Source organism: Streptomyces sp. NPDC001816, from assembly GCF_042892235.1.
Classification (GTDB): Bacteria; Actinomycetota; Actinomycetes; order Streptomycetales; family Streptomycetaceae; genus Streptomyces.
The window spans coordinates 324,649-379,517 of record NZ_JBIATY010000007.1 but is presented as its reverse complement, the minus strand read 5'-3'; the positions used below and the strand labels follow the sequence as shown (position 1 = coordinate 379,517).

The following is a 54,869-nucleotide window of genomic DNA, read 5'->3' as shown; positions in this document are numbered from 1 at the left end:
CGTCGACTTGCCGTGATCGACATGGCCGGCGGTCGCGATCACGTGCACGGCCGTTCACTTCCGTGGTCGTCGCTGTCCGGGCGCCCACCGCTCGGGTGCGACCGCCGTGCGGCGCGTACGGCCTCCAGCACCGCCTGCTCCTCCTCCGCGCCGACCGTGCGCAGATCCAGCAGGCACCGTCCACGCTCCACCCGGCCGATCACCGGGACCGCGCCGGTGCGCAGCAACGGGCCGTACGCCGCGGGGAGGCCGACGGCCGCGCTGGGCAGGGTCACCCCGGGCGCACCGCCACCGCCCACGGCCGCCTCCGTACGCAGCACCTCGGCCGGTACTCCCTCGGCGCGCAGCCGTTCGACCAGCCGGGCGGCGCGCTCGTGCAGGGCGATCGCGTCGGCGGCCAGCGCGGCGCGTACGGGCGGCTCCGGACCGCGCAGGGTCGCTTCCAACGCGGCCAGGGTCAGCTTGTCCACCCGCAGGGCCCGGGCCGCGGGATGCCGGCGCAGTCGCTCGACCAGCCCCGCTTCACCGAGCAGCAGCCCGGCCTGCGGACCGCCGAGCAGCTTGTCACCACTGGCCGTCACCAGCGCTGCCCCGGCACGCAGCGCGGTGGTGGCGTCCGGCTCCCGGGGGAGCAGCGGGTGGGGGCCGAGCAGGCCGGAACCGATGTCCACCACCACTGGCGGTCCCAGCGCCGCCAGCTCGGCGACCTCCGCCGCCGCGGTGAAACCGCTGATGTGGAAGTTGGAGGCGTGCACCTTGAGCAGGAAGCCGGTCTCCGGGCCGATGGCCTCGGCGTAGTCCCGTGCATGGGTGCGGTTGGTGGTGCCGACCTCGCGCAGCCGCGCGCCGGTGGAAGCCAGCAGCTCCGGAATGCGGAACCCGTCGCCGATCTCGACCAGCTCGCCCCGGCTGATCACGATCTCCCGTCCTTGAGCCATCACCAGGGCGCACAGGAGCAGCGCGGCCGCGTTGTTGTTCACCACGTGCACCGCTCCGGCATCGGGCACGGCCTCGGCCAGGGCGGCGAGCGCCCCGCGTCCGCGGCGCGCCCGGCGGCCTTCGACGAGGTCGAACTCGACGTCCGTGCATCCGGACGCGGCCATCACGGCGTCCCGGGCGGCAACCGACAGCGGGGCACGGCCGAGATTGGTGTGCACCAGCACCCCGGTGGCGTTGATCACCGGCCGCAGTCCACAGGCCCGATCGGGCAACTGGCCGACCGCCGCGTCCACCACGTCCTCGGGAGCGATCTCTCCGGCCCGCGCGCGTCGCTGGGCCTCCGCAACAGCCGCCTTCACCAGGGGGCGCCCCAGCGTCCGCACGGCGGTCGCGATGCGCGGTTCGGCCAGCACGGCGTCGGTGCCGGGGATGCGACGGCGCGGATCGCTCATGGCACCTCTTCCGCTCACCGTGGGCCTCCTGCGGGGCATGCGTGGCGGAGGCGGACGGGAATCGAACCCGCCAACGGCAGCTCCTGCCGTTCAACGGTTTTGAAGACCGGGCCGGTCACCAGGCCGGACACGCCTCCCCGCGCCACGCGGCCATCTTCGCAAAAGCCGTATACGGGCGCTAACGGAACGCATCCGGAATCATGATCTGCATGACCTCACTGACGGCGCCCGGCGCATCCGTCCGCCTCACCCAGTACGCGCACGGCGGCGGCTGTGCCTGCAAGATCCCGCCGGGCGAGCTGGAGGAGGTGCTACGGGGCCTGGGGGCCGCCGTACCGGTCCGTGACCCCGAGGGTGAACTGCTCGTGGGGCTGGACGACGGTGACGACGCCTCCGTCGTGCGGCTGCCGGACGGCACGGCGGTGCTGGCGACCACCGACTTCTTCCCGCCCGTGGTCGACGACCCCTACGACTGGGGCCGCATCGCCGCGGCGAACGCGCTGTCGGACGTGTATGCCACCGGCGGCCGTCCCCTGCTCGCCGTGAACCTGCTGGCCTGGCCTCGAGGAGTCCTCCCGCTCGACCTGGCCCGCGAGGTGCTGCGCGGCGGCCTGGACATGGCCGCGGCCGCCGGCTGTCACGTCGCCGGCGGCCACAGCGTGGACGACCCCGAGCCCAAGTACGGCATGGCGGTCACCGGCCTGGTCGACCCGGACCGCCTGCTGCGCAGCGACGCCGGAAAACCTGGTGTGCCACTGTCGCTGACCAAGCCGCTCGGCATCGGCGTGCTGAACAGCAGGCACAAGGCCACCGGCGAGGTGTTCCCGCAAGCGGTCGAGGTCATGACGCGGCTCAACCGGGAGGCGGCCGAAGCGGCGCTGGCCGCCGGGCTCACCTGCGCGACCGACGTCACCGGGTTCGGGCTGCTCGGCCACGCCTACAAGCTCGCCCGGGCGAGCGGGGTCACGGCACTGATCGACGCGAACGCCGTGCCCTACCTCGACGGCGCCCGGCAGGCGCTGAGCGAGGGGCACGTCAGCGGCGGCACCCGGCGCAATCTCGCATGGGTACGCCCCCACACCGACCTGTCGGCGGTGAGCGAGGACGAGGCACTGCTCCTGGCCGACGCACAGACCTCCGGCGGCCTGCTGGTGGCCGGCGAAATCCCCGGCGCGCCCGTCGTGGGCGAGCTGCTGCCACGCGGCGAGCACGTCCTGGTGATCCGCTGAACCCGGCTGCGAAGACGACGGCCGTGCCGATGTGTTCTCGCAGACATGGCAGAGCGGCCCCCGCCGACCCGGGCCTTGACCCAGCCGGCGGGCGCCGCCGCGGAAGAGCTACTGCCCTGGGTGCAGAACCACCTTGGTGTAGCCCTCGACGCGCTTGTCGAACTTCTCGTACGCCGTGGGCGCCTCGGCCAGAGGCAGCTCATGGGAGACGACGAAGCTCGGCCGGGCACGCCCCGAGATGATGAGGTCGCGCAGCTGCCGGTTGTAGCGCTTCACGTTGCACTGCCCGGTGCCCAGACGCAGCCCCTTCTCGAAGAGCTTGCCGATCGAGACCATGAGCTTGCCGTGCTTGGCCTGCTCGTCCGGTGCCCCCGGGTCGGCCGGCACATAGAGGCCGGGTATGCCCAGCGCTCCGGTCGGCCGGACGGTCTCGATGATCGAGTTCAGCACGGCCGCGGGCTCCTCGCGGTTCTCGCCCCTGGCCATGGCCTGGTAGCCGACCGCGTCGATGCCCTTGTCCGTTCCTTCGCCGTTCGTCTGCTCCTTGATCTGCTCGACCGGGTTGCCTTCGGCGAAGTTGATCGGGATCGCGCCGATCTCCTCGGCCTTCTGCAGCCGCTCGAGCACCCGGTCGACGACGAACACCTTCGACGCACCGCGGATCATTGCCGAGTAGGCGGCCATGAGTCCGACGGGCCCGCCGCCATACACCACGACACTTTCACCCGGGGAGACCTGGGCGAGTTCGTTGCCGTGATAGCCGGTCGGGAAGATGTCGGCGAGCAGAATGAAATCGGTCTCGTTCGCGGTGCCTTCCGGCAACTTCAGACAGTTGAAGTCGGCGTACGGTACGCGCAGGTATTCGGCCTGGCCCCCGGTCCACGGCCCCATAGCCACATAGCCGTATGCGCCACCGGCGAAGCCCGGATTCACGGTGAGGCAGAATCCGGTGTAGTCGGCCACACAGTTCTTGCAGAAACCGCAGGCGACATTGAAGGGCATGACCACGCGGTCGCCCTTCTTGAGAGAGGTGATCCCCTCACCGAGTTCCTCGACGATGCCCATGTTCTCGTGGCCGAAGACGATGCCCGGTTCGGCGGCGGTGCGGCCCTCATACATGTGCAGGTCAGAGCCACATATGGCGGTGGACGTCACCCGTACGATCACCTCGTTCGGGTGCTGGAGTCGAGGCTTCTGGACCTCTTCCACCGCTACCTCGAACGGTCCTTTGTAGACGACAGCCTTCATATGACACCTCCGATGAGCGGTGCTTGATCGCTGCCGGAGGCCAAACGGCCGTCAACCGAACGTAGCCTGGTGCGAACGGGCAGTAGAAAGGTCGCGGCCGTTCGCCTCACGTGACCCAACTCTCATGGTCCCCCTGTAGAGGAACATGAAACAGGCCAGCTATTGTCAATTAAATTCCGGTTTCAACCTCGCGCCGAATGGGAGGACGAGGAAAGTGACTCAGCGTTTCGGGACCTTGATCGTCCCGGTGCCCGGCATCTCGGGCACCATGTACCCGCCGGGAACGCCGGTGGCCATCAGCGGCCGCGGCTCGTCCGTCGACGCCTTCGTGGACGGCGACTGGCTCCCGCTCGCCTGGTGGGAGTTCGCCGAGGGACTTTCCGAGGGCGTCCCCGACAGCTGACCCTCTACCGCAGGTGGGGCGGACCCACCTGAATGGTGTCGCTGCACACCTGGGTCGGCAGCCGGTGTCCCTTCGCGTCGGTCACGTGCACGAAGGAACCGTAGTCGTGCTTGGCGGGGCGGGGCACCACCACATCGCTGGAGGCGTTGTAGCCCCCCGCGATCCAGCAGCTCATGCGCGGGACGTCGCGTGGCTGGTAGAAGAGCGGGAAGTCGACCGTCCGGCCCGGGTTCAGTACCAGCCGGACCGGCACGGCCTCCTTCTTCGGCGCCGACTCCACGTCCTGCGCCTTGCCGACCCAGACGTGCAGCTGCGGGTAGCCATCGAAGGCGCAGGGCTTCGTACTTCTGTTCCTGGCACTGAGCACGGCCGCCGGCGCGCCTGCCGGCCTGTCGGCCAGGCGAGTCCATTTCCAGCGCAGCTGGGGTGATCCGCAGGCGGCTGGGCGGGGGTGAACCCAAAGGTAAGCGGTCAACCCCGCCAACCCCGCCAACCCCACCAACACCGCCAGGCTGAGTATCAGGATCGTTGCTTTTCGCTGCGCTATCAAAACATCCCCCGTGGAGGCCCTCTGCCTCTGCGGACAGGTAGATGCAGCTACTCCCCGGGAGGTTCCGGCGGACGGGTCGGCGTCAGCCGTGGTAGGAGCTGGTCCGGTAATGGCTGCGGAACTCGGCCAGCAGTTCATCGGTCGCTTCGGCCCCGGCGCTCACGGCGGCGTGGACGTCACGGAAGTAGTTTTCGTAACCGGCGGGGGTGTAGAGGCACAGGGCGCGAGCGAGGACCGACCCTGCATTGCGGAAGCCGTGCGGGGTGCCGCGGGTCGCGGCGAGCAGATGGCCGGCACCTGCGGTCACCTCGCCGTCCCCGGTGTGGAGCGTCAACTCGCCCTCAAGAACGTAGAAGTACTCGTCATGGCCTTCATGCACATGAGGCCTGGCACCGATGGTGCCAGGGGCGAGGCTGAACTCCTCGAAGGCGAAGTGCCCGCCCGTGTGCTCGCCGGTGAGCCGGAAGAAGTGTGCGACACCGGCGACGTCTATGAGTTCACCGTCCTCGGGGCTACGCAGCAGCGGACGGGAGGGAATCCGGGACTGATCATCGGTCATGGGGGCATTGTGGCCCAGGGATCACTGCTTCCGAATCATGCCCTGGTACGGCAGCAGTCCCCTCGAAGTGGTTGGGGGCCGGCTACTCCCGGGGGAGATGCCGACCCCCTACAGGCGGCGACGGCTCAGCCCAGGCCGAGGCTGGAGAGCGCGGTCGTCCAGTCGGTCATGATGGCGTTCTGTGCGTCGTCGAGGCTGACCCGACCGGCGCAGACGGCCTTCTTCAACTTGTTCTCGACGGAGTCCTTCTGGGAAGAGGTGGCGTCGCCGGAGTGCGGCTCTGGCCAGAGGTTCTCCTCGCTCTTGGGTGCACCGCCGAGCTCGAGCGGGACGAAGTGGTCCTCCTCGTAGTCCGAGAGGCTGGTGTCGGAGTAGCCGTACTCGGCGATCTGCTTCTTCTTCAGCGCGTTGGTGTACGAGGTTGAGGGCCGTACGGTCGCGGTCCAGCCGGAGACGCAGATGGTCGAGTCGATGGTGTCCTGGGTGACGTCGGGGTTGAGGTCGCCGGGCGTACAGACCGGGTCGGGCAGGGGGAGGTAGTCCTGGCTGCAGCTCGCGGCGTGGGCGGAGCCGGTGGTGACGGTGAGGCCGGCTGCGGCGAGGGCGAGGCTGGAGAGGGTGGTCACCAGGGGGCGGGGTATTCGGGACATGTGGGGGTCTCCCGGTGCGGTGCCCGGCAGGATTCCGGGCGATCGTGAGCATGACAGCACCGGGATCATCTATGCGAGTAGACCTCTTTGCCCGATCGGGGACTCCCTTGAATGAACGTTTATCCGACTGAGGGTGGTGAGGGGTGAAGTCTTGACGCGGCCTTGACAGCGGGCTCGGGGAGGGGGCTTCGGTGCCCGTCCGTGCGGCATGACGGCTCGTCAACTACACGCTGTGACCTGCGTAAACGCCTGCTGAACCTGGAGTGTCCCGCTCGCACGGCCTCGAATCGATCGCTACGCTGCCCTGGCCACGCTGGCGCCGCCGATGAAGTACTGACGGTCCGGGAACCAGGTAAAGGACATCCGCTCGTCCCCGTCGTTCCGCTGGACGAACACTCTCCTCGGTCATACGGGGGACGGTATGTCGGCGGGGAGCGCGACGGATCGGCGAAGCCACGTGGCAAGGAGTCGGTACGCATACTCAGTCTCCAAGAACCGCCTTGTGCCTCACGATCCCGATCGGAGCTTCCCCGCCGACATCTAAAACATCAGGCGCGGCAGCGCAGCATCTCCAGCGGCGGGTGCGCGAGGAGGTCCGCCCAGAAGTCCTCGCCGAACTCACGGATTCCGGCTTCGGACACCTGCAACGGAACCCACTTCACGTCACTGAACCCGGCCGCCCGCAGACACTCCTCGTAGACCTCGCGGCGCGGGACCGCGGAGACGATGCTGATCGGCTGCGGGTCGAGGAGGGCCGTGACCCGCACCCGCGGACCCGTCTCGATCTCCTCGCCGGTCGGCTCGCAGAGAAACCCGTACTTGTCCAGGGACGGGCAGTCGAACCGGTAGTCGGGCTTCTGGGCGAACACGAAGAACTCACTACCCGGCACCAGACTCCGGTGGATGTTGCGGCACATCCGCTCCATCTCCGCGATGTCCGCAGCGTAGTTGAGGCACTGCACTCCCACCGCGATGTCGAAGCGCCGGTCGAGCGGGCGCAGTTCGGCCACGTCCCCGACCTCGTAGCGCAGCCCCAGCGGGTCACTCTGCTCGATCGCCCGCGCGGCGGCGATCATCTCTACGGAGATGTCGACACCGAAGACACGCGCCGCGCCGCTTCAACTCCCGGCTGTAGAAGCCGGTGCCGCACGCCACGTCGAGAACCGACCTGCCGCTCACGTCCCCGACCATGCCCAGGAAGCTCGGTACCTCCCCGTAACGCATCAGCGGCAGGGACTTGAACCCCTCGAATGCCTCGCCGATCTCGTCGTACTGCTGCACGCTCACGTGCCGCCCCCTCCAGTGTCCCGTCCTGTACGCGGCCACGCCCGCCCTCTGGATACAGAGGCTCGCCGGGCCGCGGTCGTGGCAGAGAGTCTGCTCCGCCCTTGTCCGGCCGCCGTACTGGCAGATGACACGAAGAAGTTGGCCGGGTGACCCTCGTATCACCCATCACCCGCATCGTCACTCGCACTCGCATCAGCTCGGCTTGTCAGCTGCCGCCGATCCCCAGGGCGGCGAGCAGGACCAGGACGAGGGTGGTCACGGCGAACAGGCCGTGGGCCATCACGACCGGCAGCGGGAAGTGGCCTTCGGCGGGGACGGCCCCTTCCGCTCCCTGAGCTGCTGCGGTAGCTGGAGTCGTCCCGGCGGCGGCGCGGTCTCGGTAGACGGGGATCCAGCGGACCAGCATCACGAATCCCAGCAGGGCGACCGGCAGCAGCAGAGCGAACGAAGTCCAGGCCAGGGCGGTCTTGTCGGCCACGACATAGATGATCCACACCACGAGCCCGATCGCGGCCAGGGCGAAGTGCCCGAAGACGGCCGGTGCGGGCAGGTGGCTGGTACCGGATTGCTGCTGCTGGATTCCGCCCCGTTGGATCCAGGTGCCGAGCATGTAGAACCCGCCGAGGGCGGTGACCACCCAGGCGATCAGTGCGGCGATGTCCATGGGGAACTCCCTGGTGATGACCGTGTCGATGGCAGCCGGTCGACGCCGGCGGCCGTGGACGGTGCGTGGGCCGGTCACATGCCGGAGCCTGCGTTTCGCGCGCTGTGGTCAGGCACGAATCCCTCGGCCTGGGTGCTCTCGTCGGCGACCCGTACGCCGTAGCGGTAGGCGAGCTTGCCGCCGAGGAAACCCGAGACGCCCAGGGCCACCATGCTGAGTGCGGACAGGACGAGCTTGCCGACGCCGACACTCCCGCCGTCGGTGTAGGTGCTGTAGCGCCACAGGAAGTTGACGGCGTAGGCGGCGGTCACCGTCAGGTTCAGTGTCATGTGGACCAAGGCGGTGGCATGGGCCGGAGTGCCGGTCGGAATCGCGAACAGGTCGAGGAATCCGACCATGGCCGCCAGCACCGCTCCGATCACGCCTACGGCTATCAACCACTCCGAGCCCTGGGTCAGGAATCCGGGACGGTGCACGACATGGGAAGCGATGTCGAACACCAGGCTGGTCACCCAGGCGCCGATCGGCACCGTGACCAGAATCGGGTGGAACGGGTGGCCGTACGGGCCGGCGAGCGAGGCGCTGACCGGACGCTTCGCCTGAAGCCGCGACTCAGTGACCATCGCAACCTCCCACTAGTTTCACCAATAAGTGTTGGCCTTATTGGGGTGGAACGTCAAGGTACGCAGTACAAGGCGTCAAAACAGCCCTTGTGTCCACTCGCATGGGAGTTACCGTGGTCTCGTGGCTCCTGACCCGACTCCGCAGGCCGACGCGGCCGCCACCACTGCCGACACCGCGATCGACTCCGTCAGCGTCCTGAGCGAGGACTCCCGGCGGCGCATGTTCACCTTCATCCGGCGCGCCCGCCGCGCCGTCACCCGCGACGAGGCTGCGGCCAGCGTCGGCATCTCCCGCAAACTCGCAGCGTTCCATCTCGACAAACTCGTCGACGCCGGGCTGCTGCGCGCCCGCTACGAAACGCCCGGCGGGATCCGCAAGGTCGGCCGACAACCGAAGGTGTACGAACCCACGGATGCGCAGATCACCGTGAGCATCCCCGATCGGCGCCACGAGTTCCTCGCGGAGCTGCTCCTCGATGCCGTTCTGACCGAGGAGGCGGGCGAAAACGCCGCGCAGGCGGCTGTACGGACCGCCGAGCAGCGCGGTCGGCAGATGGGCGAGGCCGCCCGGGACGAGACCCGCCCGGGCCGGCTGGGCCCCGAGCGCGGGCTGACCGCCTGCGAGCGCCTGCTGGACCGGTACGGCTACGAGCCCGTACGGGAAACCCCCACTCAGCTCCGGCTACGCAACTGCCCCTTCCACCCGCTGGCCGCGAAGGCCCCTGACCTGGTGTGCGGCATGAACCAGGCCTTCCTCAGCGGCTACCTCGACGGCCTACAGGTCAACGGAGTCCAAGCCATCCTGGCTCCCGAGCCCGGGGAATGCTGCGTACGGCTGGGCCCGAGCGACGCCGATGGCGATGATCGGCAGACTCGGGGCTGATGACGCGGGGCCGGCCGCCCCACCGTTCCGTATCGGCGCCGGAGTCGCGGTCGGTGTCGCCGGCTACTCCCCGGTACAGCAACCGTCCCCGGATGCCGAGCCCGCGACCGTTTCCAGACGGCAGAAGCAGGACGCCTCGATCGGCACGTCCGCCATCGCCGTGGCGATCTTCAACTGCTGGGCAATGATCAGCGCTTCTCCCTCCCTGCCGAGCCGGACGAGGCATTCGTGGAGGCCGTGCAGGGCCCAGACGTTGCCCGGGTGCTGCAGCGGGCGCGGCAGCGTGTCGTCGAGTCCGAGGTCGGCGCGGTAGACGGCCTCGGCATCCGCGACCAGGCCCTGTTCGAGAAGCAGTGCGCCGTATGCATGCCGGGTGGGCTGCATCCACCCCCACGGCTCGTCGTACGGAAGCCCGTCGTCCAGTTCGATCGACCGGCGCAGCGCCGCGAACGCCGCTTCGTGCTTCCCCTTGCGGTAGGCCAGCTCTCCGTCCAGCATCTGCGCGGCGATCGCCAGGATGTCCGTACAGGAGTTGTTGAACAGCGTTCGCGTCTGGGGGACCCGGGCGACCGCCTCACGGAAGAGCTGACGTTCCGCGTCGGCCTCGTCGACCCGGCCGGTGGCAGAGAGTGCGACTCCGCGCGCGTACCGCAGCATGGCCGTGGTCACGCAGTACAGCTGCGCGTCGGCGGGCATCGGCAGGCTCAGGATGTCGTCCCAGCGGCCGAAGCGGATGAGCACGTGCACCCGCATCGCGAGGAAGCCCTCCAGCCAGTCCGCCATGGGCGGGCTGTCCACGCGCAGCAGTTCCTCGGGCACGGCCGCTTCGAGCCGGTCCGCCGTGTCGATGGCGTCCTGGAAGCGGCCGAGGAACATCGCGCCGTAGATCTTGAAGTGGTAGTTGTGACACCGGTACAGGGTGTAGAAGTTCATCGCTCCGGCGCGGGCGCGGAACTTCTCGTCGGCCGCGATCGCGTCGGCGTTGTCGGAGACCACCCGGCGGTAGTCGCCGCAGAGCACTTCCAGGTGGGACGGCATGTGCTGGAGATGTCCCGCGTCCGGCACCAGGCCGCGCAGCCGGTCGCCCACCGACAGGGCGACCTCGGGGGCCGGGGACATCTCCATCAGGTGGATGTACATGTGAAGCAGGCCCGGGTGCCGCACGCCCGCCTCTGTGGCCATCGCCCGTTCCAGTACCGCTTTGGCCTCGATGGCGCGCGAGCCCGGGGCCGGCCTGCCCGTGCGGATGTCCCACAGCTGCCAGGGTGTGAGGTTCATCAGGGCCTCGGCGTAGAGGGTGGCCACGTCGAGGTCGTCGGGCGCGAGTCCGTGGACGGAGCGCATGCTGTCGGCGTAGGCGGCGCTCCACACGCAACAGTCCTCGGCATCGGGGGACTGGGCCCGTGGACAGCGAGCATGCAATGCGTCGATGAGCGCCTGCTCGACCGGGGTTGCGCCGGCGGCCTTCGCGTGGGCGCGCTGTACGGCGGCGTGCGCACGTTCCACGCTCCGCCCCAGGTCCTTGTCGTCGAAGGACTCCCAGGGCTTGTTGTAGTTGGGGCCGAGCGCGTAGGCCACGCCCCAGTCCGCCATGGCACAGTCGGGATCCGCCGCAGCGGCTGCCTCGAAGCAGCGGACGGCCTCCTCGTGGTTGAAGGCGTACGTCCAGTTCAGCCCGCGGTCGAACCACGTCTGCGCCTCGGAGGACGACGTTGTCACGCGCCGGCCGTGGCTGCCGAGGTCGTAGTACTGCATACGAACTCCTCAAGGCTGTCGGCCAGCCGCCCCGGTTTCCGGGATGGCACGACGGTGGCCGGTGCGACGACCCTAGCGACGGACGGTGGCGATATCGCCTGTTCAGGCAGAAAAATACCCGGACACGGCGTCCGCGTGGAAGCGCGCACTCTCGTATCCCGGGGCACTGACACCGGGTGGGTGCCGCCGCGTGCAGCTGGCCAACGGCTGTCCCGCATAATTCCTGGCGCGCTGGATGACGACCCCAGCTACCCTCCGCTCATGGAGCAGGACCACCCCCTCGTGCGCGAAGTCATCCCGGATCTTGTCACAGAGCTGATCACTCTCCTGGAGCACGAAGGAGAACGCGAGCTGGCTGTCTGCGCGTGGGATCTTCGTCTGGTCGAAGAGTGCGGCTGCGGCGATGACTTCTGCCAGAGCTTCCGGACCGCACCTCATCCGCAGGGCCGGCCATATGGCGCCGGCCACCGCTGCGTGCCGCTCCTGCCCTCGCGAGGCATGCTGTGCCTGGACGTCGTGGACGGCCGGATCATGTACGTCGAGGTCCTCGATCGGCTCGGTTCGTCAGCTCAGTTGCCGTACTGACATGAGTAGATGGCGGTGGTCCTCGTACGTCGCGTCATCCTCGCCCGGTTCGCCACTGATCAGTGCCCGCTGACCGGGGCCCAGAAGTTCCAAGCGCACTCGGGAGGCGTTGAAGGAGTTGAGGGCTTCCAGCAAGTTAGCGGGGTTGAAGGCGACTGCCAGGTCATCGGAGCCGACCAACGCGGCCGCGAGCTCCTGCGAAGCAATGTCGTCTTCGTACCCCGCTTGCAGGAGGACCGTTCCCTGGGCGGAGAAATCGAGCCGGATCGGGCTGTTCGGCGCCGCGACGACCGCGACCCGGCGGACCGCGTCGGCGAGCGCCTCCCGCTGCGTGACCGCGACTGCCGGGCTGTCCAGTGCGAACAACTTGTCGTAGCGCGGCAGCCGTCCTTCGAGCAACCTGAGTGTCGTACGCATCCCGGTTCCCTCGAAGGCCATCAAGCCACCGTCCGAGCCGGCTGAACCGGTCAGCCCGATGCGGATCAGCCCCGACTTCGCCAGCGAACGGGAGATCTCGGTCAGTCGGCGGCCGGGAACCACCACCTGCACCGCTTCGGAACCTGCCACCTCCGGCTTCCATGGCATCGTGCGCACGGCATACCGGTACCGGTCCGTAGCGGCCACGGTCATCGACTCGCCGTCCAGCAGGAGCTGGATCCCCGTGAGCACCGGGAGGGAGTCGTCACGGCCGACAGCTATCACGACCTGCGCGACCGCCGCCGCGAACTCTGCCGCATCCACGCTTCCGCAAACGGGGGGAAGCTCGGGAAGGGCCGGATACTCCTGCGTGGGCAAGGTCGACAGCCCAAAGCACGTACCGCCCCCTTCCAGCGTGAAGCGCGCGCCTTCCAGTGCGCACACCACCATCGTGTCGGGCAACACCCGGCAGATATCCAGCAGTCTGCGCCCCAGCACGAGCACCCGACCGGCTGTCAGCGTGTCCGCCGGGACCTCGATGGTCGCGGACGCCTCGTAGTCGAAGCCCGAGATGCGCAGCCGCCCTTCCGCCGCGTCCAGCATCAAGCCGCCCAGCACGGGCACAGGCGAACGTGCGGGCAACGACCTGGCCGCCCAGGCCACGGCCTCGGCGAGAGCGCTTCGCTCGATCCAGAACTCCATCCGTACATCCCCCATCGCGTCGCACCAGTTGGTCCACGCACGCTATATGCCGCCACTGACAACGCATGGCTCGTGTCGGTGTACCCCGCAGAGGGCGAGGGGGCCCCAGATCCGGTGATGACAGCCAGGTCAACGGCGCCGACCGAGACGACAGTGGCCGAGGTAATGGCCGTGCTGGCCGAGCTCGAGGACCCGAGGACACGCGAGGTGAACGAGAAGCACGGTGACGATCACGGCGTGAACCACAGCAAACTGCGCGCGCTCGCGAAGCGGCTGAAGACGCAGCAGGAACTCGCGCGCCGGCTCTGGGAGACGGACGACACCGCTGCGAGACTACTGGCGATCCTGATCTGCCGTCCGAAGGCGTTCGAGCGTGACGAGTTGGACGTCATGTTGCGCGGGGCGCGCACACCCAAGGTGCAGGACTGGCTCGTGAACTATGTGGTGAAGAAGAGCCCGCATTCCGAAGAGCTGCGCGTGGCCTGGTCCGCCGATCCGGATCCGGTGGTCGCGAGTGCCGGCTGGGCGCTGACCACCGAACGCGTGGCGAAGAGGCCCGAGGGCCTCGACCTCGCAGGACTGCTCGACGTCATCGAGGCGGAGATGAAGGACGCTCCGGATCGCCTGCAGTGGGCGATGAACCACTGCCTGGCTCAGATCGGGATCGAGCACGCCGAGTACCGCACCCGTGCGATCGACATCGGCGAGCGCCTGGAGGTGCTCAAGGACTACCCGACTTCCCCGGGCCGCACGTCACCGTTCGCTCCCGTCTGGATCACCGAGATGGTGCGCAGGCAGGACGACTGGACGGTGGCTTGAGGGTCGTACTCGCGGCGATCGTGTTCGCGGCCACCTCGCATCTCATGGTCGGCGGGCAGGACGGAAGTGCTCCTCCAGGAACTCCGAAACCGTCTCAATGAACGCCTCCGGGGCCGCGTGGTGGATCAGGTGTCCAACCGGGATGGTGGCCGCTCGCGCGTCGGGGATGCGGCGGGCGAGCTCGGTGACGCCGTCCTGGGAAACATGGCTGTGCGGACCGCCGGCGAGCACGAGGGTCTTGGCGCTGATCCGGCTGAGTCGCTGCAGCCACCTGGGATCAGGCACATCGATCTGCCGCCTGACGGCCAGCACCATCTCCCAGTCGAAGGTCAGGGCGCCGTCCGGCCTGGTCGGAGTGGTTCGTTCCCGGGGGCGCGGGATGGGAACGTCCTCCAGGACGAGCCGGCGCACCCTCTGCGGACAGTCCTGAGCGAGCAGGTAGGCCACGACCCCGCCCATGGAGTGCCCGATCAGATCCACTGAGCCAAGTCCCAGTGCGTCCAGGAACCTGAGCACATCGGCCTGCATGAGTTCGAGCGAGTAGTCCCCCGGCCAGTCGCTTCGGCCGTGACCGCGCAGATCGAGGGCGTGCACCCGTCGGCTCCGGGCGAGCGCCGGAACAACCGCGTCCCAGTCGTCGGCATTCTCGCCCATCGCATGCAACAGGACGAGGGGCGGAGCATCCGACGGACCCGACGTCTGACAAGCCAGCCGAACCCCGCCGACGTCGACCATGCGTTGATCAACCATGGCCGGAGGATATGCGGTCAGGGTCTGCCGGAGGATCGGCGTTCACCTGCGGCCGAAACATCCACCTGGTCAGCAGCCCAGATCCTCAGCCATAGAGTTCTGGCTGCTGATCTTCAATTGCCGTCAAGCCATGAGTGCTGACAGGCAGAAAGGTAGGTAGGGCCCGCCCATGACTGATGAGTGGTACGTCCTCATCGAAGAGGACACTCGAGTGACAGAGCGCGTTGAAGGCGGGGAACTGAAGCTGCATCGCTGGACGCTGGTGGGGACTCACCACATCGAGGGGGATGCGGCACATGCCGCAGCGGTGGCCGAGGACGCAGCCCTGCACTACGTGCCGCAGGTGCTCGCTCGGCATGCCCGCCCGGGTGACGAGCCTGCGCGGCATGCTTTCGTCACCCCGGACGGTGCGTGGGTGGTGCTGCTGCGGCAGCGGCACCGGGAGTGCCATATGCGGGTGACCACGGCGCGGCTCATGCATGCACGGGAGGAGAAGGAAGCCCCGCCCAAGACCCTGAAGGAGAAGTTCCGCAGTGCTTGGGAGGGGCCGTCGGCTCCCGAGAAGCCGTGGACGCCGGCCGTGTGAGGTGTTCATGGCCCGGGGCGCTGCGGGCTGCAGTTCGCCTGTGACGGCCCATCAGGGCTCCACGGTGGTCGGGGATAACCGATTGAAGTAAGCATACGGTCGTGCGTATTCTTTGGTGGGGCTCGGGACCGCTGAGCCAGTGCGCCTTGCCGCGAAAGGGATGCCACACATGTCGAATGCCAGCCGCACAGTGAAGGCGGCGCCAAGTGCGCGGCCGGGCTTAGGGGATGCGGTGCCTTGGGTTGCGCTGTCGACCCTCATGATCGGTGTCTTCATGGCGATCCTGGACTCGTTCATCGTCGTCGTGGCCGGTCCAGCCATCCAGACCGATCTCAAGGCGACCGCGAGCTCGCTCGAATGGGTCCTCGCCGGCTACCAGTTGAGCTACGCGGTCTTCATGATCACAGGCGGTCGGCTCGCGGATCTGTACGGGCGCAAGCGCGTCTTCATCATCGGAACGGCGGTCTTCACGCTCTCGTCCATCGCCTGTGCCATGGCCGATGATCCGAGCGTGCTCATCGGTGCCCGAATAGTCCAGGGCCTCGGCGCGGCTCTGATGGTTCCGCAGGTCTTCGCCGTCATCACGCTGACGGTCTCAGCGCAGCACCGGCACCGTGTCTTCGGTGTGTTCGGGGTCGTCATCGGCATGGCGTCGGTCAGCGGTCAGCTGGTCGGCGGCCTCCTGATCGGCGCGAACCTCTTCGGATCCGGCTGGCGCTCGGTGTTCTGGGTGAACATCCCCATCGGCATCGTCACGATCCTGCTGGCCCTCAAGTACGTACCGGAGTCGCGGGCGGAGCAGACCCGCAAGCTCGACGTGCCCGGCGTTCTGGTCCTCAGCGCGGCACTGATGCTGCTCACGTACCCGCTCATCCAGGGGCGGGACGCGGGCTGGCCCTGGTGGACGTGGGCGTGCTTCGTGGGCAGCGCGGCGGCGTTCGCGCTCTTCGTCGCGCTGGAGCGAGCAGTCGACCGGCGCGGTGGTGAGCCACTGATCAACCTGTCACTCTTCGCGCAGCGCTCGTTCTCGCTCGGTATCGTCCTCGTCCTGGTCGTGTATGCGCTTCTGTACTCGTACTACCTGTCGCTGTCCGTCTCGATGCAGGACGGGCTGGGCATGTCGGCCCTCGGTTCCGGGCTTGTCTACACGCCGGCGGCGGTGACCTTCTTCGTCTGCGGCCTGATCGCCGGACGGATCGTCCCGAAGTACGGCCGCCGTGTACTGGAGGTCGGTGCGGTCGTCCTCGCGGTCGGCTATCTGACGACCGCCGTGGTTCTGCTGTCCGGGCCGCGTCTGACGCCTCTGCTCATCATCCCGACCCTGATGCTGCAGAGCGTGGGAGGCGGTTTGCTGATCACTCCACTGCTCCACACGGTTCTCGCGCGGATCGATCCGCAGTCAGCAGGCATGGCCTCGGGCTCGCTGTCCACCGCCCAGCAGGTCGGCGCTGCGCTGGGCGTGGCGGTCGTCGGAGCAGTGTTCTTCCACTCCTTCCAGACAGGCGCCGTCTCGGGCGACAAGGTGCACGCGGCGGGACACGCATTCGCGCTGACGTCCCTGACGACCTTCGCCATCGCGGCGCTCGCGGCCCTGCTGGTGTTCCTCTTGCCGAAAGCGCCGTCGCCGAAGGCCTGACGACGTGGAACAGGTGCCGGCGCCTCCGGGGAGCGAGTCCCAGGAAGCGCCGGCACCTGTTGCGCCGCACGGCCCGGTACGAGGAGTGCTCAGGCCGATTTCAGGAGATTCTCCACGGTGCGACGAACCTTGGCGATGACGTCATCGTCTCCGAGGCGGAGAGCCGTGTTGGCCGCGCAGAGCACGGAATCGATCTGAAAGACCGCGAGGTCGACGTCGAGTTCAGCGATCTCGTGGGACTCGACGGCGTTTCGCAATTCCTTCGCGATGGTGTCGAGCCATTCCTGCTGGTTGTGGACCAGGGCGTCGCGGATCGCTCCCGGCTTGCTGTCGAAACGGGCGATGTTCGCGACGCGGAAGCAGCCGCCTTCGAACAGTGGGGTTTTGGCGTAGTCGAACCAGTGCTCTATCAAAGACCGCAGCCGCTCGACTCCGGGGGCCGCCTTCCTCGCCGGGCGGACGACCGCGTCGATGAACATTGCGCGCGCATAATCGATGGTCGCGAGCTGGAGCACTTCCTTGGACCTGAAGAGGGTCTGGATACCCGCCTTGCTCATACCCGTGTCGGTCGCGAGACGGCCGAAGCTCACGTCGTCCAGCCCGTCGAGGGAGGCGATGTCGACGGCGCGCCGCAGTGCGGTCTCACGCGCTCGCGCACCTTTGAGCAGGCGCTTGTCAGTGATCGACACCGCGTCAGTCCGCGTGACGAAGCTTCCCGTCCCAGTATCCATACGGTCGATCGTACATTTTGTGGGTGATGGGCGGGAGTGCCCGGCATTCCGGTTGGCCTGGCGCACCGGCGTTCAGGGCGTGCGGCGGGCCAGGGTGGCGGCCAGCGACCTGGCCATCTCGCTCGCCATGACGGCCTGGCCCGACGTGGAGAAGTGGATGCGATCCGCACTCAGCAGGTTCTCCCGGGAGTTGACGGGGTGATCCCACATGTCGACGACGACGACGTCGTACTCGGCGGCAAGGGCGCGGGTGAGGTCGTTCAGGGTGAGTACGCGCTCCGTCCAGTCGGGGAAGACCGGCACGACGTAGGAACGCCCCAGGGTGAACGTGGTGAGCTGTGCACCTGTCTCAGTCGCCAGGTCGTACAACTTGCGCATGCCCTGCTCGATCTTCCCGAAATCCGGTGAGCGGCGCAGGAGGTCGTTGGCGCCGCACGGGATGTGCAGCAGGTCCGGGGCGAAGTCCCGTATCTCGTCGATCTGGTGGTCGAGGGTGTCCATCGTCGTGGCACCGATCACTGCCGTGTTCAGGTAGGCCAGATCGGGCCTCACCTGCCGCAGGATGTGGGCGAATCGATCGGACCAGCCCTGGTTCCCGTAGCCGACGCTCTTGTCCCCCGTCCCTGCGGAGAGGCTGTCCCCGATCACGGCGTAGCGCTGCCAGGGGGCATCGAACAGCAGTGCCGCAGCATCGACTGTGGCCAGGCAGTACGGGTCGGTCTCCTCGGTGAAGGATGTCGAAGTCACCACTAAAGCATGCGGTCGACCGTATGTAATGTCAACGTCGAGGCGACGCCTTCCCGGTGCTCCCTGAATCGCAGTCATACGAGGGATGTACTGCCTGGTAACTTCTGCGGGTGATCATTTCCTCCCCCTTAAACCGTCTCGCACGCGTCACGCTGATATCCGTCCTCTCCCTGGCCGTGCTGCCCGCCGCCCCCGCCACCGCCGCTGATACGACAACCCCACATCTCGACGCCGTGGAACGCACCTTGCGCGAGGTCTCGCCCGGCCTCGAAGGGGACGTGTGGGAGCGGACGAGCGGCAACCAGCTCGACGCCGCGGACGGTGACCCCGCCGGCTGGCTGCTCCAGACGCCTGGCTGCTGGGGCGACGCAGACTGCAAGGACCGCGTAGGCACCAAGCGGCTGTTGGTGAAGATGACCGAGAACATCTCCCTGGCGACGCGGACCGTCGACATCTCAACTCTCGCGCCCTTCCCGGACGGTGCCTTCCAGGACGCCATCGTCGCCGGCCTGAAGTCCTCCGTGGCCTCCGGTCACAAGCTCAAGGTCCGCGTCCTCGTCGGCGCCGCGCCCCTGTACCACATGAACGTGCTGCCCTCGAAGTACCGGGACGACCTGCGCAGCAAGCTCGGCCCGGCGGCCGACGCCGTCACGCTCAACGTCGCCTCGATGACCACGTCGAAGACCGCCTTCTCGTGGAACCACTCCAAACTCCTGGTCGTCGACGGGGAGTCCGCGATCACCGGCGGCATCAACGACTGGAAGGGCGACTACCTCGACACCGCCCACCCGGTCACCGACGTCGACCTCGCCCTGACCGGCCCCGCCGCCGGCACGGCCGGCCGGTACCTGGACCAGCTGTGGAGCTGGACCTGCCGCAACCAGAGCAACATCGCCAGCGTCTGGTACGCCGCCTCCGGCGGAGGGGACTGCATGGCGACCATGGAGCGGGACACAAATCCGCGAGCCGTCCCGGCCACCGGCGACGTACCGGTGATCGCCGTCGGCGGGCTCGGCGTGGGCATCCAGGACACCGATCCCACCTCCGCCTGGCATCCGACCCTGCCGTCCACGTCCGGCACCCGGTGCGTGGTCGGGCTGCACGACAACACCAACGCCGACCGCGACTACGACACGGTCAACCCCGAGGAGAGCGCGCTGCGTTCACTGATCTCCAGTGCGACCAGCCACATCGAGATCTCGCAGCAGGACCTCAACGCGACCTGCCCGCCGCTGCCCCGCTACGACACCCGCGTCTACGACGCCCTCGCCTCGAAGCTCGCCGCCGGCGTCAAGGTGCGCATCGTCGTCAGCGACCCTGCCAACCGCGGCGCGGTCGGCAGTGGAGGCTACTCGCAGATCAAGTCCCTTTCCGAGATCAGCGACGTACTGCGCAGCCGGCTCGCCCAGGTCACCGGCGACGAACACAGCGCCACGGCAGCGCTCTGCTCCAACCTGCAGCTCGCGTCCTTCCGCAGCTCCCCGAACGCGAAGTGGGCCGACGGACACGCCTACGCGCAGCACCACAAGCTGGTCTCGGTCGACGGTTCCGCGTTCTACATCGGCTCGAAGAACCTCTACCCGGCGTGGTTGCAGGACTTCGGGTACATCGTCGAGAGCCCCCACGCCGCCCAGCAGCTCGACACCCAGCTGCTGAGCCCGCAGTGGTCCTACTCCAAGGAGTCCGCCACGGTCGACTACGAGCGGGGGATCTGCCAGATCTGAAGTCCCGCCGCCCGCAAGGAAGTCCGCGGACAGCCCGGACACCCACCCGCTCAAGGCGATTTCAACTGGCCTGATCACCAAGCCGCGAGCTACTCGGCGATGCCTCGGGTGAGCAGGACCATGGTGACGAAGGTGCGGTACAGGCGGACGGGGTCGTCGTCGCGTAGGCGGACGGTGAGTTCGTCCGCACGGACCACACCGTTGATCCAGGTCACCATCTCGGCCAGGTCGACGTTGCGGAAGCGGACGGTCAGGGTGGCCGGCAGGGCGATCGCGGGCAGTTGGGCGTCGGCCAGCCGCCGCACCGCGGCACCGGCGGCCTCCGTGATCACCTCACGAGCCTCTTCCGGGTGCAGGCTGTCGGCGGCGAAGCGGGAGACCGAGTTCTTCACCACCGCCGCCTGGACACCGGGGCAGAACGGCTCGATCTGCGCGGCGGTGACGTCGTCGCCCGTGATCAGCACGACCGGTACCCGGTGTCCGAGCGCGACCAGGGCATTGATCCCGGCCTCCCCGGTCGGCACACCGTTCAGCCGGACCTCGGCGATCGCGCGCGGGTTGTAGGTGTGCGACAGCGTCGCCGGGGCACCGGACATGGAGCCGTGGTACGAGACGAAGAAGACCGCGTCGAACGACTCGTCGAGCCCCTGCATCATGTACAGCGGCTTGTGCCGGCCTGACAGATAACGTGCCCGGTGCGCCAGCCGGTCCGGGCGCAGGTTGGACATCGCCGAGTGCGAGTCGTTGACCAGGAACGCCCGTGCGCCGGCCGCCGCCGCGCCTTCGATCGCCGCGTTGACCTCCTGCTCCAGCAGGTCCCGGTAGTAGCCGTACTCGGAGCCCGACGGCCGGCACTGGTCCCAGTCGACGACCCCCGCGGTGCCCTCCATGTCCGACGAGATGAAGACCCTCATCCGTGCGCTCCCCTCAACAGCCGCCAACATCCTGGGCGTTCACGATCGGATCATCGCCCGTGGCCGGGCAAGACCGGTAGTTGGCACCCACATGACCGTGGACCGCGCCGAGCGCCGTGGCATTGGCCCTGCTTCTCCAGGTTCCCGAGCATGCTGCTGCCCGCCCCGCACATGGCGGCCAGGACGCCCCCGCACCACACCCGTGGACCGGTACAGTGCCCGCCGTGATGGTGGGCACGGAAGATACCCGGCTGGTCGTGCTGCGCGGTAACAGCGCCTCGGGAAAGTCGTCCGTCGCGGCCGGCCTCCGCGAGAAGTTCGGCCGCGGCTTGGCCTTGGTCGGCCAGGACAACCTGCGGCGCATCGTCCTCGCCCGGCACGCCACCAAGCAACTGCCGGGTGAGTACGGCGAGGCGGAGATGCGCGGCTTGTACCGGGAACACGATCTGCTGCCTGGCGGCATCGAGACCGTCATCGGCGCGGACAGCACGCTCGCGGCGACGGTCGACCGCATCATGCTCGACACCGGCCTGGCCTGCCTCCCGGCCTCGGACCGCTGACACACCGGGCCCCGCACCTCAGTTGTCGTCCCGTCAGGACAGGGGTGTGTTGCGCAGGTTGCGGAAGAAGGCTCGGATGTCGTCAACGAGCAGGTCGGGCTCTTCCAACGCTGCGAAGTGGCCTCCTCGATCGAACTCCGTCCAGCGGACGAAGTTGTTGGTGCGTTCGGCGATGTGGCGCAGGACGATGAAGTTCTCGGGTGGCTGTCGTCAATAGGGGGTGTGGGCGCGCTTGTAGTAGATCCGCCCGGAGGAGCCGGCAGCAGGGCGTCGCGGACCATGCCGGTCCTTTCCGGGGGCGGCCTGGTCACCATGGCGCTGGGGCTGCGCGGCCATGAAGACACCTCCACGGACACTGTTGCCGAGGAGCTGAAGCTGGCGGCCGAGCTGGCGGTTCGTGCACGGCAACGGGATCGATGACGACGAGCTGCGGACGCTCGCCGACGCCGGCAGTTCGATGTCGATCAGCCCGGACGTCGAGCTGAAGATGGGGTTCGGCTGGCCGTTGACCGGCCGCGTGCTGGCCGCCGGCCTGCGTCCGACGCTGTCCGTCGACGACGTCCCGGCGGCCGGTGGCGACATGTTCTCCACCCTGCGCACCGCCTACGCGGTGCAGCGCGGCTTGGACGGCGGCCTGCGCTCCCGGGACCTCCTGGAGTTCGCCACCGTCGACGGCGCCCAGGCGTGCGGGCTCGGCGCCCGGACAGGCAGCATCAGGCCCGGCAAGGACGCCGATGTGATCTTGCTGCGCGCCGACGACCTGACCGTGTTCCCGGTCACCGACCCGGCTGCCACGACCGTCTCCGCCGGCCATCCCGGCCTTGTCGACACGGTTCTCGTCGCCGGCCGTGTGGTCAAGCGCGACGGCGCGCTGGTGGACGTGGATCTCCCCGCGCTGAGGACCCGACTGGTGGAATCACGCAACCGGATCGCGGCGGCCGCCGCATTCCGCTCGACGGCACGTGGCGTCCGCGGCTGGCATCGGAGTAGCAGTGCAGGGGCCCTTCATGCGGGAGGCCCCGACTCCGTGTCGGGACGACATTACCTGGGTGGTAATCGCGCGTCCCGGGTGGGGCGCGGCATGGTGGGGTCATCGGGTTTCGGGCCGGCGCACTCCGGCCCGAAACCCGGACCAACTGACTTGAGTGGCATGCCACTTCACCGGAACGGGAGTCTTATCATGTCGATCTACGTTGCCGCTGTCACCCGTTACTTCGAGGCGTGGAACGCCACGGACACCGACGCGCTCGCCAAGGCGGTCGCCGCGGCGTGGTCCGAGGACGGCACCTACACCGACCCGCTGGCCGACGTGCGCGGCCACGAGCAGATCGCCGCGGTCGTCCGGGCCGCGCAGGAGCAGTTCCCCGGCTTTGAGTTCAGGCTGGCCGGTGACGTGGACGGCAACCATCACATCGCCCGCTTCGGCTGGGAGCTGGTGTCCACCACCGACGGCTCTGCACCGGTCGCCGGCTCGGACGTGGTCACCCTGGCCGAGGACGGCCGGATCACCTCCGTTCTCGGCTTCCTCGACCGGATTCCTGAGGCATGAGTGGAGCAGGGCGACTAAAGGGTGTTGCACAAGGCTCTGAGCTGGGCATCTCCTGTGTGGCTGCGGTGTCACGTGCTGAGCGGGTGTGGGTGGAGACGTTCACGGGGCTGCGGATGGCGCAGTTTTCGGGTCTGTTGAGGGTGGTGCGGGAGCGGGGCGGCAACGGGACGCTGCGGGGCGGGCCGTGGTCCTTGCCGCTGGCCGAGCGGGTGCTGATGGTCGCGGTGTGTACTACCGAACGAACCTGACCATGCGGCAGCTGGGCCCGTTGTTCGGCGTCTCCTCCTCCAGGGTCTGCCGGGTCATCCAGCGGCTGGGACCGTTGCTCGCGCGGGAGCCCGTTTCCCGCCCGGCCGATGCCCCGGAACGGATTTGGATCGTGGACGGCACCCTCATCCCGGTCCGCGACCGGGGTGTGGCTGCCTCCAGTCGCAACTACCGGTTCTTCGCGAATGTGCAGGTCGTCGTGGACGCGGACACGCGGCTGGTGATCGCAGCTGCGCGTCCGGTGCCGGGAACCACGGCGGACGCGCATGCCTGGCGCGCTTCCGGGCTCAGCGAGCACTGTCAGGGCGTGACGGTGCTCGGTGACGGCGCGTATCTCAACTGCGGAATGGCGGTGCCGCACCGCAAACGCCCCGGGCGAGCTCTGCCGAAGGGCGAGGAGGACGACAACGCCGAGCACCGCAGGGTCCGCGCCCGTGTGGAACATGTGATCGGCCGGATGAAGAACTACAAGATCCTCCGCGACTGCCGCCAGCGCGGCGACGGGCTTCATCACGCGGTCCAGGCCGTCGCCCACATGCACAACCTCGCCCTCACCGCATGAGCAGACAACCCCGCTCACTGACTCTGGCCTGCCCGAAGACAGCCTTGTGCAACACCCTTCAGGGCCTGTTGCGAAACGGTTGATCCCGCACTCGACCGCGTGCCGCTGCTTGTAGTCGTCCTTGTCGAACGTCGGCGGCCGCCCACCGCGCGATCCGCGCTTTGCGTGCGGGGGACCGGGGCTTCCTGCTCAAGGACACCGGGCCGGAACTGCTGGCACAGGCCGTGCGCTCGGCCGCCGACGGCGAGGCACTCATCGCGCCGAGCGTCACCGTGCGCCTGCTGCGGGCCTTCGCGGACCTGCCGACCGGACGGCCCGCCGCCCAGCCCGTCTCCCCGGTCACCACCCGCGAGGAGGAGGTACTCCTCGCCGTCGCCCGCGGGCTGACCAACACCGAGATCGCCGATGCCCTACACATCAGCCTGAGCACGGTGAAAACCCACCTGGCGAGCCTGATGGCCAAACTCGGCGCCCGCAACCGCGTGGAAATCGCGATGTGGGCCTACGAGACCCGCACGATCATCCCCGGAACCTGACCGGCCGCCTGCTCTGGCGCCCGCTCGAACAGGTCCCGGGGCGGGGATCGTTGGGCGGCGGCGAGGGGATGGGCCGTCCCGGTGGCCGTTGGTGATCTTGCGGACGTGTCGCGTTGCCGGTCGGGACTTCGCCTGGTCCACTGGCCGCCAAGTCCCCATCAGGGCGATCGACGCCAATGCGCATGTGAACATGGAGGCTTCATGTCCCGTCAGCTGTCACGTCCGAGGGCCCGGACCGGCCTTCGTATCACCACCGCCATGGGAGCCGTGTCCCTCGCCCTGGCCCTGAGTGTCGCCCAGCCGGTCGAAGCGTCCTCCGCCCCTGCGGCGGCGGGGCCCCGGATCGTGGACATCTCGTCGCTCAGCGAACTGCCCGCGCCCACGGACGCGAAGGTCCCCGCCTCGCGGAAGGCGTCGGACTGGATCATGTACCGCTACCAGAAGATCGCCAGCAAGGCGACGGGCCACCTGTGTCTCGACGCGGACGCCAGCACCCTCCCGAACAACGGGACCAAGGCGCAGCTGTGGGGCTGCAACGGCAACAACAACCAGGTCTGGTACTTCTCCGTCATCTCCAGGGGCTACTACTACGTGCAGACCGGCCAGGGCTTCCAGTGTCTCGACGCGGACGCCAACACGATTCCGAACAACGGGACCAGGGTGCAGCTCTGGGACTGCAACGGCAACAGCAATCAGGTGTGGTCCCCCTCGGGCAACTCTCTCGTGAACCGCGCGTCGGGCACGTGTCTCGACGCGGACGCCAACACCATCCCGAACTACGGGACGAAGATGCAGCTCTGGGGCTGCATCGCCGGCGCCGCCAACCAGGCGTGGTCGTACTACGGGTGACCGGGCGGTGGGCCGTTGCCGTCAGTGTCCTCGACGGCGGCCGGCTCCACGGATGACGCGTACGGACAGGCCCGGACCGGTGGGTGACATCAGCTCTCTCACTCGGTCCGGGTGAGTTCGCAGCGGCCGTGGCAGGTTCCGCCACTCGGGATCGCCCTGAGGGTGCGGCCATTCAATTGGTGTGCCTCCTCGATGACCTGTCCGGCACACTCGCAGCATGATCGGCAGAAGGACCACCCATCGCACCGCGGACGGCATCCGCGTACCCGGCACCTGGCGGCACGCCTTCATCTGCAACGGCGGCCACTACTACCTGACGGACCTGTTCATCTATGCCGACGGTCTCATCGACTGCTGGGGCCTGGTCACCATCGAGGAGTTCGAGGACAAGCTCCGCAGCGGCTGGGTCGCCACCAGTCTCCCGGACGGCGCCTCGGCGTCCGCGCACGACCTGGCCGGCTGGAATTTCAGTGAGCCACGCACCTGGCTCACGCCCGAGTTGCTGGTGGCCGAGGTCCGGGACACTCTCGACCAGCTGAACGGCCGTCCCGACTCCACGGCCCGGTGTCTCGCGGCGGTGGACGTCTTCCTGGCCGACCGGACCGAGGAGAACCGCGCCGCGGTCCGCGAAGCCTACCTGGCCATCCCGGCGTCACAGCGCCGCTACGCCCTCGGTGACATGGACCGCAAGGACGGGCCGTTGCAGGTCCTGGTGGCCGGTCCCGGCGGTCGCACGCAAAGCCTGCCCGACACACCTGTCACGCAGGAGGTGTACGACGAGGCCGTCTCCTACTTCGAGGAACGGGCTCGATGGATCGCGGAGCGGCCCTCTCGGATCCCGGCCGATGGACCGGCGACCTCGCACGCTCCTGCCTCGGTCAAGCTGAACCACTCGTATCCGCAAGAGCGAGTGGCCGACCCGGGTAGGCGTGGCCTGCGCAACGACTACCCTGCCCCGCTCGAGGTCGCGGAGGTCGCCTATCCGTCCGTCGCCCATGCCTACTGGGCCCTGTCGGTCGCCGACCCCGCGGTCCGGGACACGGTCGCGAGGGCGGACACGGGCGACGCGGCGCGTACGCTCGCCGCCGAGGCGCCGCGTCGAGAGGGCTGGGAACAGGCCCGTACCGCCGTCATGACGAACCTGCTGCGCGCCAAGTACGACCAACACCCCGACCTGGCCGAGATCCTTCTGGGAACCGGCGACGCGACCGTGATCTACGACGACGCGGACTCGTACTTCTGGGGCGACAACTCCGGCCGGGGCCGCAACTGGATGGGCCGGCTCCTGGAACTCGTACGCTCCGAACTGCACGCACGCCAGGTCCTGGGGCAGGCCGGGCCGGGCGGCCGGCCGCCCATGTTGTAGAACTGGCGCGACAGCGGGAGCGACGGTGGCGGTGGTCGACTGATGGACCGGGAACTGGCAGTGGCGACGGAACTCGCCGAGTGGGCCTCGGAACGGATCCGCCGGCCACGTGCCACGGGCGACGTGAGCGACGTACGGGAGAAGGCCACCCCGGCCGACATCGTGACGGACACGGACGAAGCGGTGGAGGCCCACGTCCGGGCCGTTCTGTGCCGCGAGTTCCCGGAGTACGCATCGAGGGCGAGGAGTACGGCGTCCACGAGGGTACGAAGGGGGCGCCGCACTGGGTGATCGACCCGGTGGACGGTACGACGAACTACGCGCACGGCATCGGCTGGTGCTCGTTCTCGCTGGGCCTGGCGAGCCCGCAGGGTGTCCCGTTGCTGGCTTGCCGGCCGATCCCTGGCGGCGGGAGATCTTCACGGCGACCCGCGGCGGCGGAGCGCACCTGAACGGCCGTCCGATCCGCGCAATCCTGCGCAAGCAGACCTCCCGGGGCGCCGACCAGATCTGGGAGGCCCGGCCCAAGTGGTCACGGGCCGAACTGCCGCCCGGCAAGCACGAGGTGACCGCCCTCGACGTCAACGGCGCCTATCTGTCCGCGCTCAAGACGCACCTGCCGCTCGGCCAGCTGGAGCGCTCCACCGGCAACCACCACGACCGCCGACGCGCTGGCGTCCACCTGATCACCCCGCCCACCTGGGAGCACGACGCCTACTTGCCCAACCCGATCGGCAGCCGGGACGAGTCGGGCCCGCTGTGGGTGACCGAGCCGACCCTGCGCCTGCTGCTCCGTCTCTCGGGCCCGAAGTACGGCTGTGCGACCCGCTGGAGATCCACGAGTCCCGGACCTTGAAGGACGCCCGGGAGCGGGCGATCGCCGAGGAAGACGAGGCCACGCTGGAGTACGTGAAGGCCATGTACTCGTAGTTCGTCTCCACGATGGGGGAGTCGAACTACAACCGGGAGCTGTACCGCACCGACTGGATGCACCTGATCCGCTCCCAGGCATTCGTGAACCTGTGGTGGAAGGCGCACCGGGCCTACGACGAGGGCCTGATGGTCGTCCGCGATGGGCACCGATGAACTGCGGTGAAGCGGGTTGAAACGGCCGTCAGCCAGCCACAATCAGGGCGATCCCGTACGCGGCGACCGCCAGGCACACGCAGAAGCACAACACCGCCACTGCGGTGCCGATCGGCCGGTTCGCACGGCGCGTCCGTTCCCCGTCGGTGCCGCCGGGCCAGGCGGCGATGCCGAGAGAAAACAGCACGACCGTGAGCAGCGTGATACCGAGGCTTACACCGAATACGCCGCCGAAGACACTCCAGTCGATGTCCATCCGTCGCCTCCCTCAGCCCGTGGACCGGGCGGCCGCTCCGCTCACGCCGCGGGGTTCTCCGCGTGCCGGGGCAGCGGAGCGGGCAGTTCATTGACGTTGTCTGCAGTCACGGGGCGGCGGCGCGACAAGGCCCAGAACCCGGCCGCCGAGCCGACGGCCGCGGCCGCCACCAGGGCCACACCGAAAGTGCCGTGATCTGCGATCCAGGCCGCGGCGCCGCCGACGGCCGCCGCTGCGGGCAGCGTCAGCACCCACGACAGGGCGATGCGCCCGGCCGTACCCCACCGCACCTGGGCCAATTTGCGCCCCAGGCCTGCGCCCAGGATGCTGCCGGTGCACACCTGCGTGGTCGAGAGCGGAAAGCCCATGTGGGAGGACGCGAGAATCACGGCCGTGGCGCTGGTCTCGGCCGCGAAGCCCTGTGGCGCTTCGATGTCGGTGAGGCCCTTGCCCATGGTGCGGATGATCCGCCAGCCACCCGTATACGTGCCGAGCGCGATCGCCAGACCGGCGGTGAGCACCACCCACCAGGGCGGCCCCGAGTCGTGGGGCAGTACCCCGGCGGAGATGAGAGCGAGAGTGATGACGCCCATGGTCTTCTGCGCGTCGTTGGTGCCGTGCGCCAGTGCGACCAGCGACGCCGAACCGACCTGTCCCCTGCGAAATCCCCTCCGTGCCTGATCAGGTGCCGTCCGCCCGGTGATGACGTACGCGAGGTAGGTCGCCAGCACGGCCACGACGCCGGCGACGACCGGCGAGAGGACGGCAGGGATCACGATCTTCTCCACGAGCACTCCGAACTGCACGGCGGAACCGCCGGCACCGACCCACACGGCACCGATCAGCCCCCCGAACAAAGCGTGCGACGAACTCGACGGCACCCCGGCGAACCAGGTCATCAGGTTCCAGAGGAGTGCGCCGACGAGACCCGCGAAGATCATGACCAGGGACACCTTCGAGTCGTCCACGATGCCGCCGGAGATGGTCTTCGCGACGGCCGTGGACAGGAATGCACCCGCAAGGTTGAGCACACCCGCGACCGCGACCGCGACGCGTGGTCTCAGGGCACCGGTGGCCACCGATGTCGCCATGGAATTGGCGGTGTCGTGGAACCCATTGGTGAAGTCGAAGGCCAGAGCTGTCAGAACGACGACGATGAGAAGGAACGAGACGGTACCCACTGGGAAACCTCACGAGGGATGGCCGGACCTCGCGCCTGCCGTGCGTGCCCGCCCGGACGCGCCTTGCCTTCCACGCTAAGCGGCGTTTCCGGAGCCCGCGACCTCGGAGCACACGACCGGGGGGACCGTCGGTATTCGGTCCGGATCACCGCTCGCACCGGGGGGCCAGTCACCCGGCGGCGGCCAGGCGGCGCCGAAGCTCCCCATGCGAGACGTCTTCCACGTGGGTCAGAAATACCCACATGTGGCCGAAAGGGTCCTTGAGGATGACGGTGCGGTCACCGTGGAACATGTCCTTCGGCGGCTGGACGATCTCAGCGCCGACGGCTTCTGCGCGCTCCGCCAAGCTGTCGACGTCCGGCACGAAGACATGCAGTGTGACGGACGTACCTCCGCCGAGCGAGGTCGGCGCGGCGAAGGAGGCAGCCCCCGCTTCGCCCGCGCCGGCGTCGCCCAGCATCAGGATCGACCGTCCGATGGTGATCTCGGCGTGCAGAATCCCGCCGCCCGGAGCATCGATCCTGAACTCCTCACGGGCGCCGAACGCCCGCTGGTAGAAACCGATCGCCGCGGCGGCGTCATCGACCATGATGTGCGGGATCACGGCATAGCGGTAGCGGTCGGGGATCTCGACATGGGCTGCGTACTCGGTCACGGCGAACCTCCTTGAAAGGCACCGCTGGTCGGTTCCTGCGGTTCTGGAAGGAACCTAAAAGCTCAAGTTTGGTTGAGGTCAATCGCTGATGTGGTCCATGGGCGGCCAGGGTCTACGACACCGTGCACCAGCTCGGTCGGGGAGTCGGGCGGCCGCGTCGTGCTGTCGGACCCACATGACAGGATCCACCGCATGGATCTTGCCACCGTGTTTGCAGACCTCGACCGGATTGCCTGGCCGGAACTCGACCATGCCTACGGTCCCGCCGATGATGTGCCCGGTTTGCTGCGCGTAGTGACAGGCGCGGACGAGGAGGCTGCGGCACAGGCCGAGCAGGAACTGTGTGGCAGCATCGTGCACCAGGGCACGGTGTACGAGGCCACGGTGGCGGCCGTCCCCTTTCTGGCCCGCTTGGCGGCGGCGGGGGTGCGCCGTGCGAACCTGCTCGGCATGCTGGGCGCCATCGCCGAGAGTGCGGACGAACACGGCCTGGACCAGCCGGGTGCGGCGCGTGCGGCTGTCGTCGCGCAACTGCCGCTGATGCTGCCCTTGCTGTCGGACTCCGACGCCGAGGTACGGCAGTGCGCGGCCTGGGCGGTGGCCCAGTGTGGGTCGGCGGCGAGGCCGGCCGGCTGGACGGTGTTGCGGCACCGCTGGGAGGTGGAAGCCGAACCGGTGGTGCGAGCGGACGTGCTCACCGCGTGCGTGCTGGTCGACCGGGACGCGTCCGAGGCACTGTGTACGGCCGGCCTGCGCGCGACAGAGCCCCCGCCGGTCCGTGTGGCAGCGCTTCTGGCCTGTGTGGAGACCGGTCGCCCGTGGGATGGGGAGCTGGCCGCTGTCGTGGCGGCGCTGTCGCCGCTGGGGCCGCACACGGCAGGCGGCCAGTGGCAACGGGAGCCGCTGCAGGCCCTCGCCGTTGACCTGTACGAGCGCGGCGATGCGGATGCGGCGATCGAGGTCGTCGTCTCGGCCCTGGATCGCGCGGTGGAGGCTCTGCGCGATGGCGCGGATGCCCGGACGGCGGTGGCGGAGGCGACCTGGGCGGCCGAGTCGCTCGCCCTGCGCTCCCGGACAGCCCCGGCGCGGCTCTTGCCGGCGATGCTGCCGCTGCTGAACACACCGGCCACCGCCGGCGCCGTCATCACCGCGGTGCGCGATTGGGGCGAGCCCGCCCCCAAGGCGGTCCCTGCACTGGCCCGTCTCGCTCAGGGGACGGACGAGTTGGCTGACCGCGCCTTGGCAGCCCTGGTGGCACTGGGCGCGCCCGAGGCGGCGGATCTCCTCGCACAACGGCTGGCGGACCGGCCACACGCTCTGAAAGCCGCCTTCCAGCTCACCCTGCAACGTCCTCCGGCGCCGCTGCCGTGCACTCCGGCGCTGCTCGACACCGTCCGCGCACGGCTGGCCGCGGCGACAGCCGACGCCATGACACCTCGCAAGCGTCAGTCACTGATGGCCGGCGGCCTCGCGACCGCCAACGAACCGGTGTATCTCGCCGGTCTCCTGGCCGGTTGGGGGCCTTCGGCTCGGGCCGCGATACCCGAGTTGACGGCCGCCCTGCCGCATCACGCCGTACCGGTCAGCCGTGCGCTCGCCACCGTCGCCGACGCACAGCTCGACCCCGACGCGGTCACCGCCCTGCGCGCCTGCGCCGGGGCCGGCCCCAGGTCGAACCGCCAGGCAGCCGCGACCGCGCTCCACACCCTGACGAACGACGCCGACCCCTTGATCGCCGTCCTGGGGCCGGCGCTCGCCGAGCAGAGCGGTACGCGCGACCAGTACGTCCAAGCCGCCGCCTCACTCGGCGAGCAGGCCCGCGCGCTCCTTCCCCAGCTCATGGCGCTGCTGTCCGAACCGGCGGAGACCCGAACGACCATCCCCGCCACCCGAGCCGGGTTGGCGGCGGCCGGTGCAGTATGGGAGCTGACCGGCGATCAGGCGCTCGTGCTGCCCATGGTCCTGGAGGGCCTGACCTGGGCCACCGATCCCTGGGGCCACCAGACCGCGAACCGCGCGGCCGAGGTCGCCACCCTCCTCGGGCCCGCCGCGCGGCCGGCCACCTCACACCTGCTGCCGATGCTCGACCGATCGGACATGACCGCGGCCGCCGCCCACGCACTGGTGGCCGCGCACCCGGGCAGTGACCGCCCCGCGGGCATCGCGCTCACCGACCTTGCCGACCGCATCCTCCAGTCAGTGGCTCCGGGCGCGACCCTGAACTCCGCACTGACCGCCCTGGAGGCCCTCGCCGCGCTCGGCCCCTCCGCATTCACCCCCACCCAACTCAACCGCGTGCGGACACTTGCCGACGGGGCACGCCGCATCGTGGGCTCGGGCATCCAGACCGAGATCATTCACAACGACTCGCAGTTCCGCGTCGTCGCCCGGCGCGTGCTGGCGGAACTGGCGCACTGAACGGCGCGCGCCGGCCTCTACCGCCGTGCGACCGACTGACGAGGGTCACATTGCACCTCGGGTCATCGGTGAAGCCCCGGTCAGATAGGCGTCCTTGTGGGATGAGGCGTCGGCAAATATCGTCCCGATGTATCAACTCGATATATCGGGGCGACACGAGGAGAAGCGATGAGATCGATCGACTACGACTCGGAGCAGCATCAGGACTATGCGCGCGGCCGCGCGCTCACCCAGCAGCAACTGCACGTATGGATGAGCGCCTTCGAAGCGGCGCTGCCCGAACCGCGTCCGCTGGCAGGGCTGGACGTCGGCTCAGGCACCGGCAGGTTCACCCCCGCGCTGGCACGAGCGTTCGGACCGGTCATCGGCGTCGAGCCGTCGGTGCGCATGCGCGAGGTTGCGCAAACGCAGTCCCAGCATCCCGCTGTGCGGTATCTCCCAGGCACCGCCGAGGAGATACCCGTGCCCTCCGACAGCGCCGACTACGCTCTCATGGCCTGGTCCTGGCACCACGTCCAGGACAAGCCCCGGGCGGCCCGGGAGCTGGCCAGGGTGCTCAGGACGGGAGGACGGCTGCTCCTGCGCACGAATTTCAGTGACCACCATCCGCGGCCGTGGTGGCTGGAGTACTTCCCCCGCGGTTACGAGGCCGACGCCTCGATATATCAGCCACTGCACGAAGTCATCGCGACGTTCACCTCGGTCGGCTGGCGCGTTGTCAGCTTCGGCACGGTCACCGAGCCGTCCTCGGGCACCCGCGGCGCCATGCTCGAACGGCTGCGCCTGCGCACCCTCTCGTTCTTCGCGCAGCTCAGTCCCGACGAGCTGGAGGCCGGCTTCCACCGACTGGAGCAGGCTGTCGCCGCAGATCCCGACGCCCCAGCGCCTGTGTTTGCTGAGCCGCTGCTCACGCTCGAACTGCGCTGACGCGGCGCCCTACCCAGCCTTCGGCAGCTCCTTCTCCAGTAGCGTGAAGGACTTGGGCGTCCCGCTCGGCTGCGGCTTGCCCTCCTTGCGGCCCACGGGGCGGTAACCGGCGTTCCGGTAATAGGCGTTGAGCTGTGCATTACCGGCCAAGCAGTCCAGGCGCACACATGTCCGTCCCACCGCAGCCACTCGCTGTTCCGCGGCGGTCAGCAGCAGCCTGCCCGTGCCGGGTGCGGCGACACCCCTGTCCACCATGAGGCGGTGCACGTATCCGGCCACGGGCGGCTGTGGACCCCAGGCGTCTTCGTCATCCCACCACAGCTCCCAGGCGCCGGCGATGCGCCCGCCGGCCTCCGCGAGCCAGACCTCGCCGTGTGCCATGACCCGGCGGAAGTGATCCTCGTCCAACTCTCCCGGCAGCCACTGCCCGGTGATGTCGCGGGCGAGCATCCAGCGTGCAGCCTCGTCACGGAGGCGGACGAGGGCAGCCAAGTCGGCTTCGGAGGCAGAGCGAATACGTAGATCATTCACCCAGGGATCTTCGCACGTCCGTCCGACGACGGCCGCTGCCACGTCCCCGCATCCACGTTCCCGGCCGCATGGAGACCATCGTCGTCCCCTGCCTCAACACTCACCCGTGGCAGCGACTCTGGGGCCTGCCGCAGCGGTGATCCGTACGATCAATCGATGTGATCACTCGATCGTGAGTTCTTCCGCTCCCGCTCCCGGCCTGGCGCGATGCTCGGAGAGGTGGCGCGTGACCGGCGCCGTCCGTACGTGCTGTGGGTGGGGGAGAGCATGACACGAGAATCAGAATCAGAATCGGGACGGCGCAGGAGCCTGGACGAACAGGCGGTGCTGCTGGCGGCTGGGCTCGCCGATCTGGCCGTGAGCACGCTGGATTCGGCCATGGGAACGGTGCGGGGCCTGCTGCGCCGCTCGGACGCCGCGGAGTTGGCGGCGCAGGCGGAGCAGGACCTCATCGCACGTGGGCGCCTGGTGCTGGACCGGTACGCGGCCGTACCCCCGGCCCACCTGGAGATCCTCGCCCGGCACGCCCTGGCTCGACGAGCGGCGGACGATGTCTGACCGCTGGGAGCCGGCGGTGTTCAAAACCCGCGTCGACGAGGTGCTGCATCGGTTCGTCGCCCAGGAGGCCGACCAGTTCGCCGCCGTCGATCCGCTGCTGGGCCCGGTGGCGGATCAGCTCGAAGCTGCGGTCGCCGACGGCAAACGGCTGCGGGCAGCGTTCTGCTACTGGGGCTGGCGTGGGGTGGGGCAGCCGGACAGCGACGCGCTGGTGCGGGCGGCGGCGTCCATGGAGCTGGTGCATGCCGCAGCGGTCGTGCACGACGACCTGATCGACGACAGCCCGCTGCGGCACGGGCGCCCCACCGCACACGTCGCCCTGCGCGGTGCCGTACGGCACCGTCCGCACGCCGATGCCGCCGCGCGGTCGCTGGCGATGCTGGTGGGAGACCTGCTGACGGCGCTGGCCGGGCAGTTGTTCGCCACCAGCGGTCTGCCGGCCGCCTACCTCGCCCGGGCCCGCCCGTTGTGGGCGGTGATGGCCCGGGAACTGATCGCGGGGGAGTGCCTCGAAATCCTGCGCACCGGAGTCGGCCCGGACACCCAGGCGTCCCTGAAGGTGATTCGGTACAAGACCGCCAAGTACACCGTCGAGCAACCCCTGCTGATCGGTGGCGCCCTGGCCGGGGCCGGTGAGCGGCTGCGCGAGGGCTACTCCGCGTACGGGCTGCCGCTGGGCGAGGCATTCCAGCTTCGCGATGACCTGCTCGGCCTGTTCGGAGACCCGGAACGCACCGGCAAGGCCGGCACCGACGACGTGCGAGGACACCGGCCCACCGCCCTGCTGGCAGAGACCTGGCGCCTCGCCGACGACAACGACCGTGAACGGCTGCGCACCCTGCTGGGCCGCCCCGACCTGGACGCGGCTGCGCTGGACACCGTCCGCGAGGTGATGCGCCGACTGAAGGCACCCGACCGCATCGAGGCCCTGATCGGCGCACGGGTCGAGGAGGCCCTGGGCGCTCTGCACGAGCTGGACGTACCGGCGCACGCCGCCGGCGCGCTGACCTCGCTGGCGCAGTCAGCCGCGAACCGCCTGTCCTGACCGGCGCACCGCCGCCGTACACCCCCCGCCGACCTGAGCCGGCCCCAGCTCGTCCCGCCCCTCCCGCCGCTCGCGGACGATCCCGCGAAAGACAAGGAGCCCCTTCATGACCTACACCGAAGCATCGATGGACGCCCTGCGGGACGCCGGTGACGCACTCGCCGACGCCACCGTCGCCGCGCTCTTCGAACGCGGCGAGGTGGGCACTTTCAACACCTTGATGCGCTACGTCTCCACGGCAGGCGCTCCGCTCCCGGACGGGCTGCCCGACGTCGCCCGGGACTACCTCGAGGCCACTCGTGTCCCGCCGGCCTGGGTGGACTGGGCCGAGATGGAGAAGGCCCGGCTGTTCTTCATCGACAACAACGTGCACATCTCCACCGCCCTGTCCTTCGCCTCGATGCCCGCCTGCTACGTCGTCCCGCACGTGGCGAAGCTGCTGTCCGCCACCCACGGGCTGAGGTACCCGTCCAAGCGGATGGCGGAGACGGGCCAGTTCACCGTCTACCTGATGCAGCCCGACGCCTTCGAAGCCGGCAGCCGCTTCATCCCCGCCGCACAGAAGGTCCGCCTCCTGCACGCCTCCATCCGCCACCACCTCAGGCGCGAGAACCGGTGGGACACCGGCCTGCTCGGCACGCCGATCAACCAGGAGGACATGATCGGCGGGCAGATGTTCTTCTCCATGCTCGTGCTGGACAGCCTGCACCGCCTCGGCATCCACATGTCACAGGAGGGTGCGGAGGCCTACTACTACGCCTGGCGCGTCGTCGGCGCCATGCTCGGCGTCGACCAGGACGCCGTCCCCAAGACCCTCGACGAGGCCCGCCACTTCCTCGACCGGTACATGATCCGGCACATGGGCCCCTCCGAGGAGGGCGCCCACCTGACCCGGCAACTCATCGACCTCTACGAAGAGGTGGTACCCGGCACCTTCTTCGACCCGATCGTCTCCGCCCTGATCCGCTACCTCGTCGGCGACACCTGCGCCGACTGGCTCCGCGTACCGCACACACCCTGGGACACCGTCGTCAAGGCCGTACCCCATCTCCTCGGCGTCCTGGAGACCATCGAGGACCGCTCCCCGCTCGGCGCCTGGGCCCTGGACCGTCTCGGCCACCTCACCACCGTGTTCGAGCTGTCCTCCCTCACCCGCGGACGCATCATGCACTACGCCATCCCCGAACAGCTCAAGAAGGACTACGGCATCTCCAGCACGACGCCCCGCACCCACCGGTGGACCCCACCGGCCGTCACAGTCTCTTGATCACCTCGGTGCTCGCGTGAGCCCTGCACCGCGTGGGGTGCCAGGCCCCGATGGAGCTGAGTACCGTCGTACGAGCTGTTCACGCACAGTTCACCGCACAACCATCGGCCGATGCCGTGTGTCTCACAGTCGAATCTCACCCGCGTGCGCTCGCGCCTCGCCACCGCTCGCGTATCAAGGAGGAACCGTGGGCATCCGCAGACCGGCCGTCACAACCGCCGCAGCCGCCGCGCTGATCGGGGCGTTCACCGTGCCGCTCGCCGGGGACACGGCGTTCGCCGGGGAGGGCGCCACCACCGTGCGCGAGGACTTCAACGGCGACGGCTACCAGGACCTCGCCGTCGCCGCCCCCGCAGCCACGGTGGGCGGCCACTCCTGGGCGGGCTACGTCGCGATCAGCTACGGCTCCGCGAACGGCCTCGGCCCGGCCCGTACCACGATCATCACCCAGGACACCCCGGGCGTGCCCGGCACCTCCGGCGACAACCACGGCTTCGGCTACGAGCTGAACCCCCGAGACCTGGACGGCGACGGCCTCACCGACCTGGCAGTGGCGACGAACGAACACCAGCCGGCGAACAACATCAGCGGTTCCGTGATCATCCTCTGGGGCAGCGCAACGGGCATCTCCGGCAAGGGCGCGGTCCGCGTCCCCGCACCCGCGAACGCGTTCGCCGGCGAGGACATCACCGCCGGCGACTTCGACGGCGACGGACATACGGACCTCTTCATGCGCAACGCCGAGGACTTCGACGTCCGCGCAGTGCTCTACGGCCCCTTCGGCCGGACCGGGTCACCAGCGCACGAGCAGCAACTGATCGCGTTCAGCACCGACAACACGATCTGCTCCACCGCGGCAGGCGACTTCAACGGCGACGGCATCGACGACCTCGCCACCTTCTACGTCTACGAGGACCACGCCGAGGGCGGCAAGCTGTGGCTCGGCACACGACAGGGTCTGTCCACCGTCCCACAACGGCTGCCCTCCGCGAACACCACCGCCGTAGGCGACTTCGACAAGGACGGCTACGCCGACCTCGCCACCCGGGTCTTCCCGAACGGTGAAACGTATCTGGAGGACGACCCGGGCACGATCAAGATCTACTACGGCTCGTCGGCCGGGCCCAGCACGACCCGTACGAAGACGATCACGCAGGAGACCCCAGGCGTGCCCGGCGTGAGCGAGAAGGGCGACCAGTTCGGGGCACGGCTGAGCGCGGGCGACATGAACGGCGACGGATACGCGGACCTGGCCGTGGGCGACCCGGGCGAGGCGATCGGCTCGGTGGCGAAGGCCGGCTCGGTGGTGCTGCTCAAGGGCGGCAGGGGCGGCCTCACCGGCACGGGCGCGCAGGCGTTCCACCAGAACACACCTAGTGTGCCGGGGAGCGTCGAGAAGGGCGACCTCTTCGGCGGCTCGGTACGGCTGCTGGACGTGACCGGCGACGGCAAGGCGGACCTGGCCGCGGGCGCGCCGGGGGAGGACCTGGGCCGGGTCACGAACGGCGGCGCAGTGTGGCTGCTACGCGGCACGGCTTCCGGCCTGACGGTTTCGAAGGCCTTCGCGGAGAACCCGGCGGATCTGGGGGCGCAGACGGCAGGGGCGCAGTTCGGAAGGAACCTGGGCGGGGACAACGGGCCGGCGCTGGTGATTCCGTAGGTCCGGTCGCTCCGCCCGTTCCTCAACGGTAGTTGCTCCCATGCGGATTGATGTGGCCGAGCCATGCGCCTCGACTGGGTGCGGAGGAGCCGCTCCGCACCGACAGCTTCTAGCCGGGCCTGACGACCGCGAGTTCCTTCCGCATCAACGTGCACATCGTTTCGTAGCGGCGCAACGATCCATCAGGGGCTTGCTCGTCCCACGAGTCGGGCTGACGGTCGTACGCGACATACCCCAGTCGTTCGTACAGTGCACGTGCCCGGGGATTGTCCTCCTCCACAGCCAGCTCGGCCTGTCGCAGACCGCGGTTCCTGATCCGCAGTTCTGCGGCTTCGACAAGGAACGTGCCGATCCCGCACGACTGCAATGCGGGGTGGACCGCCAGCTGCCACAAAGTGCCGACGCCCTCCTTGACCTGGTAGTCGACGCCGCCCTTCGCCACGGGGATGTCGGTTGCAGGGCAGACCGCAAGGTAGTCGACCTCACCGTTTTGGGCACGTTCCAACTGCTTGGCGACGTCGGCCAGGTGGTGGTCGGATCCTGCCCACCCGCACGACGCCAGGTCCGCATGCACCAAGTCACGGGCTGACAGCCGCAACACAACGTTGATCATCTTCAGTACCTCCGGCGAGCCAGCATCCACGCCGATCACAGGGGGCGCAAAGCCATTTCCCCGGTCCCCGCACCTGGCTCACCGGCCACCGCGACCGTGCGGCCCTTGGCCGCCCACGGCAACCTGGGGCTCAGACCTCTACGACGTCTGTCCGCCCTTGCTACTCATGCGGGAGGGGGTGGTAGAGAGCGCGGGCGCGCGTCAAGTCGGCAGGTCCGTCCTGGCCGAGGTGGAGGAAGTAGTTCACCTGCCATGCCTGCGTGGTGCGGGCCTGCCGGCTGGTCGTGGTTACCCACGGCGGATACACGCGGAAGCCGCGCTTCCCGCCGGATCCGTCGCGGGAGACGATGCCGTGTTCGCGCAGCACCCCGCCAGGGAACACGAACTGTCCGAAGCCGTCCTCGTGTCGGCTGCTGATGACGAAGAGGTCCACATTGTCGTCGGTGTCGAAGGGCCGGATCGGCCCTTTCTCGGACCGCTGCCACACGGTGACGAACTGGCCCACTTTCGTCGGAGTGGTCTTCGCCACGCGGAAGCGGATCGAACGGCCATCGAGTGTGAACGCGCACGCAGCGTACTCGGCGCTTTCCGGTTCGGGCACCGGCAGCGAGCAAGCGAAACCACTCGCGTCGTACACCCGCGCCTTTGCCGTTTGCAGATCACCGTGAAGCCCGGCCCACGGCTGATTCGTCACCATGCCGCCATCCTGCCACCCTCGTCCGAAACGGCGTCCCACCGTGACTGCCGCCAACACGTTGGCTCGCTGAGCCGTTGCCGCAGCGTTTGCCCGTTCTCTTGCGGCGCGCAGGCTGCCATGACTCGTCACCCAACTGGCTGCGATAGCTGTGCCCGCTGTGAGGCAGGCCAACCACAGGGTGCTGTCCGGCATGCGCCGATTCTGCGGTCATCGACGTCTTGCTGGAGGACCACGTAGAGCGAGTGGGTGCGGCCAGTGACGCACGGCTGGGCCGTCCCTGGGCCGTGCGAGGGCGCCCGAGGCCGATCGATGACGACCGACGGTGACAGACGAGCCGCAGCCGTCAGCGACGAAACCCCAGGTCAGAGCCCCCTGCCCATACAGGTCTCCATCCAGGGCCAGCGGTCAGGCAAGTTCGGGTGCTTCTCATCATCGAGGCCGGCGGAACCCCTGCTCAGAGCTGGACGCGGTCATATGTGCCGTCGTGGAAGTTGAAGCTCTTCACATCGGTGTCGTACTCGTCGCGAATGTGGCCGCCATAGCCCTGATACGCGACGTGCGGAGCGATCAGCTTCAGAAGGGCGTCGAGGTGGAGCGTGAGGTCATCGACCCAATAGAGACGGGCGAACAGCTCCCATTCGTAGCGCTCTCCCGACTCCGTGAACTCCTGAACGGTGCGGCGAAGAGACAAGGTGTCCCCGCCGGGCAGAGGGCTGCTGCCCGGGAGGAGCGACGGGTAAGGATGATCTTCTGAGTCCAGGTCCTCCGGGCGCTCGTCCTCCATGCCCATGTGCCAGCGCAGCGCCCGCAGAACCGAGGCCGGAGTGTCGTCGCTCAGGAAGCATGAGAAGACAACCTCGTAGTGATCGCTCATGACGCGCATTGTGTACGGCACCACTGACATCGCCACGCGGTGAGGCCACGAGCCGTGTGCCAGACCCGTGCCACATCGTGCGGGGAACCACGGGAAGACCGGGAAACCAGTCGACCGTCCACCCAAGCCCCGACGCTGTTCCGCCGCAGAATAAGCCCTAGACACCCTAAGCTTCCCAAGCTGATGGCGCACTTCCCGTCTGGTCCCACTCGTCGTCAGCGGCGAGCGAACTGCTGCCACAGCACGTCAGTCAGTCTTTGAAGCCACCATTCGCGCTACAGGGGGAAACAATGAAATCGTCCCTAGGAACTTGGATACGAACCCGACGTGCGCGCCGACAACGCTGGGATGCGGACATCATCCGCGCCCTCCAGATCCCCGTCCCAAGGTTCACGCAGGAGCGAGCACGACAGCTGATCGAGCAAAGGAAGTGGCAGGAAGCGATCACCGAGATCAGGGAAGCGACGGGCTACGACCGCCGGGACGCCAGATGCGTCGCGCTCGCCCTGATGTACGGATGGAGGGTCCCCACCCCCTGCCGCCTTCCTTGGGCTCGGAAGCGACCGGCCCAGAATGTCTCTGACATCCACAGGTGACATCAACAGCGCCGGACGTGGGCACCTTACGCGGTCCAGTACATACGCTCCGATCGGGCAGGGACCCTGACGAGCCGCGCTCGGACCGAACTCCTAAAGCCGGTGTCGCAGGTTCGATCAGCCGAGATAGGGCCGCTCACGGTGCTCCAGGAAGTGACTGATCCGGAGCCGCTGCGTGTGGTGCATCGGCAGCTGATCAATCTCCTCTGGCTGGACGAACCGCAGCTCCGTTGACTCGTCTGAGATCGCGAGCTGGCCGCCGACCACAGGGGCAGTCAGACCCGTCGGCGCACTGATCGGTTCGGGCAACCTCGCGAAGGCCCTCATGAGGTCATGCATCACTCAACGCGGCGGGCGCTGACCTCTTGGTCGAGTCGCCAGGTGTGTCCGCCGTCGGCCGATCGTTCGTTGCGCCAGTGGAAGGTCTCGGCGGTGATGTCGGTGAAGGTCCAGCGGACGAGGTCGCTGCCGGCGGCGCGCTCCATGACGATCTCATCGTCGATCTGGCGGGCGTACATGTGCACCACGTCGCCGCGGGCGGTGCCATGGAAGGTGAACCGCCACAGTTGCAGGCGCGGATCCCAGATTCGCACGCACAGGCCGCACTCCTGGTCCGGGGCGCGACCGGCGGCGAGGAGTTCATCGCGGCCGGGCCATTGCCAGACATCCAGGACTGCTCTGCCCTCCAGGGCGTAGCCGAACTCCCATTCGCCGCTGACGCGGTGGGCTGGTGACCCGTGGGTGGGGTAGTAGGTGATCTGGGTCGACCAGTGTCCAGTCAGCCGTCCGAACTGCTCCATCTCGGTCACATACAGGTTGCTGGGGCCGTCGGCGAGCAGCGTCTTCATGCGTGCGTCTCCACAGTCGGAAGCGGGGTCAGGGCGGAGGCTAGGCAGTCGACGATGGGAGCGGAGTACGCGCCGTCCGGGTCGAGTTCCGGATCGTAGACGGCGACGTCGAGCCCCACCACGCGGCCGGTGCCGGCCAGGGTCGAGATGAGTTCGGTGAGCTGGGAGAAGTCCAGGCCGGGACGGCCCGGGGAGTCCACCGCGGGCAGGACGCGTTCGTCGAGCACATCGAGGTCGACGTGGAGCCAGACGCGGTCCAACTCGCGCTGTTCCAGGTGGCGGATGACCCGCTCGCCCAGATCGACGACGCCGATCCGTTGGATCTCCTGGGCGGTGAACCGGGTGACCGGGGGTGTCGCCTCGTCCTCCCGGTCGCCGATCTGGACCACGTCCTCGTCGGCGACCAGCGGTCGGCCCACCACTGGCCAGTGGGTGAGCAGCAGCTCACCACGGCCGGTGGCCAGGGCCAGATCCATTCCGGCCGCCGAGCCGAGGGACGAACCGGCGTCGTAGTTGCCGGGGTGCCGGAAATCGCTGTGCCCATCGAGATGAACCAGGCCGCAGCGTCCGTGGCGCCGGGCCCCCAGCAGACACCCCAGCAGGATGCTGCAGTCGCCGCCCAGCACGACCGCGAACCGGGAGGCGGCGAGCGCGGCCCGGACCGCCTCGCCGAGCCGCAGCGCGTGCTCACGGATGGTTACCCCGTTGCGGATGCGGGTCGCCGGCTGCGCGTCGAACTCGTAGTGCGGACGGTCGAGTTCTGTCACCCAGGCCGGCCGCAGGCGTGCTTCCAGCCCCGCCGACAGCAGCGCTCGCGGGGCCCGCCATGTTCCGGGCTCGCGCCCCGCCGCGGGCGGTCGCAGGCCGAGATTCCAGGGGGCCGCGATGAGTTCGACGGCAGCAGCCATGGGCGTCTCCTATCGACCGAGGGCCATTCCAACCGGATAACATCAGTACACTGGTTGGATAGAATGAGGCAAGCTCATGAAAGGCGGCCATGCGTGACGGGAACCATCCGGCCTCACACCTTCAGCCCCCGTGACCTGGTCGGCGGGCACATCGCCATCGACCTGATCAACACGGTCACGGCGCGTGACGCGGAGCCGATCGACTGGCTCGACGGTTACCCGCGCCTGCTGGAATGGGCCGCCCTCACTGGTCACTTCGCCCCCGCCGGCCTCACGGCCCTGCGGCGGCTGGCCGAGACCGAGTCCGGCAGAGCCGAGCTGGCCCTGGACCGCACTCGCGAGCTGCGTGAGGCTCTGCACGATCTGATCACGGCACTGGTCCACCAGAGCGCTCCAGTTCCGGCGGAGTCACTCGACCAGGTCGAGAAACACTGGAAGCGCGCGGTCGCCAGTACGCGTCTCACCGTTCGCGGGACTACGCCACAGCTCCAGCTCGGCGTCGAGACATCGGGGCTTGAGTACCTCAATCACGAACTCGCCCTGCAGGCGTTCGACCTGCTTCGGGCGCTGCCGCTGGAACGCACCCGCGTCTGCCCCGGTCTGCGATGCGGCTGGGTGTTCATAGACAGCTCCCGGGGTGGCCGCCGCCGCTGGTGCGATATGGCCACCTGCGGGAACTCCGCCAAAGGCCGAACCCACTACCAGCGCAAACGAGCCAGTGACACGGGCTCGGACGGGTTCCCTGGGGGCGCTAGCCGGTAATCGGTTCGTGCCGTGGCTGAACCCGGGACGGACGGTCCAGCTCAAGATCACGCCGCTGTGTCCTAGCGTGATCAGGGCATCGGTCCATGACGGCAGGGGCAGGCCGTACAAGCTGGATCCGTCCGTCGCCGCCGTTGCCGTCGCTGGCCCGCCACTGGTCCGACGCACCGCGCAAGTCGACCCAGAGTCAGTTTTGGTTCTGGCTCAACTTCTGCGGAGTGCTGGCCGCGCTTGCGGACCGCCTCCACCCTGGCCCGGCTCAACCCCGGCAACCGAGTCTCGACCGGGCGCGATACGCCCGCAGGAATGAAGTCGAGCGGGCGATCGACGCGCTCAAGGATTCCGCGCCGTGGCCGCCAGGTGCGACAAGAGGTCATTCGTCTTTCACGGCACGGTCAGTGTTGCCGCGATCTTGGCGCGATCCGGCTGCGGGTCCGTCCGTTGGCGATCCGCCGGCAGCCCGTAGCCACCCTCGTGCCAGAGGATCCCAAACTCACGGGCTGACGTCATCGCTCGAAGGCGATGCGCAAGACCAAGCCGAATGCCATCATCTCTGCCCGATATCGGGCAGAATCATGGAAGTTCTATCGTCTTCGGCCTAGGGTGACCCGTCATGATCACCCTGAACGCGATAGAGTCGTTCACCCTGATAGTGGGGCTGCTCACGCTCACCCCCGGACTGGATACCGCCCTCATCCTGCGCACCGCGGCACTCGGACACCGGCGTCGCGCCTGGGGCGTGGTCCTCGGCATCCAGAGCGGCACGCTGGTCTGGGGCACGCTCGCTTCGCTCGGTGTCACCGCACTTCTGACGGCATCTCACCTCGCATACAACACAGTTCGTTGGGGCGGAGCCGCGTATCTGGTGTGGATGGGCGGCGGTCTGCTGTGGGCCACCTGGCGCCGATCGGCGAACGACAGCCGGCAGACAGCAGGGGCTGGGGACGCGACCGGGACCCGGACCGCGGCCGAAACTGAGGCCGGCGGAGCAGCTGGCGATACCCTGCTCGGCGGCTGGCGCCAAGGGGCCATGACCAATCTTCTCAACCCGAAGATGGGCGCCTTCTACGTTGCCGTGCTCCCGCAGTTCATCCCCACTGGCGCCTCGCATGTTCCTCTGGGCGTGCTCCTGGCCGGTGTGCACATCCTCTTGGCCGTCGTCTGGTCCTGCGCGCTGATCGCATTCGCGCACATGCTCCGAGACCGTCTGCAACGGCCTTCGGCCCGCCGCTACCTCGACCGCATCACCGGCACGGTCATCGCCGCCTTCGGCATCCGGCTCGCGCTCGGACAGTGAGGCAGCTCTCGACGCACCGCAAGACCACCCAAGGTCGCCGCACGAGCGCCCCCGGACCACCCGAAGCGAAAGGACATCTGTATGTACGCGCTCCCCGCCAGCACCGAGGCAGTGGTCTTCGACTGCGACGGCTTGCTGGTCAACACCGAAGCATGCTGGACCGTTGCGGAAACCGCCATCTTCGCCGCGCACGGCCATCCCTTCGGTCCCGAACAGAAAGCCCTCGTCATCGGCCGAACCGCTGAGGCCGCCGGAGAAGCCATGGCCCAATACCTCGGACGCCCCGGCGCCGGGACCGAACTCGCCGCCGAGCTCCTCGAAGGAGTCCGCAAGGAGCTTTCCCGAGGCGCCACAACCCTCCCCGGGGCGGTAGAGCTGGTGCGCGCCTGCCGTGCAGCCGTGCCCATCGCCGTAGCCAGCAACAGTCCCCGGGAACTGCTGGACGCGGCACTGTGGTCGGCCGGCCTCGCCGACTGCTTCACCCACTCGTTCGCCGCTGACGAGGTACGTTCCCCCAAACCTGCACCAGAGCTCTACCTCACCGCATGCGAGACACTCGGTGCGGCCCCGAAGCGTTCCGTCGCCTTCGAGGACTCGGCCACAGGCATAGCCTCGGCGCGTGCTGCCGGGCTCTACGTCGCGGTCGTACCGTCCCTTCCAGGAGTCGACCTCGACCACGACTGGCTGGGCGCCAGCCTGGCCGAGCCCGAATTGCATGAGTGGGCCAGGGAACTGGGCCATGGCAGCGCCTTCTGACCTACGTTCTTTGAACGCGGGCAGACTCATCGGCGAGTGGACGATTGCCGCACGCGCCCGTGCTGCTGGGGCGAGCCAGGATGGACAGGAGCACCCCACTCACGCGCCCCATCTGGCACCGCTTAGTTCGCCACCGCTGCCCGGGCCGCCGCCGAATCCGGCGACAGCCAGTTGCACGTCTGGGCCCTCGCCCGCGAGTCATGGCCGGGCTCAACTACGGCCGCCGCGAGGGTCGCGGCCGGTCTTGCCGAACGGTCCGCCACAGCGCTGGCACCTGCTGGCACCCGCCGGCACCCACCGACAGTTGCGGCGGTCTGGCGGGATCTGGTGGCCTTTGCGGACGGCGGCCTCCCGACGGCGTGGCCCGGCTGCTGACACCCCCGGCCTGGCGCGTGCGGGATGACCTCGACGATCGCCCGCGTGTGTACTGTGCGTAACAAGTGAACGCTGACAGTGATGTCGTGACGGGAGTCGCCATGTCCATGCTGCTGATCAGAGGAAAGTTCAAGGTTGAGGGGGGTGCCAAACCGGATGGCGACACCCTCCCCTTCATCCCGGACAACGTGGCCGACTGGAAGCTCGTGCCCGGGCAGGGGCAGATCGTGCCCAAGGCCGACGGTCGCGCGAGCATCCGGCTCGAAGGAATCGACGCCCTGGAGACCCACTACGGCGAGAAGCAGCACGTTGAGCACCAGCCGCGGGGCCTCGCCCACGAGGCCGCGGACGAGCTGCTGGAGTTCCTCGGCTTCGACACCGTCCTCCGGGCCGACGACGAGACCGTCGCCACCACGCCGGACAGCGTGCCCGGCTGGATCCTCACCCGGGGCGCCGACACCTTCGGCCGCTGCGTGGCCTTCGTCGGCAAGGGCACCCCGCCCGTGTACAGCGGCTACTGGATCGACGTCGACGACGACCTGTTGAAGCGGACCGCCAACCACCACCTGCTTCTGCTCGGCCTGGCCTACCCGACTTTCTACTCGGGCCTGCCCGTGTACCTGCGCGAGCTCCTCACCGAGGCCTCGGAGAAGGCGAGGGCGTCCGCGAAGGGCGTGTGGAAGGTCGACAAGACCCTCGACGGGGCGAAGGTCACCGGAATGACCTCGCTCACGGACGACACGACCGGCGCGGTGATCCTGCCGAAGCTGTTCCGCCGTCTGAAGGACTACTTGGACTTCATGGGCGCCGACGACTCGTCACTGGCTTGCTTTCGCGCCTTCCTGGCCGGGGCTGCGGACGACGAGTATCGCCTCCTCCCGGATTCCGAGACGCTCCACAGAGGCCTGCACCACATCGTCGAGGTCACTGCCGACAACACCGTGAAGATGACCCGCCCGGCCAGGGAGATCGTCTTCAAGGAGAAGTGAGCGGGATCCCGCCGGGGCTCACACCCCCGGGCGGGCCGGCGCCCGCCCGACTCGATGACGTCGGCTCACGCCTCCCGGATGAACGCGCGCACCAGCGTGCAAGGTTGCCCTCCAGGGCTTCAGGACCCCGTAAGGGACTGGCCTGGAAACAAGCCCTCGCCGAGATCGGCGCCACCGGCAAGCCGCGTGAACAACGCTTCAAGTCAATACACCTAGGGCCTGCCCGAGGGGTCGGTCGGGCGGTCTGCCGTGACGAGCCACGAGGTGCTGCGTAGCCGAACGGTGCCGTCCGTCCCCTCGTGGGCACGCAGATGGTCCGTCAGAGCGTGGCGTGCACGGGTCTGTGCAGGCGGGTCGGTCTGTTCCATCAGGTGGCGGCCGGGGCCTGAGCCGAGCAGGAACTCCGCGGCGTCCTCGGCCCCCCTTCCCCATACTCCCTCCGCCTGTGCCTGGTTGACCGTGATGCCGGTGAAACCGGCTGCGGTGAGGACATCGCGGATGCGGCCCGGGTCGTCCAGGGAGAACATGCCGGGTAGTCCGGACCTCCCGAAGTCGCCGACCGGAAGGATGTCGCGCAGCGAGGCCATCGCCACCACCCAGTCGTTGAGTACGGCTTCCGCTGGGCAGACGAACGCCAGGCGACCACCGGGCACCAGCGCCCGGCCGACGTTCGCGAAGGCAGCTATGGGGTCGGCGAAGAACATCACCCCGTAGCGGCTGATCGCCGCGTCGAAAGCGCCCGCCTCGAAGGGGTAGACCTGTGTGTCACCTTGTGCGAAGGAGGCGTTGGTGATGCCCTCCCGCTGGGTGCGGGCCCGTGCCTCGGCCAGCATGGGGCCGGACAGGTCAAGGCCCAATGCGCGGCCTTGGGGCGCTTTGAGCGCGGCGAGGCGTGTGGTTTGCCCGGAGCCGCAGCCAAGGTCCAGGACCCGATGGGTTGCGGTGATGGCAACAGCGTTGAGCAGAGGCTCGTTGAAGCCCTCGTTCACGGCATTCCAGCGGTCTTGGTTGCGGGCCCAATGGCTTCCTTCGGGGCCGTTCCATGCCTGTGCCTGCTCCGTGTTGACGACGTCCGGCACGGTTCCTCCTACGGTGGACGACAGAGAATGGGCGTGTGCCCAAAACAGTATGGGCAACTGCCCAAACCTGCAATGTCCGCTACCATCAACGAAGTTGCACGCGTTGCGGGCGGCAGAACCAGAACGGAAGAGAGGCCCATGTCACCGCGCGGAGTGGCGACGCCGGATGTGCGCGAGCAGCTGTTCGCAGCCGCCGAGCGTGTCGTGGAGAGAGACGGCTCCGGCGCCCTCACCAGCCGGGCCGTCACGACCGAGGCAGGTTGCGCCAAGGGGCTGCTGCACGCGCACTTCGCGGGGATGGACGAGTTCGTGGCCGAACTCTGTCTCGACCGGTTCACGCGGACCGCCGCGAAGGCGCAGTCGTTGTCAGAACTCACAGGCCAGAACACGGTGGCACAGAATCTCGATGCCGTCGCCCTCGCGCTGTTCGACTCCGGCGGCCCGGCCATATCGGGACTGGCCATGGCCCGACCCGGTGCCGCGCTGCGCATCCGAGAGGCCCTGGAGAGCGGAGCGCCTGGCTTCGACGTGATCCAGAAGGCCATCACCGGCTATGTGGAGGTCGAACAGAAGCTCGGCCGGGTGGCAGAGACCGTCGACCCGGGCACCGTGGCGCTTGCCATCGTCGGCGCCGCCCACCACCTGCTGATGACCAGTTGGCCGGGCACACCTGACCCCAGACCCGCCATGACGCGCCTGGTGACCGTGTTGGTCGGCAGCTAGCCAGCCGCCAGGAGACCTCAGCTGTCGGAGGGCTCCGGGACGCCGGCATCAAGTCCCGCCCCGGGCGCGGCTGGACGGGCCCGCGTCGAGCGCGTGAACCGACCCACCCACCCAACCGCACGCCCGCTGGAACCGCCCGCCCCCTGTGCTCGTCTTGTGCGCTGATTGTGTACGAAGCAGGGATGTGGGGGGCGTTGTGACGCGGAACGTGATGAAGGCCGGTCTCCTGGTGGTGGCCATGGCGACGGTGCTCGGGGCCTCGGCCTGCGGCGGCGAAGCCGGTAGGACGGCCGCGGGGAGCGGAGGGAAGGCCCCCGCGCATGTGAAGGGGGAGTCCGCAGCGCTCTCCGGCGACGGGGCGTCCTCCGGCTCGGCGCCGATGTCTTCCGGCACCGTGGGGAAGTCGTCCCAGATCGCGCAGGCCGGAGCGTCGCCCATCACCCGGCACGTGCCGTGGAACCTGGACATCCTGGACCAGCGGTCGCGGCCGCTGAACGGGAAACTCACCACCACCGCCACGGGCAAGGGCGTTCACGTCTACGTGATCGACACCGGGATGGACATCGCCCACAAGGAGTTCGGCGGACGCGCCCACCTCGGCGCCGACTTCGTGGGCCCGAAGGACTCCGGTGACTGCTTCAGCGAGGCAGGGATGGGCCACGGTACGTTCGTCGCGGGCATCATCGGCGGAGCGAAGTACGGTGTGGCGCCCAAGGCGGAACTCGTACGGGTGCAGGGCGTCCTGTGCGAGAGCGAGGGCGGTGGCTCCCCGGCGGCGGCCGAGGCGGCCGTGGTGAAGTCGGTCAAGTGGGTCACCGCGCACGCGCAGAAGCCCGCGGTGGTGAACATGTCGCTCAACTTCGACCACCGGTCGGCGGCCGTGGACTCCGCTGTGAAGAAGATGGTCGACGCGGGGATCCCGACGGTGGTGTCGGCCGGCAACTTCCATGACGACGCCTGCAAGCACTCCCCGGCCGGCGTCCCCGGCACGATCGTCGTGGCGGCCTCCACCTCGAACGACCGTGTGTGGAGCGACACCAGCTCCTACGGATCGGGCTACGGACGGTGCGTGGACCTGTACGCCCCCGGCCAGAAGGTGACCGCCGCCCTCGCCGGCGGCGGTACGACCACGGACGACGACGGCGCGACGTCCTGGGCCGCACCGCATGCGACCGGCGTGATCGCGCTGTACCTGTCGGCACACCCCCACGCCACGGCCAACCAGGTCCACGTCTGGCTCGACCACACGGCCACCCGCGGTGTCGTGCGCGGCGTCCGCTCCGACACCCCCAACCGTCTGCTCAACACCGGCGGCCTCTGACCTGCCCCGGCCGCCCCGGTCGTTACGGTCACCCAAGCGCCGCGGCTCACCGGAATGGCGGGGGCAAGCCGCGCGGCCACGCACCCACACCATGCTGACCCGGTCGCCGTCGGCACTGCCGCCGAGCAGACTCTGGACCAGTTCGCCGCCTCCGATCAGGGCGGGCCGCCGCTTCCGGCGATCGTTCGGACCTGGCAGGCAGTCTGGAGCGAGGTCACCCCTGCCTGGCCCCGCCGAGTCCGTGGTGCTCGGCGGCGGCCGGTTCCTGGCAGGCCGGGACCTGACCTGCCGGGACCTGGCCGGCCTGAAGCGGACCGATGCCATCCACTGACGACCGGGCAGCCGCGTCGGCCGTACACCCACGACAGCCACACGGAACGAGACGGACCCGTGATCCGCTCGCGTACAACCGCCGGGGCGGCGCGGCTGTCGAGAAGATCATGGTCTCTTCTCAAGTCCTCGCCAGGGGACAGGCGTCCGTGATTCTGGAATCCGAACGGCTCACCATCGACCGGGACCGGAAGTGCACGACGATTCCCCTCGCGGTCGTCCAGGAAGTCCGGCGGGACGGTGACACGGCTCTGCGGATCTTCCTGACCGACGGTGTCGTGCACCGGATCGAGGGGGCGAACGCGACCGCCACGGGTGCGTTCCTCTCCGCCCTCAACGACGCGCTGCCCGCAGAGCGGGACCCGGCCGGCAGCGCGTCGGTCACCGTCGAGTCGCTGCCGCCGGAGATCAGGATGTGGCAGGTCGTGCTCGGGATCGCGGCTGCCCTGCTCCTCTACGCCGGTTACGTCGCCTGGGCGGGTGCCCACAGGGCCGACAGCTGGCCCGTCGTGGCGGTCGCGCTCCTCCCTCTGCTCGCCGGCCTGCTCGGCGCGGCACTCCTGGTGATCAGCGTGCGTGACCGGGTGATCCTGGCCCGCCGCGGCCTCACCGTCCGGGCCGTCCGGGAGTACTTCCCCAACGGGAAGAAGAAGGGCTCCTACCTCTTCACGGCCAGGGCATCCACATCGTCTACGACCCGCAGAACCCGAACGTCAAGGTGCCGAGGGGGGCGCTCACCCTGACAGTCCTGCAGTACCTCCTGGGCGTTGCGGTCACGGCCGGACTGCTCTGGCTGGGGGTGGCCGGGGCGATCGTGTTCCCCTTCTTCTGAGGTCGATCAGTGGTGAACGCCGTCGCTTTTGAGAGAGCCGCCGGTGATGTCAGACCTGCCTGGCATCCTCCGGGTATGGAGATGACACTGCAGCTGGTGATCGACTGTGCTGACCCGCAGAGGTTGGCGAGCTTCTGGGCCGAGGCTCTGGGGTACGTTCCAGAGCCTCCGCCGGGCGGGCACTCCACGTGGCGGGAGTATTGGGCGGACATGGGGGTGCCCGAGGAGGAGTTGCCCGCCGGTGCCGGAGAGACGCCGGAATCGATCATCGATCCTGTGGGACAGGGGCCGCGCGTGTGGTTCCAGCAGGTCCCCGAGCCGAAGGTCGCCAAGAACCGGGTGCACCTTGACTTGAAGGTGGGCGGAGGGCGTGAGGCCCCGTTGGCGGTCCGCGCTCAGCGGGTCACCGCCATGGTGGAACGGCTCACCAAGGCCGGTGCCACCGTGCTGCGGATCACGGATGAGCCGGACATGGAGCACTACGCCGTCGTTCTGCAGGACCCTGAGGGCAACGAATTCTGTGTCGTTTAGAACCCTGTCAGGCGGTGCTGGTCACAGCCACTGCGGGTCTGGTCCTTCAACCTGTCGGGCTCTGGTACAGCGGCCGGAGCCTTCCTGCCAGCAGGGAGGCCGACGCTGTTCGGATGACCGCATGCGATCCGCCGACAGCGCGGTCGGGTGCATGCGCGAACTCCCACGCCTGACGGGGCGTCGCGGCCGGCCGACTTGAGGACATCGGGAGGATCGGGCACTCACCAACTACGGCCTCGACCCCAAGCGCATGGACGACAAGTCGTCGAGGCCGCTGCATGGGCTGACGGAGAGGGGTTTCTGACGGCACGTCTCCTGGGCGGGAGGGCGGCCTTCATCCCAGGTAGGCGGGAGCGACAGCGGAAGTCATCAGTCGGCGGGCTGTGCCGGTGCCGTCGGCGGGGACGGTCCACAGGTCTGAGCCGTAGTCGCCGGGAAGCGCGTAGACGAGGCTGGAGCCGTCGGCCCACAGGGCCTGGTCGTCGATGTTGCGCTGCTCGGCGGTCGCGGTCTCCTTCATCGTGCGCAGGTCGAGGACGTACAGCCGCCAGGGCGCGTCGGGCGAGGCGCCCTGGACGCGCTTCTTGTAGGCGATCCGGGTGCCGTCGGGCGAGAGGGAGGGGCATTCGACGTTGCGGTGCAGGGTGGTGAGGGTGCGGGCGGCGACATCGCCGCGGACCAGATAGGTCCGGCCGCCGGTCGCCAGCGTGGCGTAGAAGCGGGTGTCGTCGGCGAAGGTGACACCCCAGATGTTGATGTCGGCGGAGCGGTAGGGACGGCCGTCCTTGGTGATGCGGAAGGTCTCCAGGTTGTCGTCCATCGCCCAGGTTCGGGTGTCGACGATGGCGGTGCGGGTGGAGAAGTTGGTGCCGGCATAGGAGTCGCCGCTCACGAATACCGTCCAGGCCACCAGGTGGCCGGAGGGTGAGACCCGGGCCCGGGTGGGGATGCCGGCCGCCGGGAAGTGGTGCAGCTCGTGCAGGTGCGAGTCGAGTACCACCGCCCGGTAGGTGTCCTGCAGAGCGCCGTGCACGGCCTGCAGGCAGATGCCGGTACCGGCCGCCGCGTGGAAACGCAGGCACTTGACGCCCGATGCGGTGCGCGGCCCCTGCGGATCGTCGGCGGGTACGGTGGAGATCTCGTCGCGGTGCGGACCCCAGGCCAGGTTGCGCACCAGCAGCCGACGGCCGGCCGTCGGCCGGAGCGAGACGGTTCCGGGCCGCACGGTCGGACCGTTCGCCTGCTGCTGGTCACGCATGCCCGACCGGTGGGCGGCGTAGAGCACCGCCCCGGTGCCGATGCTCCCGAGCAGCAGGACAGCGGCCAGCAGGATCACCAGGCGGGAAGCTCTGCTCATGTGGACACCTCATCGGCGCGACGCAGGACGAACGAGGCCACGAGGGCGCTGATGGCCAGTGCGGCGGCCGTGACGGCGAGTGCGGTTCGGCCGCCCCACAGGCTCCAGACCGCGCCGAAGACGAGCGAGCAGGTGAACCGGGCCAGCGCCTGGCCGGTGCCGACCAGTGCCTGCCCGGCACCTTGGTGCTCTGCGGGCACGGCGTCGGCAGTGGCGGCCGCGAGGACTCCGTCGGTTGCGGCGTAGAAGGTGCCGTGCAGCACCAGGACGGCGACCACGGCCGGGACTCCGTGCCAGGGGGAGAGCACGAGGCCGTAGCCGAGCAGCAGGACGCCGTGGCCGCCCAGGAAGAGCCGACGGCGGTTGATGCGGTCGGCGAGTGCGCCGAGCGGGACGGCGAGCAACAGGAAGACGGCGGCGGTGCCCAGCGGCAGCAGCGGGAACAGATGGGCGGGCAGGTCCCCTTCGCGCTGGAGCAGCAGATAGAGGAAGGAATCGCTGACGGTGGTCAGGCCGAGCAGGGTCGCGCACACGGTGAGCCGACGCAGCTCGGGGCGGCGCAGCAGCCCGAGCGCATCGCGTAGCACCGGCCGGGCCGATTCGGGCAGCTCTACGGCAGCGGCAGGGGCGATGTGGCGGGGCACGAAGAGCACCAGCACCAGGACCCCCAGTGCGGCGACGCAGCCGCTGACCGCGAAGACCGCGTCGTAGCCGTCGACAGTGGCCCGCAGAACGGCGAAGGCGACGAGCGGGCCGAGCAGTGCACCGGTGGTGTCCATGGCACGGTGCACCCCGAACGCCCGTCCCCGGTGCGCGGGTTCGGTGGCCAGCGAGATCATCGCGTCCCGAGGGGCCGTGCGCAGCCCTTTGCCGGTGCGGTCGGCCGCGAGTACGGCGCTGATCACGGGGAGCGTATGGGCGATCAGCAACAGCGGCTTGCACACCGCCGACAGGCCGTAGCCGAGGCCCGCCACAACCTTGTGCCGACGGCCTCCCCGGTCGGCGAGATGGCCGCCGGCCAGCCGTACCAGGGCCCCGACGCCGTTGTTGATGCCGTCGAGCAACCCGAATCCGAGCGGCGACAGGCCGAGGCCCACGACCACGTAGAGCGGCAGGACTGCGGTGACCATCTCCGAGGAGATGTCCGTGACCAGGCTGACCGCACCCAGGGCCAGCACGGTGGCGGGCACGGCGGCCGGCCGCCGCCCCGGACGGGTGTCCGAGGCGACGGCGGGCTTGGTGCTGCGGGAGTCCGCGAGATACACGGGCGTCAGTTCCAGATGCCGGTGATGTCGGAAGCCGAGGCGGCGTTGCCCGCGTGCGTGGTCAGACCGGCCAGGTCCTCCACGGTGCGCAGTACGTTGTAGTGGTTGTACGTGGTGGAGCTGGAGCTGCCGGGGGCGACGTGCTGCCCGTACAGGACCGTGGGGATGCGGTTGCCGGACAGCCTGTTGTCCTCGTCGAAGGTGACGGCGAGGATGCTGTTGTGGGTCTGGGCCCAGGTGGCGTAGGCGCCCAGGTTGTTCTGGATCCAGGTGTCGCCCGTGGAGACCGAGCAGTCGTGCATGTCACTGCACAGGTTCGGGACGACGAAGGAGACCTTGGGCAGGGTCGTGTAATCGGTCGGGAACTGCGCCATGGTCATCGCGGTGTTCGTCGGCACGTTGGAGAAGCCGAACCACGGGTTGTGCTTCTGCGCGTACTTGCCGCTGCTGCAGACCGTCGAACCCTGGCCAGGCAGCGACTCGTTGTAGCTCTTCCAGGTCTTACCCGCGGCGATCAGCTCGGAGGCGAGATTGGGTGCGGAGATGGAACCGACGGTGACACAACTGTCGTCGGTGCGGCCCTGGTTGGA

Annotated in this window: 55 protein-coding genes, 1 tRNA gene and 8 pseudogenes (2 of these 64 only partly in view); 33 read left to right on the top strand and 31 right to left on the bottom strand. The window is 68.8% G+C overall.

All coding sequences use genetic code 11. From position 1 onward, the window contains the following. The 3 genes from ACFYZZ_RS26760 to ACFYZZ_RS26750 all read right to left on the bottom strand — a co-directional run. A protein-coding gene (locus ACFYZZ_RS26760; RefSeq protein ID WP_389180721.1) for a SelB C-terminal domain-containing protein crosses the window boundary here: on the bottom strand, positions 1-48 show its 5' portion. It extends 1,755 nt beyond the left edge of the window; only the first 48 of its 1,803 coding nucleotides appear in the window; it begins with the start codon at positions 46-48; its stop codon lies beyond the left edge, outside the window. Next, entirely contained in the window at positions 39-1,391 is a 1,353-nt protein-coding gene (gene selA / locus ACFYZZ_RS26755; protein WP_389180719.1) for an L-seryl-tRNA(Sec) selenium transferase, read from the bottom strand. Before selA ends, ACFYZZ_RS26760 begins: the two co-directional genes overlap by 10 nt. Before the next feature lie 42 nt (positions 1,392-1,433). Beyond that, positions 1,434-1,528: transfer RNA gene (locus ACFYZZ_RS26750), tRNA-Sec, on the bottom strand. A gap of 72 nt (positions 1,529-1,600) precedes the next feature. Here ACFYZZ_RS26750 and selD point away from each other — a divergent pair. Next, positions 1,601-2,620 (top strand): selenide, water dikinase SelD, encoded by a 1,020-nt coding sequence (selD, locus tag ACFYZZ_RS26745; RefSeq protein WP_389180717.1) that lies wholly within the window; start codon positions 1,601-1,603, stop codon positions 2,618-2,620. A 108-nt stretch (positions 2,621-2,728) separates the two neighbouring features. Here the strand turns inward: selD and ACFYZZ_RS26740 are convergent, their stop codons facing one another. Beyond that, entirely contained in the window at positions 2,729-3,868 is a 1,140-nt protein-coding gene (locus ACFYZZ_RS26740; RefSeq protein WP_386579993.1) for a glutathione-independent formaldehyde dehydrogenase, read from the bottom strand. 214 nt (positions 3,869-4,082) lie between these two features. Between ACFYZZ_RS26740 and ACFYZZ_RS26735 the strand changes: the two genes are divergently transcribed. Continuing rightward, the gene (locus ACFYZZ_RS26735; protein ID WP_386579995.1) at positions 4,083-4,271 is read left to right on the top strand and encodes a hypothetical protein; all 189 of its coding nucleotides are present in this window, start codon (positions 4,083-4,085) and stop codon (positions 4,269-4,271) included. Between the two features lie 4 nt (positions 4,272-4,275). On the opposite strand, the gene ACFYZZ_RS26730 is transcribed toward ACFYZZ_RS26735, so the two are convergent. From ACFYZZ_RS26730 to ACFYZZ_RS26705, 6 genes and pseudogenes are all read right to left on the bottom strand, one after another. After that, positions 4,276-4,959, bottom strand: a complete 684-nt coding sequence (locus ACFYZZ_RS26730; RefSeq protein ID WP_389180714.1) for a DUF4232 domain-containing protein — start codon at positions 4,957-4,959, stop codon at positions 4,276-4,278. Continuing rightward, positions 4,904-5,380, bottom strand: a complete 477-nt coding sequence (locus ACFYZZ_RS26725) for a cupin domain-containing protein (RefSeq protein WP_389180711.1) — start codon at positions 5,378-5,380, stop codon at positions 4,904-4,906. The genes ACFYZZ_RS26730 and ACFYZZ_RS26725 overlap by 56 nt, the downstream gene beginning before the upstream one ends. 125 nt (positions 5,381-5,505) lie before the next feature. Next, positions 5,506-6,030, bottom strand: a complete 525-nt coding sequence (locus ACFYZZ_RS26720; RefSeq protein WP_389180708.1) for a hypothetical protein — start codon at positions 6,028-6,030, stop codon at positions 5,506-5,508. 548 nt (positions 6,031-6,578) lie between these two features. Continuing rightward, positions 6,579-7,317, bottom strand: a pseudogene (locus tag ACFYZZ_RS26715) (class I SAM-dependent methyltransferase). 205 nt (positions 7,318-7,522) lie between these two features. Beyond that, positions 7,523-7,981 (bottom strand): hypothetical protein, encoded by a 459-nt coding sequence (locus ACFYZZ_RS26710; protein ID WP_389180705.1) that lies wholly within the window; start codon positions 7,979-7,981, stop codon positions 7,523-7,525. Between the two features lie 74 nt (positions 7,982-8,055). Next, on the bottom strand, positions 8,056-8,604 hold the full coding sequence (locus ACFYZZ_RS26705) for a DUF2231 domain-containing protein (RefSeq protein WP_389180702.1): 549 nt from the start codon (positions 8,602-8,604) through the stop codon (positions 8,056-8,058). A gap of 121 nt (positions 8,605-8,725) precedes the next feature. Here ACFYZZ_RS26705 and ACFYZZ_RS26700 point away from each other — a divergent pair, with 121 nt between their 5' ends. After that, positions 8,726-9,487, top strand: a complete 762-nt coding sequence (locus tag ACFYZZ_RS26700) for a helix-turn-helix transcriptional regulator (protein WP_389180700.1) — start codon at positions 8,726-8,728, stop codon at positions 9,485-9,487. 63 nt (positions 9,488-9,550) lie between these two features. On the opposite strand, the gene ACFYZZ_RS26695 is transcribed toward ACFYZZ_RS26700, so the two are convergent. Beyond that, positions 9,551-11,242: a tetratricopeptide repeat protein gene (locus ACFYZZ_RS26695; protein ID WP_389180698.1), complete on the bottom strand. Its 1,692-nt coding sequence runs from the start codon at positions 11,240-11,242 to the stop codon at positions 9,551-9,553. A gap of 261 nt (positions 11,243-11,503) precedes the next feature. On the opposite strand from ACFYZZ_RS26695, the gene ACFYZZ_RS26690 reads away from it, so the two are divergent. Continuing rightward, a complete protein-coding gene (locus tag ACFYZZ_RS26690) occupies positions 11,504-11,827 on the top strand; it encodes a hypothetical protein (protein WP_389180694.1) in 324 nt (107 codons plus the stop codon). Here the strand turns inward: ACFYZZ_RS26690 and dnaN are convergent. Beyond that, on the bottom strand, positions 11,807-12,946 hold the full coding sequence (gene dnaN / locus ACFYZZ_RS26685) for a DNA polymerase III subunit beta (protein WP_389180689.1): 1,140 nt from the start codon (positions 12,944-12,946) through the stop codon (positions 11,807-11,809). The two genes, ACFYZZ_RS26690 and dnaN, sit on opposite strands and share 21 nt — an antisense overlap. Positions 12,947-13,111: 165 nt before the next feature. On the opposite strand from dnaN, the gene ACFYZZ_RS26680 reads away from it, so the two are divergent. Further along, positions 13,112-13,765, top strand: a complete 654-nt coding sequence (locus ACFYZZ_RS26680; RefSeq protein ID WP_389180687.1) for a DNA alkylation repair protein — start codon at positions 13,112-13,114, stop codon at positions 13,763-13,765. A gap of 42 nt (positions 13,766-13,807) precedes the next feature. Here ACFYZZ_RS26680 and ACFYZZ_RS26675 read toward each other — a convergent pair whose 3' ends face one another. Further along, complete coding sequence (locus tag ACFYZZ_RS26675) at positions 13,808-14,500, bottom strand: alpha/beta fold hydrolase (protein ID WP_389180992.1); 693 nt, start codon at positions 14,498-14,500, stop codon at positions 13,808-13,810. A gap of 184 nt (positions 14,501-14,684) precedes the next feature. On the opposite strand from ACFYZZ_RS26675, the gene ACFYZZ_RS26670 reads away from it, so the two are divergent. Together ACFYZZ_RS26670 and ACFYZZ_RS26665 are read left to right on the top strand one after the other, a co-directional pair. Continuing rightward, on the top strand, positions 14,685-15,101 hold the full coding sequence (locus ACFYZZ_RS26670) for a hypothetical protein (RefSeq protein ID WP_389180684.1): 417 nt from the start codon (positions 14,685-14,687) through the stop codon (positions 15,099-15,101). A 139-nt stretch (positions 15,102-15,240) separates the two neighbouring features. Further along, positions 15,241-16,737, top strand: coding sequence for an MFS transporter (locus ACFYZZ_RS26665; protein ID WP_389180681.1), 1,497 nt, complete (start codon positions 15,241-15,243; stop codon positions 16,735-16,737). 89 nt (positions 16,738-16,826) lie between these two features. On the opposite strand, the gene ACFYZZ_RS26660 is transcribed toward ACFYZZ_RS26665, so the two are convergent. Both ACFYZZ_RS26660 and ACFYZZ_RS26655 read right to left on the bottom strand, forming a co-directional pair. Continuing rightward, positions 16,827-17,468, bottom strand: a complete 642-nt coding sequence (locus ACFYZZ_RS26660; RefSeq protein ID WP_389180678.1) for a TetR/AcrR family transcriptional regulator — start codon at positions 17,466-17,468, stop codon at positions 16,827-16,829. 72 nt (positions 17,469-17,540) lie between these two features. Next, a complete protein-coding gene (locus ACFYZZ_RS26655) occupies positions 17,541-18,215 on the bottom strand; it encodes an SGNH/GDSL hydrolase family protein (RefSeq protein WP_389180675.1) in 675 nt (224 codons plus the stop codon). A 110-nt stretch (positions 18,216-18,325) separates the two neighbouring features. On the opposite strand from ACFYZZ_RS26655, the gene ACFYZZ_RS26650 reads away from it, so the two are divergent. Further along, entirely contained in the window at positions 18,326-19,939 is a 1,614-nt protein-coding gene (locus ACFYZZ_RS26650; protein WP_389180672.1) for a phospholipase D-like domain-containing protein, read from the top strand. A gap of 89 nt (positions 19,940-20,028) precedes the next feature. Here the strand turns inward: ACFYZZ_RS26650 and ACFYZZ_RS26645 are convergent, their stop codons facing one another. Next, positions 20,029-20,853: a M55 family metallopeptidase gene (locus ACFYZZ_RS26645; RefSeq protein WP_389180669.1), complete on the bottom strand. Its 825-nt coding sequence runs from the start codon at positions 20,851-20,853 to the stop codon at positions 20,029-20,031. A 227-nt stretch (positions 20,854-21,080) separates the two neighbouring features. Between ACFYZZ_RS26645 and ACFYZZ_RS26640 the strand changes: the two genes are divergently transcribed. Further along, a complete protein-coding gene (locus tag ACFYZZ_RS26640; protein ID WP_389180989.1) occupies positions 21,081-21,413 on the top strand; it encodes a hypothetical protein in 333 nt (110 codons plus the stop codon). Positions 21,414-21,446: 33 nt separating this feature from the next. Here ACFYZZ_RS26640 and ACFYZZ_RS26635 read toward each other — a convergent pair. Then, positions 21,447-21,674 (bottom strand): annotated as a pseudogene (locus ACFYZZ_RS26635) (alpha/beta fold hydrolase); the annotation flags it as partial. Between the two features lie 136 nt (positions 21,675-21,810). On the opposite strand from ACFYZZ_RS26635, the pseudogene ACFYZZ_RS26630 reads away from it, so the two are divergent. From ACFYZZ_RS26630 to ACFYZZ_RS26590, 9 genes and pseudogenes are all read left to right on the top strand, one after another. After that, positions 21,811-22,209, top strand: a pseudogene (locus ACFYZZ_RS26630) (amidohydrolase family protein); the annotation flags it as partial. 384 nt (positions 22,210-22,593) lie between these two features. Further along, positions 22,594-22,962 carry a nuclear transport factor 2 family protein gene (locus ACFYZZ_RS26625; protein WP_389180986.1) on the top strand — a complete coding sequence of 123 codons (369 nt, stop codon included), beginning with the start codon at positions 22,594-22,596 and terminating at the stop codon, positions 22,960-22,962. A 56-nt stretch (positions 22,963-23,018) separates the two neighbouring features. Further along, positions 23,019-23,791 (top strand): annotated as a pseudogene (locus ACFYZZ_RS26620) (transposase family protein). Between the two features lie 158 nt (positions 23,792-23,949). After that, positions 23,950-24,327, top strand: a pseudogene (locus ACFYZZ_RS26615) (LuxR C-terminal-related transcriptional regulator); the annotation flags it as partial. Between the two features lie 258 nt (positions 24,328-24,585). After that, positions 24,586-25,176 carry an RICIN domain-containing protein gene (locus ACFYZZ_RS26610; RefSeq protein ID WP_389180666.1) on the top strand — a complete coding sequence of 197 codons (591 nt, stop codon included), beginning with the start codon at positions 24,586-24,588 and terminating at the stop codon, positions 25,174-25,176. A 217-nt stretch (positions 25,177-25,393) separates the two neighbouring features. Beyond that, complete coding sequence (locus ACFYZZ_RS26605; RefSeq protein WP_389180663.1) at positions 25,394-26,542, top strand: NADAR family protein; 1,149 nt, start codon at positions 25,394-25,396, stop codon at positions 26,540-26,542. A 42-nt stretch (positions 26,543-26,584) separates the two neighbouring features. Continuing rightward, positions 26,585-26,833: a hypothetical protein gene (locus ACFYZZ_RS26600; protein WP_389181006.1), complete on the top strand. Its 249-nt coding sequence runs from the start codon at positions 26,585-26,587 to the stop codon at positions 26,831-26,833. Beyond that, positions 26,752-26,994, top strand: coding sequence for an inositol monophosphatase family protein (locus ACFYZZ_RS26595; RefSeq protein ID WP_389180660.1), 243 nt, complete (start codon positions 26,752-26,754; stop codon positions 26,992-26,994). Before ACFYZZ_RS26600 ends, ACFYZZ_RS26595 begins: the two co-directional genes overlap by 82 nt. Before the next feature lie 20 nt (positions 26,995-27,014). Then, positions 27,015-27,632: pseudogene (locus tag ACFYZZ_RS26590) on the top strand (transcriptional regulator); the annotation flags it as partial. Positions 27,633-27,656: 24 nt separating this feature from the next. On the opposite strand, the gene ACFYZZ_RS26585 reads toward ACFYZZ_RS26590, so the two are convergent. The 3 genes from ACFYZZ_RS26585 to ACFYZZ_RS26575 form a co-directional block, all read right to left on the bottom strand. Continuing rightward, positions 27,657-27,884, bottom strand: a complete 228-nt coding sequence (locus ACFYZZ_RS26585) for a hypothetical protein (RefSeq protein ID WP_389180657.1) — start codon at positions 27,882-27,884, stop codon at positions 27,657-27,659. Between the two features lie 41 nt (positions 27,885-27,925). Next, positions 27,926-29,065 (bottom strand): anion permease, encoded by a 1,140-nt coding sequence (locus tag ACFYZZ_RS26580; RefSeq protein ID WP_389180654.1) that lies wholly within the window; start codon positions 29,063-29,065, stop codon positions 27,926-27,928. 169 nt (positions 29,066-29,234) lie between these two features. Then, positions 29,235-29,720, bottom strand: a complete 486-nt coding sequence (locus ACFYZZ_RS26575) for a VOC family protein (RefSeq protein WP_389180651.1) — start codon at positions 29,718-29,720, stop codon at positions 29,235-29,237. Between the two features lie 192 nt (positions 29,721-29,912). On the opposite strand from ACFYZZ_RS26575, the gene ACFYZZ_RS26570 reads away from it, so the two are divergent. After that, on the top strand, positions 29,913-32,138 hold the full coding sequence (locus tag ACFYZZ_RS26570) for a hypothetical protein (protein WP_389180648.1): 2,226 nt from the start codon (positions 29,913-29,915) through the stop codon (positions 32,136-32,138). A 168-nt stretch (positions 32,139-32,306) separates the two neighbouring features. After that, positions 32,307-33,065: a class I SAM-dependent methyltransferase gene (locus ACFYZZ_RS26565; protein WP_389180646.1), complete on the top strand. Its 759-nt coding sequence runs from the start codon at positions 32,307-32,309 to the stop codon at positions 33,063-33,065. Positions 33,066-33,074: 9 nt separating this feature from the next. Here ACFYZZ_RS26565 and ACFYZZ_RS26560 read toward each other — a convergent pair whose 3' ends face one another. Further along, positions 33,075-33,596 carry a GNAT family N-acetyltransferase gene (locus ACFYZZ_RS26560; RefSeq protein WP_389180644.1) on the bottom strand — a complete coding sequence of 174 codons (522 nt, stop codon included), beginning with the start codon at positions 33,594-33,596 and terminating at the stop codon, positions 33,075-33,077. Between the two features lie 267 nt (positions 33,597-33,863). Between ACFYZZ_RS26560 and ACFYZZ_RS26555 the strand changes: the two genes are divergently transcribed. From ACFYZZ_RS26555 to ACFYZZ_RS26540, 4 genes are all read left to right on the top strand, one after another. Continuing rightward, positions 33,864-34,154 carry a polyprenyl synthetase gene (locus ACFYZZ_RS26555; protein WP_389180641.1) on the top strand — a complete coding sequence of 97 codons (291 nt, stop codon included), beginning with the start codon at positions 33,864-33,866 and terminating at the stop codon, positions 34,152-34,154. Beyond that, positions 34,147-35,199 (top strand): polyprenyl synthetase family protein, encoded by a 1,053-nt coding sequence (locus ACFYZZ_RS26550; RefSeq protein ID WP_389180638.1) that lies wholly within the window; start codon positions 34,147-34,149, stop codon positions 35,197-35,199. Before ACFYZZ_RS26555 ends, ACFYZZ_RS26550 begins: the two co-directional genes overlap by 8 nt. Before the next feature lie 106 nt (positions 35,200-35,305). After that, a complete protein-coding gene (locus ACFYZZ_RS26545; protein WP_389180636.1) occupies positions 35,306-36,466 on the top strand; it encodes an oxygenase MpaB family protein in 1,161 nt (386 codons plus the stop codon). Positions 36,467-36,653: 187 nt separating this feature from the next. Next, positions 36,654-38,126, top strand: coding sequence for an FG-GAP-like repeat-containing protein (locus ACFYZZ_RS26540; protein WP_389180633.1), 1,473 nt, complete (start codon positions 36,654-36,656; stop codon positions 38,124-38,126). Between the two features lie 109 nt (positions 38,127-38,235). Here the strand turns inward: ACFYZZ_RS26540 and ACFYZZ_RS26535 are convergent, their stop codons facing one another. The 6 genes and pseudogenes from ACFYZZ_RS26535 to ACFYZZ_RS26510 all read right to left on the bottom strand — a co-directional run bounded on the left by ACFYZZ_RS26535 (position 38,236) and on the right by ACFYZZ_RS26510 (position 42,662). After that, a complete protein-coding gene (locus ACFYZZ_RS26535; protein ID WP_389180630.1) occupies positions 38,236-38,739 on the bottom strand; it encodes a GNAT family N-acetyltransferase in 504 nt (167 codons plus the stop codon). 160 nt (positions 38,740-38,899) lie between these two features. After that, positions 38,900-39,436, bottom strand: a complete 537-nt coding sequence (locus ACFYZZ_RS26530; RefSeq protein WP_389180627.1) for a MepB family protein — start codon at positions 39,434-39,436, stop codon at positions 38,900-38,902. A gap of 454 nt (positions 39,437-39,890) precedes the next feature. After that, a complete protein-coding gene (locus ACFYZZ_RS26525) occupies positions 39,891-40,310 on the bottom strand; it encodes a hypothetical protein (protein WP_389180624.1) in 420 nt (139 codons plus the stop codon). A gap of 713 nt (positions 40,311-41,023) precedes the next feature. Then, positions 41,024-41,182 (bottom strand): annotated as a pseudogene (locus tag ACFYZZ_RS26520) (DNA mismatch repair protein MutT); the annotation flags it as partial. A 62-nt stretch (positions 41,183-41,244) separates the two neighbouring features. Further along, complete coding sequence (locus ACFYZZ_RS26515; protein WP_389180621.1) at positions 41,245-41,754, bottom strand: hypothetical protein; 510 nt, start codon at positions 41,752-41,754, stop codon at positions 41,245-41,247. Continuing rightward, positions 41,751-42,662 carry an arginase family protein gene (locus ACFYZZ_RS26510; RefSeq protein ID WP_389180618.1) on the bottom strand — a complete coding sequence of 304 codons (912 nt, stop codon included), beginning with the start codon at positions 42,660-42,662 and terminating at the stop codon, positions 41,751-41,753. The genes ACFYZZ_RS26515 and ACFYZZ_RS26510 overlap by 4 nt, the downstream gene beginning before the upstream one ends. Positions 42,663-42,755: 93 nt before the next feature. Here ACFYZZ_RS26510 and ACFYZZ_RS26505 point away from each other — a divergent pair, with 93 nt between their 5' ends. The 5 genes and pseudogenes from ACFYZZ_RS26505 (at position 42,756) to ACFYZZ_RS26485 (ending at position 46,841) form a co-directional block, all read left to right on the top strand. Then, positions 42,756-43,424, top strand: coding sequence for a CGNR zinc finger domain-containing protein (locus tag ACFYZZ_RS26505; protein ID WP_389180615.1), 669 nt, complete (start codon positions 42,756-42,758; stop codon positions 43,422-43,424). 281 nt (positions 43,425-43,705) lie between these two features. Continuing rightward, positions 43,706-43,890: pseudogene (locus ACFYZZ_RS26500) on the top strand (hypothetical protein); the annotation flags it as partial. A gap of 147 nt (positions 43,891-44,037) precedes the next feature. Further along, positions 44,038-44,721 carry a LysE family translocator gene (locus ACFYZZ_RS26495; RefSeq protein WP_389180612.1) on the top strand — a complete coding sequence of 228 codons (684 nt, stop codon included), beginning with the start codon at positions 44,038-44,040 and terminating at the stop codon, positions 44,719-44,721. Positions 44,722-44,802: 81 nt separating this feature from the next. Then, a complete protein-coding gene (locus tag ACFYZZ_RS26490) occupies positions 44,803-45,477 on the top strand; it encodes an HAD family hydrolase (RefSeq protein ID WP_389180609.1) in 675 nt (224 codons plus the stop codon). 461 nt (positions 45,478-45,938) lie between these two features. Next, on the top strand, positions 45,939-46,841 hold the full coding sequence (locus tag ACFYZZ_RS26485; protein WP_389180606.1) for a nuclease: 903 nt from the start codon (positions 45,939-45,941) through the stop codon (positions 46,839-46,841). A gap of 212 nt (positions 46,842-47,053) precedes the next feature. Here ACFYZZ_RS26485 and ACFYZZ_RS26480 read toward each other — a convergent pair whose 3' ends face one another. Continuing rightward, complete coding sequence (locus ACFYZZ_RS26480; protein ID WP_389180603.1) at positions 47,054-47,920, bottom strand: class I SAM-dependent methyltransferase; 867 nt, start codon at positions 47,918-47,920, stop codon at positions 47,054-47,056. Positions 47,921-48,058: 138 nt separating this feature from the next. Here ACFYZZ_RS26480 and ACFYZZ_RS26475 point away from each other — a divergent pair, with 138 nt between their 5' ends. The 4 genes from ACFYZZ_RS26475 to ACFYZZ_RS26460 all read left to right on the top strand — a co-directional run bounded on the left by ACFYZZ_RS26475 (position 48,059) and on the right by ACFYZZ_RS26460 (position 51,657). After that, complete coding sequence (locus tag ACFYZZ_RS26475; RefSeq protein ID WP_389180600.1) at positions 48,059-48,643, top strand: TetR/AcrR family transcriptional regulator; 585 nt, start codon at positions 48,059-48,061, stop codon at positions 48,641-48,643. Positions 48,644-48,839: 196 nt separating this feature from the next. Further along, the gene (locus ACFYZZ_RS26470) at positions 48,840-49,964 is read left to right on the top strand and encodes a S8 family peptidase (RefSeq protein WP_389180597.1); all 1,125 of its coding nucleotides are present in this window, start codon (positions 48,840-48,842) and stop codon (positions 49,962-49,964) included. Between the two features lie 479 nt (positions 49,965-50,443). Continuing rightward, the gene (locus tag ACFYZZ_RS26465) at positions 50,444-51,037 is read left to right on the top strand and encodes a hypothetical protein (RefSeq protein ID WP_389180595.1); all 594 of its coding nucleotides are present in this window, start codon (positions 50,444-50,446) and stop codon (positions 51,035-51,037) included. Between the two features lie 164 nt (positions 51,038-51,201). Further along, positions 51,202-51,657, top strand: coding sequence for a VOC family protein (locus tag ACFYZZ_RS26460; protein ID WP_389180592.1), 456 nt, complete (start codon positions 51,202-51,204; stop codon positions 51,655-51,657). A gap of 334 nt (positions 51,658-51,991) precedes the next feature. Here ACFYZZ_RS26460 and ACFYZZ_RS26455 read toward each other — a convergent pair whose 3' ends face one another. The 3 genes in view from ACFYZZ_RS26455 to ACFYZZ_RS26445 are tightly spaced (at most 5 nt apart) and all read right to left on the bottom strand, a layout consistent with a single transcriptional unit that may run on beyond the window. After that, positions 51,992-53,014 carry a TolB family protein gene (locus ACFYZZ_RS26455; RefSeq protein ID WP_389180589.1) on the bottom strand — a complete coding sequence of 341 codons (1,023 nt, stop codon included), beginning with the start codon at positions 53,012-53,014 and terminating at the stop codon, positions 51,992-51,994. Further along, positions 53,011-54,279, bottom strand: a complete 1,269-nt coding sequence (locus tag ACFYZZ_RS26450; protein WP_389180586.1) for an MFS transporter — start codon at positions 54,277-54,279, stop codon at positions 53,011-53,013. Before ACFYZZ_RS26450 ends, ACFYZZ_RS26455 begins: the two co-directional genes overlap by 4 nt. A gap of 5 nt (positions 54,280-54,284) precedes the next feature. Continuing rightward, positions 54,285-54,869: the 3' portion of an alkaline phosphatase family protein gene (locus tag ACFYZZ_RS26445; RefSeq protein ID WP_389180583.1), read on the bottom strand. The gene runs 306 nt beyond the window's last position; only the last 585 of its 891 coding nucleotides appear in the window; its start codon lies beyond the right edge, outside the window; it ends in the stop codon at positions 54,285-54,287.

Excerpts from the sequence above, each read along its gene's own strand:
- ACFYZZ_RS26535 (WP_389180630.1), bottom strand. The coding sequence starts at position 38,739 with ATGATCAACGTTGTGTTGCGGCTGTCAGCCCGTGACTTGGTGCATGCG.
- ACFYZZ_RS26530 (WP_389180627.1), bottom strand. The coding sequence starts at position 39,436 with ATGGTGACGAATCAGCCGTGGGCCGGGCTTCACGGTGATCTGCAAACG.
- ACFYZZ_RS26565 (WP_389180646.1), top strand. The coding sequence starts at position 32,307 with ATGAGATCGATCGACTACGACTCGGAGCAGCATCAGGACTATGCGCGC.
- ACFYZZ_RS26555 (WP_389180641.1), top strand. The coding sequence starts at position 33,864 with ATGACACGAGAATCAGAATCAGAATCGGGACGGCGCAGGAGCCTGGAC.
- ACFYZZ_RS26710 (WP_389180705.1), bottom strand. The coding sequence starts at position 7,981 with ATGGACATCGCCGCACTGATCGCCTGGGTGGTCACCGCCCTCGGCGGG.
- ACFYZZ_RS26570 (WP_389180648.1), top strand. The coding sequence starts at position 29,913 with ATGGATCTTGCCACCGTGTTTGCAGACCTCGACCGGATTGCCTGGCCG.
- ACFYZZ_RS26740 (WP_386579993.1), bottom strand. The coding sequence starts at position 3,868 with ATGAAGGCTGTCGTCTACAAAGGACCGTTCGAGGTAGCGGTGGAAGAG.
- ACFYZZ_RS26585 (WP_389180657.1), bottom strand. The coding sequence starts at position 27,884 with ATGGACATCGACTGGAGTGTCTTCGGCGGCGTATTCGGTGTAAGCCTC.
- ACFYZZ_RS26725 (WP_389180711.1), bottom strand. The coding sequence starts at position 5,380 with ATGACCGATGATCAGTCCCGGATTCCCTCCCGTCCGCTGCTGCGTAGC.
- ACFYZZ_RS26720 (WP_389180708.1), bottom strand. The coding sequence starts at position 6,030 with ATGTCCCGAATACCCCGCCCCCTGGTGACCACCCTCTCCAGCCTCGCC.
- ACFYZZ_RS26455 (WP_389180589.1), bottom strand. The coding sequence starts at position 53,014 with ATGAGCAGAGCTTCCCGCCTGGTGATCCTGCTGGCCGCTGTCCTGCTG.
- ACFYZZ_RS26600 (WP_389181006.1), top strand. The coding sequence starts at position 26,585 with ATGGACCGGGAACTGGCAGTGGCGACGGAACTCGCCGAGTGGGCCTCG.
- ACFYZZ_RS26640 (WP_389180989.1), top strand. The coding sequence starts at position 21,081 with ATGGTGGGCACGGAAGATACCCGGCTGGTCGTGCTGCGCGGTAACAGC.
- ACFYZZ_RS26730 (WP_389180714.1), bottom strand. The coding sequence starts at position 4,959 with ATGAACTGCTGGCCGAGTTCCGCAGCCATTACCGGACCAGCTCCTACC.
- selA (WP_389180719.1), bottom strand. The coding sequence starts at position 1,391 with ATGAGCGATCCGCGCCGTCGCATCCCCGGCACCGACGCCGTGCTGGCC.
- ACFYZZ_RS26670 (WP_389180684.1), top strand. The coding sequence starts at position 14,685 with ATGACTGATGAGTGGTACGTCCTCATCGAAGAGGACACTCGAGTGACA.
- ACFYZZ_RS26690 (WP_389180694.1), top strand. The coding sequence starts at position 11,504 with ATGGAGCAGGACCACCCCCTCGTGCGCGAAGTCATCCCGGATCTTGTC.
- ACFYZZ_RS26625 (WP_389180986.1), top strand. The coding sequence starts at position 22,594 with ATGTCGATCTACGTTGCCGCTGTCACCCGTTACTTCGAGGCGTGGAAC.
- dnaN (WP_389180689.1), bottom strand. The coding sequence starts at position 12,946 with ATGGAGTTCTGGATCGAGCGAAGCGCTCTCGCCGAGGCCGTGGCCTGG.
- ACFYZZ_RS26475 (WP_389180600.1), top strand. The coding sequence starts at position 48,059 with ATGTCACCGCGCGGAGTGGCGACGCCGGATGTGCGCGAGCAGCTGTTC.
- ACFYZZ_RS26515 (WP_389180621.1), bottom strand. The coding sequence starts at position 41,754 with ATGAAGACGCTGCTCGCCGACGGCCCCAGCAACCTGTATGTGACCGAG.
- ACFYZZ_RS26660 (WP_389180678.1), bottom strand. The coding sequence starts at position 17,468 with ATGGATACTGGGACGGGAAGCTTCGTCACGCGGACTGACGCGGTGTCG.
- ACFYZZ_RS26460 (WP_389180592.1), top strand. The coding sequence starts at position 51,202 with ATGGAGATGACACTGCAGCTGGTGATCGACTGTGCTGACCCGCAGAGG.
- ACFYZZ_RS26525 (WP_389180624.1), bottom strand. The coding sequence starts at position 40,310 with ATGAGCGATCACTACGAGGTTGTCTTCTCATGCTTCCTGAGCGACGAC.
- ACFYZZ_RS26550 (WP_389180638.1), top strand. The coding sequence starts at position 34,147 with ATGTCTGACCGCTGGGAGCCGGCGGTGTTCAAAACCCGCGTCGACGAG.
- ACFYZZ_RS26605 (WP_389180663.1), top strand. The coding sequence starts at position 25,394 with ATGATCGGCAGAAGGACCACCCATCGCACCGCGGACGGCATCCGCGTA.
- ACFYZZ_RS26645 (WP_389180669.1), bottom strand. The coding sequence starts at position 20,853 with ATGAGGGTCTTCATCTCGTCGGACATGGAGGGCACCGCGGGGGTCGTC.
- ACFYZZ_RS26705 (WP_389180702.1), bottom strand. The coding sequence starts at position 8,604 with ATGGTCACTGAGTCGCGGCTTCAGGCGAAGCGTCCGGTCAGCGCCTCG.
- ACFYZZ_RS26490 (WP_389180609.1), top strand. The coding sequence starts at position 44,803 with ATGTACGCGCTCCCCGCCAGCACCGAGGCAGTGGTCTTCGACTGCGAC.
- ACFYZZ_RS26510 (WP_389180618.1), bottom strand. The coding sequence starts at position 42,662 with ATGGCTGCTGCCGTCGAACTCATCGCGGCCCCCTGGAATCTCGGCCTG.
- ACFYZZ_RS26610 (WP_389180666.1), top strand. The coding sequence starts at position 24,586 with ATGGGAGCCGTGTCCCTCGCCCTGGCCCTGAGTGTCGCCCAGCCGGTC.
- ACFYZZ_RS26545 (WP_389180636.1), top strand. The coding sequence starts at position 35,306 with ATGACCTACACCGAAGCATCGATGGACGCCCTGCGGGACGCCGGTGAC.
- selD (WP_389180717.1), top strand. The coding sequence starts at position 1,601 with ATGACCTCACTGACGGCGCCCGGCGCATCCGTCCGCCTCACCCAGTAC.
- ACFYZZ_RS26695 (WP_389180698.1), bottom strand. The coding sequence starts at position 11,242 with ATGCAGTACTACGACCTCGGCAGCCACGGCCGGCGCGTGACAACGTCG.
- ACFYZZ_RS26675 (WP_389180992.1), bottom strand. The coding sequence starts at position 14,500 with ATGGTCGACGTCGGCGGGGTTCGGCTGGCTTGTCAGACGTCGGGTCCG.
- ACFYZZ_RS26495 (WP_389180612.1), top strand. The coding sequence starts at position 44,038 with ATGATCACCCTGAACGCGATAGAGTCGTTCACCCTGATAGTGGGGCTG.
- ACFYZZ_RS26680 (WP_389180687.1), top strand. The coding sequence starts at position 13,112 with ATGGCCGTGCTGGCCGAGCTCGAGGACCCGAGGACACGCGAGGTGAAC.